The organism is Caballeronia sp. INDeC2 (assembly GCF_023631325.1).
Lineage (GTDB): Bacteria > Pseudomonadota > Gammaproteobacteria > Burkholderiales > Burkholderiaceae > Caballeronia.
In genome coordinates, this window is record NZ_JALQDG010000036.1 from 1 (window position 1) to 57,314 (window position 57,314).

53 protein-coding genes and 1 pseudogene (1 of these 54 running past the window's edge) are annotated in these 57,314 nt (G+C 62.3%); 19 read left to right on the plus strand and 35 right to left on the minus strand.

Going from position 1 to position 57,314, the window contains the following annotated elements; genetic code table 11:
• The first annotated feature begins 145 nt into the window (after positions 1–145).
• Complete coding sequence (locus NCS28_RS22785) at positions 146–709, plus strand: PAS and helix-turn-helix domain-containing protein (protein WP_250516043.1); 564 nt, start codon at positions 146–148, stop codon at positions 707–709.
• 179 nt (positions 710–888) lie between these two features.
• Here NCS28_RS22785 and NCS28_RS22790 read toward each other — a convergent pair whose 3' ends face one another.
• A complete protein-coding gene (locus NCS28_RS22790) occupies positions 889–1,437 on the minus strand; it encodes a carbonic anhydrase (RefSeq protein ID WP_250516044.1) in 549 nt (182 codons plus the stop codon).
• A gap of 45 nt (positions 1,438–1,482) precedes the next feature.
• The gene (locus tag NCS28_RS22795; RefSeq protein ID WP_250516045.1) at positions 1,483–2,502 is read right to left on the minus strand and encodes a nitrilase-related carbon-nitrogen hydrolase; all 1,020 of its coding nucleotides are present in this window, start codon (positions 2,500–2,502) and stop codon (positions 1,483–1,485) included.
• A gap of 216 nt (positions 2,503–2,718) precedes the next feature.
• Between NCS28_RS22795 and NCS28_RS22800 the strand changes: the two genes are divergently transcribed.
• Complete coding sequence (locus NCS28_RS22800; RefSeq protein WP_250516046.1) at positions 2,719–3,675, plus strand: GlxA family transcriptional regulator; 957 nt, start codon at positions 2,719–2,721, stop codon at positions 3,673–3,675.
• Between the two features lie 223 nt (positions 3,676–3,898).
• A complete protein-coding gene (locus NCS28_RS22805; RefSeq protein ID WP_250516047.1) occupies positions 3,899–4,441 on the plus strand; it encodes a cytochrome P460 family protein in 543 nt (180 codons plus the stop codon).
• 250 nt (positions 4,442–4,691) lie between these two features.
• Here NCS28_RS22805 and NCS28_RS22810 read toward each other — a convergent pair whose 3' ends face one another.
• Together NCS28_RS22810 and NCS28_RS22815 are read right to left on the minus strand one after the other, a co-directional pair.
• Positions 4,692–5,639 carry an alpha/beta fold hydrolase gene (locus tag NCS28_RS22810; protein WP_250516048.1) on the minus strand — a complete coding sequence of 316 codons (948 nt, stop codon included), beginning with the start codon at positions 5,637–5,639 and terminating at the stop codon, positions 4,692–4,694.
• A 110-nt stretch (positions 5,640–5,749) separates the two neighbouring features.
• Positions 5,750–6,397, minus strand: coding sequence for a cysteine hydrolase family protein (locus NCS28_RS22815; RefSeq protein WP_250516049.1), 648 nt, complete (start codon positions 6,395–6,397; stop codon positions 5,750–5,752).
• A gap of 432 nt (positions 6,398–6,829) precedes the next feature.
• Here NCS28_RS22815 and NCS28_RS22820 point away from each other — a divergent pair, with 432 nt between their 5' ends.
• The 3 genes from NCS28_RS22820 (at position 6,830) to NCS28_RS22830 (ending at position 9,159) form a co-directional block, all read left to right on the plus strand.
• Entirely contained in the window at positions 6,830–7,735 is a 906-nt protein-coding gene (locus NCS28_RS22820; protein ID WP_250516050.1) for a helix-turn-helix domain-containing protein, read from the plus strand.
• A 345-nt stretch (positions 7,736–8,080) separates the two neighbouring features.
• Positions 8,081–8,545, plus strand: coding sequence for a GNAT family N-acetyltransferase (locus NCS28_RS22825; RefSeq protein WP_250516051.1), 465 nt, complete (start codon positions 8,081–8,083; stop codon positions 8,543–8,545).
• Positions 8,542–9,159: an FMN-dependent NADH-azoreductase gene (locus tag NCS28_RS22830; RefSeq protein ID WP_250516052.1), complete on the plus strand. Its 618-nt coding sequence runs from the start codon at positions 8,542–8,544 to the stop codon at positions 9,157–9,159. The genes NCS28_RS22825 and NCS28_RS22830 overlap by 4 nt, the downstream gene beginning before the upstream one ends.
• Here NCS28_RS22830 and pdxR read toward each other — a convergent pair.
• On the minus strand, positions 9,156–10,625 hold the full coding sequence (gene pdxR, locus NCS28_RS22835; RefSeq protein WP_250516053.1) for a MocR-like pyridoxine biosynthesis transcription factor PdxR: 1,470 nt from the start codon (positions 10,623–10,625) through the stop codon (positions 9,156–9,158). The genes NCS28_RS22830 and pdxR overlap by 4 nt on opposite strands.
• Before the next feature lie 96 nt (positions 10,626–10,721).
• Between pdxR and NCS28_RS22840 the strand changes: the two genes are divergently transcribed.
• The gene (locus NCS28_RS22840; RefSeq protein ID WP_250516054.1) at positions 10,722–11,471 is read left to right on the plus strand and encodes an SDR family oxidoreductase; all 750 of its coding nucleotides are present in this window, start codon (positions 10,722–10,724) and stop codon (positions 11,469–11,471) included.
• A gap of 22 nt (positions 11,472–11,493) precedes the next feature.
• Here the strand turns inward: NCS28_RS22840 and NCS28_RS22845 are convergent, their stop codons facing one another.
• Together NCS28_RS22845 and NCS28_RS22850 are read right to left on the minus strand one after the other, a co-directional pair.
• Positions 11,494–12,600, minus strand: coding sequence for a porin (locus NCS28_RS22845; RefSeq protein ID WP_250516055.1), 1,107 nt, complete (start codon positions 12,598–12,600; stop codon positions 11,494–11,496).
• Positions 12,601–12,881: 281 nt separating this feature from the next.
• Complete coding sequence (locus tag NCS28_RS22850) at positions 12,882–13,148, minus strand: hypothetical protein (RefSeq protein ID WP_250516056.1); 267 nt, start codon at positions 13,146–13,148, stop codon at positions 12,882–12,884.
• Between the two features lie 53 nt (positions 13,149–13,201).
• Here NCS28_RS22850 and NCS28_RS22855 point away from each other — a divergent pair, with 53 nt between their 5' ends.
• On the plus strand, positions 13,202–13,573 hold the full coding sequence (locus tag NCS28_RS22855) for a hypothetical protein (RefSeq protein WP_250516057.1): 372 nt from the start codon (positions 13,202–13,204) through the stop codon (positions 13,571–13,573).
• Between the two features lie 60 nt (positions 13,574–13,633).
• On the opposite strand, the gene NCS28_RS22860 is transcribed toward NCS28_RS22855, so the two are convergent.
• The 4 genes from NCS28_RS22860 to NCS28_RS22875 all read right to left on the minus strand — a co-directional run bounded on the left by NCS28_RS22860 (position 13,634) and on the right by NCS28_RS22875 (position 19,757).
• Positions 13,634–15,607, minus strand: a complete 1,974-nt coding sequence (locus NCS28_RS22860; RefSeq protein WP_250516058.1) for a PhoX family protein — start codon at positions 15,605–15,607, stop codon at positions 13,634–13,636.
• A 213-nt stretch (positions 15,608–15,820) separates the two neighbouring features.
• The gene (locus tag NCS28_RS22865) at positions 15,821–16,849 is read right to left on the minus strand and encodes an alpha/beta fold hydrolase (protein WP_250516059.1); all 1,029 of its coding nucleotides are present in this window, start codon (positions 16,847–16,849) and stop codon (positions 15,821–15,823) included.
• 54 nt (positions 16,850–16,903) lie between these two features.
• Complete coding sequence (locus tag NCS28_RS22870; RefSeq protein ID WP_250516060.1) at positions 16,904–18,412, minus strand: M81 family metallopeptidase; 1,509 nt, start codon at positions 18,410–18,412, stop codon at positions 16,904–16,906.
• A gap of 31 nt (positions 18,413–18,443) precedes the next feature.
• Positions 18,444–19,757 (minus strand): MFS transporter, encoded by a 1,314-nt coding sequence (locus NCS28_RS22875; RefSeq protein WP_250516061.1) that lies wholly within the window; start codon positions 19,755–19,757, stop codon positions 18,444–18,446.
• Positions 19,758–19,877: 120 nt separating this feature from the next.
• Here NCS28_RS22875 and NCS28_RS22880 point away from each other — a divergent pair, with 120 nt between their 5' ends.
• On the plus strand, positions 19,878–20,861 hold the full coding sequence (locus tag NCS28_RS22880; RefSeq protein ID WP_250516062.1) for a LysR family transcriptional regulator: 984 nt from the start codon (positions 19,878–19,880) through the stop codon (positions 20,859–20,861).
• Here the strand turns inward: NCS28_RS22880 and NCS28_RS22885 are convergent.
• From NCS28_RS22885 to NCS28_RS22905, 5 genes are all read right to left on the minus strand, one after another.
• The gene (locus tag NCS28_RS22885; RefSeq protein ID WP_250516063.1) at positions 20,803–22,020 is read right to left on the minus strand and encodes an MFS transporter; all 1,218 of its coding nucleotides are present in this window, start codon (positions 22,018–22,020) and stop codon (positions 20,803–20,805) included. The two genes, NCS28_RS22880 and NCS28_RS22885, sit on opposite strands and share 59 nt — an antisense overlap.
• 86 nt (positions 22,021–22,106) lie before the next feature.
• Complete coding sequence (locus tag NCS28_RS22890) at positions 22,107–22,742, minus strand: hypothetical protein (protein WP_250516064.1); 636 nt, start codon at positions 22,740–22,742, stop codon at positions 22,107–22,109.
• A 49-nt stretch (positions 22,743–22,791) separates the two neighbouring features.
• Complete coding sequence (locus tag NCS28_RS22895; RefSeq protein ID WP_250516065.1) at positions 22,792–25,071, minus strand: putative bifunctional diguanylate cyclase/phosphodiesterase; 2,280 nt, start codon at positions 25,069–25,071, stop codon at positions 22,792–22,794.
• Between the two features lie 110 nt (positions 25,072–25,181).
• A complete protein-coding gene (locus NCS28_RS22900) occupies positions 25,182–25,820 on the minus strand; it encodes a Vgb family protein (RefSeq protein WP_250516066.1) in 639 nt (212 codons plus the stop codon).
• A gap of 35 nt (positions 25,821–25,855) precedes the next feature.
• The gene (locus NCS28_RS22905) at positions 25,856–27,076 is read right to left on the minus strand and encodes a helix-turn-helix domain-containing protein (protein WP_250516067.1); all 1,221 of its coding nucleotides are present in this window, start codon (positions 27,074–27,076) and stop codon (positions 25,856–25,858) included.
• An 85-nt stretch (positions 27,077–27,161) separates the two neighbouring features.
• Between NCS28_RS22905 and NCS28_RS22910 the strand changes: the two genes are divergently transcribed.
• The 3 genes from NCS28_RS22910 (at position 27,162) to NCS28_RS22920 (ending at position 31,284) form a co-directional block, all read left to right on the plus strand.
• Positions 27,162–27,890: a DUF2182 domain-containing protein gene (locus NCS28_RS22910; protein ID WP_250516068.1), complete on the plus strand. Its 729-nt coding sequence runs from the start codon at positions 27,162–27,164 to the stop codon at positions 27,888–27,890.
• Positions 27,891–28,173: 283 nt separating this feature from the next.
• Complete coding sequence (locus NCS28_RS22915; protein ID WP_284505611.1) at positions 28,174–29,730, plus strand: methyl-accepting chemotaxis protein; 1,557 nt, start codon at positions 28,174–28,176, stop codon at positions 29,728–29,730.
• A 228-nt stretch (positions 29,731–29,958) separates the two neighbouring features.
• Positions 29,959–31,284, plus strand: a complete 1,326-nt coding sequence (locus tag NCS28_RS22920) for an MFS transporter (RefSeq protein WP_250516070.1) — start codon at positions 29,959–29,961, stop codon at positions 31,282–31,284.
• A gap of 173 nt (positions 31,285–31,457) precedes the next feature.
• Here NCS28_RS22920 and NCS28_RS22925 read toward each other — a convergent pair whose 3' ends face one another.
• The 9 genes from NCS28_RS22925 to NCS28_RS22965 form a co-directional block, all read right to left on the minus strand.
• Positions 31,458–32,570, minus strand: coding sequence for a porin (locus tag NCS28_RS22925; protein ID WP_250516071.1), 1,113 nt, complete (start codon positions 32,568–32,570; stop codon positions 31,458–31,460).
• A gap of 22 nt (positions 32,571–32,592) precedes the next feature.
• Entirely contained in the window at positions 32,593–33,351 is a 759-nt protein-coding gene (locus NCS28_RS22930; RefSeq protein WP_284505614.1) for a maleate cis-trans isomerase family protein, read from the minus strand.
• Positions 33,344–34,360, minus strand: coding sequence for a carbon-nitrogen hydrolase family protein (locus tag NCS28_RS22935; RefSeq protein ID WP_250516072.1), 1,017 nt, complete (start codon positions 34,358–34,360; stop codon positions 33,344–33,346). The genes NCS28_RS22930 and NCS28_RS22935 overlap by 8 nt, the downstream gene beginning before the upstream one ends.
• On the minus strand, positions 34,360–35,316 hold the full coding sequence (locus tag NCS28_RS22940) for a fumarylacetoacetate hydrolase family protein (RefSeq protein ID WP_250516073.1): 957 nt from the start codon (positions 35,314–35,316) through the stop codon (positions 34,360–34,362). Before NCS28_RS22940 ends, NCS28_RS22935 begins: the two co-directional genes overlap by 1 nt.
• 43 nt (positions 35,317–35,359) lie before the next feature.
• On the minus strand, positions 35,360–36,493 hold the full coding sequence (locus NCS28_RS22945) for a cupin domain-containing protein (RefSeq protein ID WP_250516074.1): 1,134 nt from the start codon (positions 36,491–36,493) through the stop codon (positions 35,360–35,362).
• Between the two features lie 33 nt (positions 36,494–36,526).
• The gene (locus NCS28_RS22950; RefSeq protein ID WP_250516075.1) at positions 36,527–37,924 is read right to left on the minus strand and encodes an amino acid permease; all 1,398 of its coding nucleotides are present in this window, start codon (positions 37,922–37,924) and stop codon (positions 36,527–36,529) included.
• Between the two features lie 70 nt (positions 37,925–37,994).
• Positions 37,995–39,221, minus strand: coding sequence for a kynureninase (kynU, locus tag NCS28_RS22955; RefSeq protein ID WP_250516076.1), 1,227 nt, complete (start codon positions 39,219–39,221; stop codon positions 37,995–37,997).
• 3 nt (positions 39,222–39,224) lie between these two features.
• Positions 39,225–40,166 (minus strand): tryptophan 2,3-dioxygenase, encoded by a 942-nt coding sequence (locus tag NCS28_RS22960; RefSeq protein ID WP_250516077.1) that lies wholly within the window; start codon positions 40,164–40,166, stop codon positions 39,225–39,227.
• On the minus strand, positions 40,167–40,994 hold the full coding sequence (locus tag NCS28_RS22965) for an alpha/beta hydrolase (protein ID WP_250516078.1): 828 nt from the start codon (positions 40,992–40,994) through the stop codon (positions 40,167–40,169).
• Positions 40,995–41,288: 294 nt separating this feature from the next.
• On the opposite strand from NCS28_RS22965, the gene NCS28_RS33370 reads away from it, so the two are divergent.
• The gene (locus NCS28_RS33370; protein WP_250516079.1) at positions 41,289–41,759 is read left to right on the plus strand and encodes an Lrp/AsnC family transcriptional regulator; all 471 of its coding nucleotides are present in this window, start codon (positions 41,289–41,291) and stop codon (positions 41,757–41,759) included.
• A 19-nt stretch (positions 41,760–41,778) separates the two neighbouring features.
• Here the strand turns inward: NCS28_RS33370 and NCS28_RS22975 are convergent.
• Positions 41,779–42,702: pseudogene (locus NCS28_RS22975) on the minus strand (LysR family transcriptional regulator).
• 144 nt (positions 42,703–42,846) lie between these two features.
• Between NCS28_RS22975 and NCS28_RS22980 the strand changes: the two are divergent.
• The 5 genes from NCS28_RS22980 to NCS28_RS23000 are packed head-to-tail and all read left to right on the plus strand — an operon-like array spanning position 42,847 to position 48,300.
• Positions 42,847–44,022 (plus strand): L-rhamnonate dehydratase, encoded by a 1,176-nt coding sequence (locus NCS28_RS22980; protein ID WP_250516080.1) that lies wholly within the window; start codon positions 42,847–42,849, stop codon positions 44,020–44,022.
• Between the two features lie 46 nt (positions 44,023–44,068).
• Positions 44,069–45,367, plus strand: coding sequence for an MFS transporter (locus NCS28_RS22985; RefSeq protein WP_250516081.1), 1,299 nt, complete (start codon positions 44,069–44,071; stop codon positions 45,365–45,367).
• 25 nt (positions 45,368–45,392) lie between these two features.
• Positions 45,393–46,394: a 4-hydroxythreonine-4-phosphate dehydrogenase PdxA gene (locus tag NCS28_RS22990; RefSeq protein WP_250516082.1), complete on the plus strand. Its 1,002-nt coding sequence runs from the start codon at positions 45,393–45,395 to the stop codon at positions 46,392–46,394.
• Between the two features lie 4 nt (positions 46,395–46,398).
• Positions 46,399–47,355, plus strand: a complete 957-nt coding sequence (locus NCS28_RS22995) for an amidohydrolase family protein (protein WP_250516083.1) — start codon at positions 46,399–46,401, stop codon at positions 47,353–47,355.
• A gap of 24 nt (positions 47,356–47,379) precedes the next feature.
• A complete protein-coding gene (locus NCS28_RS23000) occupies positions 47,380–48,300 on the plus strand; it encodes a dihydrodipicolinate synthase family protein (RefSeq protein ID WP_250516084.1) in 921 nt (306 codons plus the stop codon).
• Positions 48,301–48,368: 68 nt separating this feature from the next.
• Here the strand turns inward: NCS28_RS23000 and NCS28_RS23005 are convergent, their stop codons facing one another.
• From NCS28_RS23005 to NCS28_RS23025, 5 genes are read right to left on the minus strand one after another with little or no spacing between them, the layout of a single operon-like run.
• Positions 48,369–49,052 carry a substrate-binding domain-containing protein gene (locus NCS28_RS23005; RefSeq protein ID WP_250516085.1) on the minus strand — a complete coding sequence of 228 codons (684 nt, stop codon included), beginning with the start codon at positions 49,050–49,052 and terminating at the stop codon, positions 48,369–48,371.
• Positions 49,053–49,057: 5 nt separating this feature from the next.
• Positions 49,058–49,741, minus strand: coding sequence for a 4-carboxy-4-hydroxy-2-oxoadipate aldolase/oxaloacetate decarboxylase (gene ligK / locus NCS28_RS23010; RefSeq protein ID WP_250516086.1), 684 nt, complete (start codon positions 49,739–49,741; stop codon positions 49,058–49,060).
• Position 49,742: 1 nt separating this feature from the next.
• The gene (locus tag NCS28_RS23015; protein WP_250516087.1) at positions 49,743–50,768 is read right to left on the minus strand and encodes an amidohydrolase family protein; all 1,026 of its coding nucleotides are present in this window, start codon (positions 50,766–50,768) and stop codon (positions 49,743–49,745) included.
• 15 nt (positions 50,769–50,783) lie between these two features.
• A complete protein-coding gene (locus NCS28_RS23020; RefSeq protein ID WP_250516088.1) occupies positions 50,784–52,133 on the minus strand; it encodes an MFS transporter in 1,350 nt (449 codons plus the stop codon).
• A 25-nt stretch (positions 52,134–52,158) separates the two neighbouring features.
• Positions 52,159–53,451, minus strand: a complete 1,293-nt coding sequence (locus NCS28_RS23025) for a gallate dioxygenase (protein ID WP_250516089.1) — start codon at positions 53,449–53,451, stop codon at positions 52,159–52,161.
• A 291-nt stretch (positions 53,452–53,742) separates the two neighbouring features.
• On the opposite strand from NCS28_RS23025, the gene NCS28_RS23030 reads away from it, so the two are divergent.
• Positions 53,743–54,117, plus strand: a complete 375-nt coding sequence (locus NCS28_RS23030; protein ID WP_250516090.1) for an ester cyclase — start codon at positions 53,743–53,745, stop codon at positions 54,115–54,117.
• On the opposite strand, the gene NCS28_RS23035 is transcribed toward NCS28_RS23030, so the two are convergent.
• The 4 genes in view from NCS28_RS23035 to NCS28_RS23050 are tightly spaced (at most 13 nt apart) and all read right to left on the minus strand, a layout consistent with a single transcriptional unit that may run on beyond the window.
• Complete coding sequence (locus NCS28_RS23035) at positions 54,114–54,884, minus strand: ABC transporter ATP-binding protein (RefSeq protein ID WP_250516091.1); 771 nt, start codon at positions 54,882–54,884, stop codon at positions 54,114–54,116. The two genes, NCS28_RS23030 and NCS28_RS23035, sit on opposite strands and share 4 nt — an antisense overlap.
• Before the next feature lie 13 nt (positions 54,885–54,897).
• Positions 54,898–55,677, minus strand: coding sequence for an ABC transporter permease (locus NCS28_RS23040; protein ID WP_250516092.1), 780 nt, complete (start codon positions 55,675–55,677; stop codon positions 54,898–54,900).
• Between the two features lie 10 nt (positions 55,678–55,687).
• Entirely contained in the window at positions 55,688–56,512 is an 825-nt protein-coding gene (locus NCS28_RS23045; protein WP_250516093.1) for an ABC transporter permease, read from the minus strand.
• On the minus strand, positions 56,513–57,314 hold the 3' portion of the coding sequence (locus NCS28_RS23050; protein ID WP_250516094.1) for an ABC transporter substrate-binding protein. The gene runs 284 nt beyond the window's last position; the window shows 802 of its 1,086 coding nt (coding positions 285–1,086); the start codon falls outside the window, past its right edge; the stop codon is at positions 56,513–56,515.

Below are 57,314 nucleotides of genomic sequence, written 5' to 3' on the forward strand. Positions count from 1 at the left end.
GCTGGAGCGAGTCGCGCATCAAGAAGGTGATGGGCGAGAACTGGATGCGCTTCTTCGGCGAAGTCTGGAACGTCTGATGCTGCGCGAAAGTTATCGAACCCCGGTGTTACGATAACTTTTCGCCAGACGCGGCAAGCTTTCCGATATGACCGATTCGACGCCCGAACTCGACTACGAGGATCTTTTCAGGCATTTGCCCGTTGCCGTCATCGTCGCGAGAGAACGGGTCATGGTGGATTGCAATTCGCGAGCGCTGGAACTCTTCAGGGCGACGCGCCGCGATATCGTCGATCAATCGTTCTCTAAGCTTTATCCGCAGCGCAAGGACTTTTCCACTACTGGCCGCCGTCTCGCGCCTCTGCTCGCGAAGCATGCGCTCTTCAGCGATGACCGCATCATGCGGCGTATCGACGGCACGCATTTCTGGGTCACCGTTTGCGGCTTCGGATATAACCCGAAGCGGCCTTTCGAACTTGCGATCTGGACTTTCACGGACTTGTCGCAGGGCACCAAGCAATCCGACAACGCGAGCATGTTGACCGAACGCGAGCGTGATGTGGCCGCTCTGCTCGTGCACGGCATGACGAGCAAGGAGATCGGCAAGGAGTTGAATATCAGTCCGCGCACGGTCGACATTCATCGTGCGAGCTTGCTGCGCAAGTATGGCGTGAGGGGGACCCCGGAGTTGATGGCGCGGTTGTTGGCGTGAACGGTACGGAGTTCGTGGAGTTTCTGGCGACGGCGTTTGCCGACCCAATGCTGCCGATCGAGCCGTCGCGGTTCCTACAGCATGCGTCCGAGGTGAAACTGTCATCCCGTGCTGTCACTGTGAACGACTGCCGCTGAACAAATCAACCCAGCCAGTCTTTGGCGTCGAGGTCGAACGCTTCATCGTTCGCCTGCCGTCTCACGCAACGGCGCGGGAGGAACGACAGTCTCGACGAGGCCCGTCTTGACGTCGTAAACCAGTCCCGACACGATCAGGCTATCGGGAAGGTCCTTGTTCGCCCGGAGTGCTGCCACGTCGAGGACCACCGCCTCGTACGGTTCGGTGATGGCGAGTTCATCGAGCGAGTCCGTCTCGACGCCAAGATGCTTCGCGAGCAACGCGGGTGCATGCTTGTGGCAGCCGATGATCCCGCAATCCGTGTGCTGAAGCAGGACGAGATTGCGCGCGCCATCGGGGCGCCCTGCTGCTTTCGCTACAACGCTCAGCACCGCCAACGTTTCCAGCAACGGCTTGTTGATCCGGCCGCCGACGTTGCGAATGACGGCCGCCTCACCCTGCTTCAGGCCGAGCACATTCGCGGGATCGACGCGAGGATCGACACATCCCACGACGACCGTTCCCGTCGACGGCATCATCTTGAGTTCAGGGGCGAACCCGGCGTGTGCAAATTCGGCATTGCGCTCCAGCATGACATCGTTGAAGTCCATTTCGCTTACCTCTTCGTAGTTGGCTCGAAGTTGCCTGGTTGAATTTCATGCGTCTGTGACATCGCACTCACGCGATGCGCACTCGACGACGGTATCGCTGATGCCACGCGCAGGCTCAAGCGAGGTCACCGATCGCTCGATGACGTGCAACTTCGGCGTGCGGTCGATCACCAGCCCAAGCACATCGGGGCGGCTGTAATGACCACGCGAGTCCATCATGCGTTTGCGCTTGTCGATCTGCCAGAAATCCAGATCGGCGATGATCTCTCCCTCCCCTTCACGCAACGGCGCGCCGCCCATGTACTCGCCCTCCGGCGAAACGATCGCGGTGAAGCAGCCGCTGGAAATCGGGCCGATCTGGGTCGTGTTGGTATCCTGCAGAATCTGCTGTTGCTGCTCGGGAGTCAGCCAGGCGGTCGCATTGACCACGAAGGCACCCGCCTCCAGCGCGTGCTGCCGGATGTTCACGGAGATCTGCTCGGAGAAAAGATCACCAGCGAAAGAACCCGGATACATGGCCGAATGGATTTCCTCACCATCGGCCATTAGCGCGTAACGAGCGAGCGGGTTGTAGTGCTCCCAGCACGCCAGTTGGCCGACCCTTCCCACGGCGGTATCGATTGCACGCAAACCGGAGCCATCGCCCATTCCCCAGACCATTCGCTCGTGATAAGTCGGCGAGAGCTTCCGGCGCCGCTGTACGAGCGTGCCATCCGCATCGAATAGCAGTTGTGTGTTGTAGATCGTCCCGCCGTCGCGCTCATTGACGCCGATCGACACCACCATGCCGGCCTGGCGTGCCGCTTCGCCGATTGCGCGCGTCGTCTCCGACGGGACCCTCACCGCCTGCTCGAGCAGTTTGTAATGCTCGGCGCCCATCGCAAATGGCGATTCGAGGAAAGAGAAGTACGGATAATAGGGAACGACGGTCTCGGGGAACGTCGCGAACTGGACGCCCTGCTTGCCGAGCTCGCGAATCTTTCTGACGACTTTATCGACAGTGCCTTCCCGGCTGTAGAGAACAGGCGCGATCTGAACGGCCGCGGCCCGGATGATTTTCGACATGATGGTGTTCCTTTCGTTGCTGCGAAGCGGTGAGAGAAGTGCTTGTACCTTAACGTCGCGAGCCATTACGATCTATGTCGTTGTTGCCACCATTCATGACATCGATCGCTCGAGCGCGGACCGCGCACGGCTTTGGGTCATGCGGCTGCTATCTGGAAGCCACTCCAGGCAGCGCACATTCACACCGCGTTCCTTTTGCGGACGGCAGGATCAGACATGCACCGGATTGGCTTCATAGTGCCGAGAAGATTTCAGATGATGAGCCTCGCGGCCCTGACGGTGTTCGAGATTGCGAACATGCCTCACGGAAGCCAGAGCTACGAAGTCCATGTGTTGTCCGAACGCGGTGGTCCCGTCGAGTCTTCGGGCGGCATGAAGCTGGACACTGAAGCATTTGGCGATGCCGCATTCGACACGGTCATCGTAGGCTCGATCACGGAAATGAGAATCCCGACTCCCGACGCCGCCGTGTTGGCTTTCGTGAAGGAGGCGGCCAGAGCATCGCGACGAATGACGTCGATATGCAGCGGTGCCTTCGTTCTGGCCGAGGCCGGGCTGCTGGATGGCAGGCGCGCGACGATGCATTGGGCGCATGCGGCGGAATTCAGGGCGCGGTTTCCGAACGTCATCACGCAGGAAGACCGGATCTTCGTCAACGACGGCCCGATCTGGACTTCGGCTGGAATGACGGCCGGTATCGACCTTGCGTTGGCGTTGCTCGAGAACGACCTCGGCGCCGATACCGCAAAAATGGTCGCGCGGCTCCTCGTCATGAATCAGCGTCGTCTCGGCGGGCAGATGCAACACTCCGCGCTGCTCGATATGACGCCCAAGTCCGACCGTATCGAATCGGTCCTCACGCACATTCGCAGCAACCTGCGCAATCCCCTCACCATCGAGGAACTTGCCGATGTGGCGAACCTCAGTCCTCGTCAGTTCAGCCGTGCCTTCGTAGCCGAGACCGGCCAGTCACCGGCCAAAGCTGTGGAACAGCTTCGCCTGGAAGCAGCCAGGTTCATGATCGAGCAAGGCCGCCACACGATCAACGTGGTCGCGCAGGAAACGGGTTTCGCGGACCGGGAACGTATGCGCCGCGCGTTCCTCCGAACGTTTGGCGTGCCCGCAGATGTCCTGCGCAGGAGCGCCCGGCGCGAACTGGCCACTGGCGACTGAAGCCACGCTGTGCAGCGAGCTGGCGCACGCGCGGCTCACCCAAGAATGACCGATGACCGAGCGAAGCAGACGGTCAAGTGTCAGCGTCGCAGCGTTGGCGACGTCCGAAAATAGCCGGGCCCGGGCCGATGTCGACTGGCCCTCGTCGCCTTGACAAAGATTAATCGCAGGGCTAGCTTGAAATCAGGCTCGAGCTTTGCGTATTTGATTCGGAGGCCACAAGATGACTCGGAAACTGATCGTCCTGGCGTTGATATCGACGTCGCTCTCCGGTTCGATATCTCTATCGACCGCGGCTGAAGAAAGCACATCGTCGGGCTCGGACGGGCGGGCCTCGCCGGTGTTCGGCGTCACTCTTCCTCCAGGCTACCGCGACTGGCAATTCATCAGCGTTGCGCATGAAGCAGGCAACAACAACGATATCCGAGGCATCCTCGGGAACGACATCGCAATGAAAGCGCTCAAGGAAGGAACGTTGCCCTTTCCCGACGGTTCCATCATCGTGCGGCTTGCCTACGAGTATGTTTCGTCAGCGCGGAACAACGCCATTTTCGGCCGCGAACAATCTTTCGTCGCTGGAGCACCAACCAATGTTCAGATCGAGGTAAAGGACTCCAAGCGCTTCGCGAATACGGGCGGATGGGGTTACGGGCAATTCGAGAACGGCAAGGCTAATCCGAGTTTGAAGATCGTCAATAGCTGCTTTGCTTGCCACGCGAAATTGCCAGCTAGCGCAGATTTCGTGTTCACGACATATTCAAAGTAGTTCGGCTTGCAGCGCCGCGAAAGCCGCTTTTTTTCGACGTGACAACATACGAGCAGCGCCAGCAGCCTGAGGACGGCGCCGCCCACCGCCAAGGACGGTTGCGAGGCACCGCCACGCGTCGATTACAGAGCGGCCGAATTGGGCCAATCGCCTGCGCGCGCATTAATGCTGAGTTGGTTACTTAGTGATACCTATGATCACTTTATAGGAGAGCCACCGCGCGCGCCGATCGCACACGTGGCCCTCGCACTCATATTGCCGCGTTGCCCGACCGAGCCTTCGATTCAACGTTTCGCCCAAGGAAATCGCGTATCAGCGGGACCATCTCATCCGCCTTGTCTTCCAACGCGAAATGACCCGTGTCGAGCAGATGGGTCTCGACGTCGGGCAGATCGTTTTTATACGGATACGCGCCGTCCGCCGGAAAAATGAAATCGTTCTTGCCCCACACGATCAGCATCGGAGGTTTGAACTCCCGGAAATACGCCTGCACTTGCGGGTATAGCGGCAGATTGGTTCTATAGTCATAGAACAGGTCGAGCTGGATGTCATTGTTGCCGGGGCGATCGAGCAAGGCTTGATCGTGGACCCAGTTGTCCGGCGATACGCGGGTGCGATCGGATACGCCGTCGGTATATTGAAAGATAGTCGTCTCGATAGTGAGTAGCGACAGCAACGCTTTGCGGCTCGCATCCGAGCCGTCGGCCCAATACGTTTTGATAGGGTCCCAGAATGCCTTGAGGCCTTCGTCGTATGCATTCCCGTTCTGGACGATGAAGCCTGTCACGCGGTCCGGATACTTGAGAGCAAGTCGCCAGCCGACAGGCGCGCCATAGTCCATCACATACATTGCGTACCGGGTAACACCGAGTTGATCGAGAAGTCCGTCTACCAGTTCGCTGAAACGGTCGAACGTGTATGCAAACTCCGCGCGATCCGGCATATCGCTTTGTCCATAACCCGGATAGTCCGGCGCAATCACGTGGTAACGGTCGGCGAGTGCAGGAATCAGATGCCTGAACATGTGCGACGACGTCGGAAAACCATGCAATAGCAGAACCACAGGCGCGTCCGGCGGCCCGGCCTCCCGGTAAAAGATGTTTAGTCCTTCGATTGCCGCCGTCCGGTGATGTGTGACGGGATAGACGGGTTTCGAGAGACTGACAGAAGACGCAGGACTCGAAGCGACACTGTTCATAACGATGCTCCATGGGCTGATGGGTGACCTGCCACTTGGCGCCAGGTGTAGAGGGCGGTGGAACCGAAAGACTTGTGAGGTCGAAGACCTGGACGCCGACCACCAAAGACTCAAATCATCGTTGCGATGATCTCGTCAGTGGAAACCACAGCGTGTGCGAGAAACGCGTAGTTGATCATTGCGGCTTTATAGCCGTCGCCCCAAACGGGATGGCGAGGCCCTGCGGTCGCGTCGGCTACGACGTAGACCTCGAAACCCTGTTCGAGTAAATCCCGCAAATGAGCCTCGACACACATGTTGGCGAGCATGCCACCGAGGATCACCTTGCGCGTGTAGCGTTTGCGCAATTGCAGTACGAGGTCGTTCGTTTGCGGCCCGAAAACTTTATGGGGACTCGCGACGACCGTGCGGCCGTCATCGATGTAGGGCTTGAATTCTTCAAGCCAGTCCGCGCCGGATCCCTGAAATCCCAGCAGGTTCAGAGGGCCCTCGCGTGAGAACGTACCGGTTGAAAACTCGTCAGCTTCCAGCGGGCCATTGAACTTCCACGCACGATCGGTCGGAAAGAAGTAATGCGGCGATATGAAAACATTGAAATCGGCGGATTTCGCCGCCGCAAATATTCTCAACATGTTTTCAACCGTTTTGTTCTCCGTGACGCTCGCACCTACCGCCCCCCAGTTTTTTCCAGACGGGCTCAGAACGTCGTTCTGCGGGTCGATGAAGACCACCGCCGTATCGCTTCGATCGAGATTCATCGCAAGGCCTTTTCACAAAGTTGAGGGGCAGCGTAAGAAGTCGTTCACGTGCCCCCGCCGCCAGGCGCAAACAGTCAACGACTCCTGCAAAGGCAATTGATCACTCACATCTTCAACAGCAATGCTGGCTCATCTTCGGTTCCATTCTGATAGGTCCGGGGCGCCGACGATTGGATAAACCTGCGGAAAGTTGGATCTGCTTGACGAATCTCGCAACAAAATCGACAGCGCCATGACCGCACCGCTATTGTCTGATCAGAGTAAACGGTCGCGCAGATCGCCGTGACTGTTTCAATATGGTGCCCGCATCTGGCCCCCCTTGAAAATATAAAACTGCCTGCCTATGCTCAATGCTTAGCCCGCCGGCCATCTTTACTCCGGCAATTCTAAGTTGTGCCCAGTATTGGGTGGCGCAGATCGGAATACAAAGGGATGAAAAGCGACGCATACGGCGACTCGATCGCCCGAACATTCGGACTTCGTCGCGCCCGGTCGCATAAGCTGGTAAGGATCGGCGGCGACACATCCTTCGCCGCGACCCGTCTGACCTCGGGGCCCGCCGGACTCGCGCGTTCATTGCCGATCAAGCGGGAGCGAGCTCTGATTGTCGTGCTGCAGTTATGCCCGCTTCTCAGCCATAAGATGTGGATGGACGACCGCCCGAAGCCGGTCGGTCCCTGGCCAGCGGGAGGACTGGCTGTCGTCGATTTGGAGCAATCGCCATCCTCGCATGTCATGGGCGCAATCGACTGCATCCAGTTTTATTTTCCTCGAGCCGGACTTGAAGCGATCGCCGCACGCGATGGCGTTCGGCCCATAATCGATCTCGTGATCCCGGACGGCGTACAGGATCCCGTCGTCCATCAATTGGCGCAATTGATGCTGCCTGCAATGGAAGCACCGGATCAGGCCAACGACCTGTTCCTCAGCGGACTCATAAATGCACTGCATGCCCACCTCGCGCGCACCTATGGCGGCGTTCGACCGGAGGCGGCGAGTCTGACAGGAGCCTTGGCGCCCGCGCAACTAGCCCGTGCAAAAGACCTGATCTCATCCAGGCTGTCAGGAGCAGTTTCGATTGCCGAGGTCGCATCCGAGTGCGGGTTGTCGGCCGCCCACTTCTCGCGCGCATTCAAGATGTCGACGGGCGTTGCTCCCCATCAGTGGCTTCTTTTGCGACGGGTGGAAGTTGCTAAAGGGCTGTTGAAAAAACGCGAGCATACGGGCGCGGAAATCGCCGCGATGTGCGGCTTCACAGATCAAAGCCATCTGATTCGCGTTTTTTCCTCGATGGTCGGCGTGACACCAGGAGAATGGCAGCGGCGTTATGCCAAATAAAGGTGATGCGGACACGTTCTTTTCGGGCAGCGGTCACGCAATAGCGGTGCAACTTCGCCTCCGCAACGCTCTTCGCCCTAAGCGCTCAGATGGCTGCTTGTTTGACTTGAACAGAACTTCGAACCTCGTCCACCACTTGCAATCGAAGGGCTGAAGACGGCCGCGTTCAGCTTATCCGCAAACGGCCTCCCCGAAAAAACTGCCCGAGCACCGCGCTTCACCGGGTGACGAACCCAAGGCAGCACCAGATCCAACCCTATGGCCCGGTCAAGACCCCAATTCTTGGCCCTTCAGCCCGCGCCAACGCGCCGCTATCGTACGTGTCATGCAACGTGGAGATCACGCATGAACACCTCGATCACCTTCCGGCATCTCGACGATCCCGACGACTGGACACGCGCCTTCGACATCATGAAGGAACTGCGCCCGCATCTCACCGACGCCGACGCCTTCCGCGTGCAAATGCGCCGCCAACGCGAGGAGAGCTATCGCCTGCTCGCCGCATGCGACGACGACCGCGCGATCCTCGGTCTCGCCGGCTATCGGACGCAGACGAACACGCTGTACGGGCGTTTCGTCTATCTCGACGACCTCGTCGTCACTGCGCGGCTGCAACGCAGCGGCATCGGCGCGCAATTGCTCGACAAGGTCCGCGAGATCGCGCGTCATTCGCACTGTGCGCATTTCGTGCTCGACACCGGCCTGCACATGGCGCTCGCGCAGCGCTTCTACTATCGCAACGGCCTGCTCGCGAAAGGCATGCACTTCGTCGATGCGCTCGCCGGCAAGGACACGGAGGCCCCGCGATGAACGTGCTCTTCATCAACGCGAGCCCGCACGGCGATGCGAGTCATGGCTATCGGCTTGCACTGGAAATGATCGGCATGCTGCGCAAGACTGCGCGCATGGAAGTCATCGAACGCGATCTCGCCGCGCAGCCGCTGCCGCCCATCACGCAAGACTATGCGCGCGCGATCACATCGCGTCATCTGGACACCGCCTCGTTCGACGTGTCCGAGCAACTGGTCCGCGAACTCGAAACGACGGATGCCCTCATCATCAACACGCCGATGCATAATTTCACCGTGCCCGCCGCGTTGAAGTTGTGGATCGATTACGTGCTGCGCATTCACCGCACGTTCGCGTCCACGCCCGAAGGCAAGGTCGGCCTGATGCGCGACCGGCCCACGTTCGTGATCGTCGGATCGGGCGGCTTTCATGGCGGCGAGCACGCGCGTCAGCGGGATTTCCTCACGCCGTATGTGCGTTACGCGCTCGGCTCGATCGGCCTTCAGAGCCTGCACTTTCTCTTGTTGCAAGGACTCGTGCGTGGCGATGATGCCGTGAACGAAGCGCTGCACCGTGCACGCGATGAAATCGGCCGACACGCGCTCTTCGCTTCGAACGACGCGATCACGCCCTAACCGTCATATGCGCGCCGGAGAAGACGCGCAAGACGCGCGGCTTCCGCGGCATCGGCGACATTCGCGAAGCCCGCAACGATCCCGCGCAACGTATGCTTCGTGCGCCCGTTCAGATACCACGCCGATAGCGCCAGCACCGCGAGCCCCGCTTCGCGCGCGCGGGCAGCGATCGCCATGTCGTCGATGAGACCGTCGCGTCCCTTCGAAAAGATCGCGACGAGGTGCATGCCGCCCGTCGGCAGTTCGATGCTCACGCGATCGCCGAACGCCTTCACGATCGCGTTCGAAAGCAGCATGCGCCGCTCGGCATACAGCGCGCGCATTCGCTTCAAGTGCCGCGCGAAATGCCCTTGCGCGATGAAGTCCGCCACCGCCGCCTGAAAGAGATAAGGCGAGCCCGCATTCATGCTTTTCGTGAGTTTCGCGAAGCGCGCGACCGCCCGCTCGGGCACCACCACATAGGAAAGCCGCAAGCCCGGAAACAGCACCTTGCTGAACGTGCCGCAATAGATCACGCGATCATCGCGATCGAGGCTTTTCAGCGCGGGCAGCGGACGGCCCACGTAACGGAACTCGCTGTCGTAATCGTCCTCGACGATCCAGCTCCCCGCGCGGCTCGCCCAGTCAAGCAGCTTCATGCGTCTCGCGAGCGACAGCGTCACCCCGAGCGGACTCTGATGCGATGGCGTGACGAATGCGAAGCGCGCATCGGCATCGAGCGCAATGCCGGCATCGACATCGAGCCCTTCTTGATCGACCGGCACCGGCACGAGCCGCACGCCCGCTTCGACGAGAAAGTTACGCGCGAGCAGATAACCCGGCTCTTCGAACCACCCGCGGTCATCCGGCTTCGCGAGACTGCGCAGAATCAGTTCAAGCGTCGAGCGATAACCGTTCGTCACGAACACCTGTTCCGGCACGCACTCCACGCCCCGCGACAAGCCGAGATATGTCGCGATGCGCTCGCGCAATGGCCGATAACCGGAAGGATCGGGATATGTGAGCGCGGCAACGTCCCCGCTGCGCGCGCGATACGCGACGAGCCGGCTCCATACCTTGCGCGGAAACGCATCGAGCGCGGGCAGGCCGGGGCGTAAAGGCTTCGCATCGTTGCCGATATCGGCGGCCTGTTCGACGCGCCTGACACGCGGCGCATCCGCACGTTCGCGGCTCTTGCGCGCGGCGGACCGTGTGACCGCGCCCGGCAGCGACGACGACACGAACGTGCCCGCCGCGCCGCGCATCTGCACATAACCCTCATCGACGAGAATGTTATAGGCCATCTCGACCGTGCCGCGCGCAGTATTCAACTGCGTCGCGAGTCCCCGCAACGCGGGCACGCGATCGCCTGGCTTCAGATGGCCCGCCGCGATCGCGGCCTTGAAGCGTTCGCAAATTTGCAGATAGATCGGCGACGCTTCGCGCCGGTCGATTGCTATGGTCAGTGTGTTGCTGGCTCGTGACATGGACTAGTCCGTTCGACGATTCTTGTCCCTTCTTGCTAAGCCATGATTGTCACACAATGAACTCACATTCACTTACCTTTGATCGAGAGGTGCATCATGAAAATCGTCGTCATTGGCGGTTCGGGTTTGATCGGCGCGAAAACGGTCGCGATTTTGCGTGGCAAGGGCCATGAGGCGATTGCCGCGTCGCCGCGCAACGGCGTGGATTCGGTGAGCGGCGCAGGGCTGAATGAAGCGCTTCGCGGCGCGCACATCGTGATCGACGTATCGAACGCGCCTTCATGGGCGCCGGACGACGTGATGGCGTTCTTCCGCACGTCCACGACGAATCTCGTCAAGGCCGAAGCCGCCGCGGGCGTACAGCATCATGTCGCGCTATCGGTCGTCGGCACGGACCGCATGACGGACAACGGCTATTTTCGCGCGAAGCTCGCGCAGGAGAAGCTGATCGCGGAATCGGGCGTGCCGTATTCGATCATCCGCGCAACGCAGTTCATGGAGTTTCTCGGCGGCATCGCCGATGCGGGCACGCACGACGGCAAGGTGCATCTGTCGACGGGACAGTTCCAGCCGATCGCCGCTGACGACGTCGCGGCCATCGTCGCCGATGTCGCGCTCGCCGCGCCGCTGAATGGCATCGTCGATATCGCGGGGCCGGAGCGTGCGCCGTTGCATCGGATAGTCGGTCGATATCTGAAGACGCAGGGCGATGCGCGTGAGATCGTCGTCGATCCCAAAGCGACGTACTTCGGCGGCACGATTACAGAGGACTCGCTCGTGCCGACCGGCGTCGCGCGCCGTGGAAACATCGCGCTGGAAGACTGGCTCAAGAACGCGCGCTCGTGAACGGCGCAATGCCTCGCGCGTTTCAGAAGATGTGCATCATCCCGACGTAAGCGCCCGTCTGCGACTCGCCCGCCATCGGGCTCGTGCTCGGCTCGGCGTCGCGCGGTGTCGCGAAGACCGAGAACGTGCCGTTCGCGCTGTTGCGCACGTAGGCCACGGTGCCGTACAGGAACGTGCGCTTGCTGAAGTTGTAGGTCGTGCCGAGCGCGTAGAGCATCGCGTGGCTCGCGGGATCATGCGCCGCATCGCCCGCACCCTCGCCCACGTGGATATAGAAGCCAGCCGCGGTGACCGCCCACGCGGGCGTGGCCTGATAGGTTGCGCCGAGCCAGTAGTGATCGGCGCTGTCGGCCACGCCCGCGGGAGAATCCGGCGCAGCGTAGTGCGTGTAGGCGGCCTGCACCTTCCACTTGTCCACCTTCAGGTTCGCGCCGACGAAGTACTCGCGCGACGCCTGAAATATGTTGTCCAGCTTGCCGTCCTGACTGCGCAGCTCGTCGTAGATGCCGCGCACGTCGAGCACCGGTGAGTGATACGTCAGCATGATGCCTTCGGAGCGGCCGAACTCCCCTTGCGCGCCCGAATTGAACGCGCCCGGCTGATTGCCGAACGCATACTGCCCCTGCACGTCGAAGCCATGAAACACGGGGCTGTGGTACTCGACGTTATTGCTCGTCTGCTGCCAGTTGCGCCCGCGCACGAGCGACGCCGATGAAACCGCCTCCTGCACGAAGGGATCGAATTCCCACACGCCGTCGCTATCGATGAAAAGGTTGCGGCCCGCCTGCAACTGGCCCCACGTTTTCGAGCTCAGACCGACATACGCGCGGCGCGACCATTGACGTCCGCCGCCGGTGGTGCCGTTCATGATCTGGAGGGCGGTTTCGAGGTCGAAGACGGCGCTAAGGCCGCCGCCGAGATCCTCGTTGCCTTTGAGGCCCCACATGCTGGTGCCCCAGTCGCCGCCTTCGGCGCTCCATCGCGAAACGCTGCCGCCCGTGCCGTTTGCAATGTGATTCAGATATTCGATGCCGCCATCGATACGGCCGTACATCGTGACGCTCGTTTGCGCCCACGCGCCCGAGGTGACGAGAAGTAGACTTGCCGCTTTCCAGAGACGAACTTTCATGGCCGACTGAACTCCATGCTGCCCGGTTGAAAGAAAACGATTGGCAGCACCTTAGCACCATCCGATGAAGTCGGCATGAATCAGCGGATCGGTCGTTGAAATGGCTTAAGCGTGAGCACCAAGTATCGGCATGTTCATTCGGATACCTTATATTCTGGCGATGTCATACGACATCGACGATTCGATCGCTTTCAAGAAGCCAATACGCTATTCGAACGTGTGCATCCGCACGCCGCAGTCATGTCCGGACGGTCTCGCGTGCGCGTCTTCGATACATCGAGCTATACGTTCCTGGGCTTCAATTCCGCGAGTCCGGTCTTGCAAGGCGCGGGCTCGTCGGGCGGCACGATCGGCTGGCCGAATCCGCTTGTCGTCGATCCTTTGATGATCTCGCTGAACAACGTCGCGCCGTCGAACTTCACGGTCGCGGATGCGCTCGTAGCGAGCGGCGCGCACGGCACGTCGCTGCCATTCGTAGCGGGCGGCAGAGTGAGCGTCACGTGCGCCGACGCGAGCGGGGCAAGCGCCGCGCCGGTAGATTGCAGCATGGCGTTCGTGCCGTTTCCCGGAAACAAGGCATCGATCCGATCGGACGAAACGTTTGGAAGTCTTCCTCCAGACGCTTTTAAACGCTCCCCGTAAAGAAACGTTCACCCGTGCCGATAACCTGAAACAGAAGAGGCCAAACGATCGTCCGCGGCCTTTTCGATATCCGAGACGAGGGCCCCGCAGTCATACCGCGCGGGCCGATAACATCGACAGAGAAAAAATGGTCTTCAGCTACAGGGACATGATGGTCACGCCGGCGGCGGTCCGGCAGGGCAATGTGTTTGCCGCGACGGCGCGAATCCAGGATTTGAACGGCATGGAGCGTTCCGTGCGACTGCCGGGCGAGTTTCCCAACGTCGAAGAGGCGATCCGCTTTGCAATCGCGGCGGGCTTCGAATATATCGATTGCGAGCGGCGCTGCTGATTTCACGCGGGAAAAGCATCGACGCCGCGACCGCTGATCGCGGCGTTTTCCTTTTCCTCGTCAGCCCAGCTTGATCGACGCCGGATCGGCAGTCAGATACCCCACCGCCGCGCCGAAGCGGTCCTTGTAGTTCGCGCGGATGAGCGGATCGAGCGTCGCCTGCACCTTGCCGTGCAGCGCCGTTTCCCAGTCGCCCGCATGCTGGAAGTTGCTCATGACGTAGGTCCAGCCGTTGATCTCGTCGACTGCGTGCAGGCCCGTCGATTCCGCGCCCGCAGGCGCCGACAGAACGCGCGTCAGCGCTTTCGTATCGACGTTGTACGCCCACAGGAAGTTGTTGACGTGCGCGCCGCTGTCCTCGCCGATGAACAGCGTGCGCAGCTTCTCCGAGAACTTCAGGTTATCCGGATTCGCGATGCGCTCCGGGTTCGCGAGATTGCCGAGCGCGTCCGACGCAATGTCTTCGCCGACGAGCGCGGCCGGCGCGGCCATGTCGACCGGCACCCATTCGCTGTCGATCGCGGCGCCGGTGAGATCGCGTTGGCCGCCCTTCAGATTGAACGCATAGACGGCGCCGGCGGTGATGGCGCGATCGAGCGCGATGTCCGTCGAATGCGCGTCGCCCTTCACCATCGACTTGACGATCTGCGACATCGCCGAATAGACGATCTTGTCCTTCGCGTTGACCGTCGTGCCTTCGAGCTTCGTAAAGCACATGCTCGCGCCGCGCAGCGCGGCATAGCGATGCGTCTCCAGGAACGCGGCCGCTTTCTCCATGCCCGGCTTGATGCGGATCCAGTTGAACTTGCCGCCGAAATGGATGCGCGTGTAGGTCGCATCCAGCGCCGGGCCGACCTTTTCGTCGGTGACGACGTCCATGATGTCGGCGATCGTCAGCGTGTCGGCGAGATGCTCGATTTCATCGCTCGTCGCGTGACCGAGGTTGAGCCACGTCAGCGTGGCCGAGCCCGCGCCCGCCGACGACGTCTGCGCGCACTTCGCGACGTAGAGCGTGCCCGCCGAGAGATCCGCTGCCTTGTCCGCGACGAACATGAAGATGCCGCCGTTGGTGGCGTCGTCGCCCATCATCACGGTGCGCTTGTCGGGCATCACCTGAATCAGTTCGTGCGAGATGCGCCCGAGGCAATAGTGCTTCGTGATCGTGCCGGTGCCGTCCGCATGCACGGTGACTTCGGGCACATGGCCGTAGTGATAGGGGCGCGCTTTCGTTTCGTCGCCGTAAAGGTTCTTGCTGTATGCCTTGAACTGCGCGTCCGTCGATGAAAGCGCCGCATCCGGCTCGTACTCTTCGCTCGACAAATGCGTGTTCCACGGCGACAGGCTCGCGCCGCATGTGATCCACAGACCGTGCGCCTTCGACGTATCGACGTTCGCGTAGCTCACGAGCGAGAGCTTGCCGGTTGCCGGATCCTGATCGAGCGTGAGCACGGCGATCGGCGACGGCAGGCGTCCATACATGCTGACGGCGCTTTGATCGCGCGTCGTGTATTCGAACTGCACGACCGCGAACACGGGGTTGCCCTTCACGCCCTTCACCGCCGGATTGTCGAGCTTGATGAGCGACGTGCCGTCCGGGCAATCCGAGAAGAACTGGCGCTCCTTGCCCGGCGCAGAACGGTCGACGATCGGCTGATTGTCGATATCGAAGTAGCCGCCCGCGACGATCGTGCCGCCCGCCGTGTTCGGCACGACATCGCCCGTCATGAAGAACGGCTGATAAGCGAGCTTGTAGGCGCGGTTGCTGCCGTCGCTGAAGTTCACGGTCATCGTCGACGCGACGGTGGTCTTCGCCATCGCGTTCGGATCGGCGAGCGTCGGCGCGGCCATGCCGGTGAACGTCGCCGTGGTGAAGGCGGCGGCCGGCGCGGGCGCGGGCGTGGCCGCGTTGCTGTCGCTGCCGCCGCATGCGGTGGCGAGCAACGAAGCGGTGGCCGCGCCGCCGAGCGGCAGCATCGGCGCGCCGGCGAGAATCTTGAGGGCTTTGCGGCGGGAAAGGTCGAGTCGCTGCGCCATGTGTGGTTTCGAGTCCTTGATCGTGGGTTGTGTAACGGCGATGAAAGTCCCTGCTCCGGGCCATTGCGGCCCGATGTGCCGTTTGATGCGCTACTTTAGGAAATGAATGTGAAATGCGTTTGACAGGCTGGTGTAATTATCTGGTTTTTTGCCTGAAAGCGTGGGACTGTTCGATTCGAAGTCGCGGCGGGCAAACCGCGCCCGCCGCCCCGCTCACATCCGCCCCGCCTCGATCACCGCATCCGCGAAAGCCTTGGGCGCTTCCTGCGGAAGATTGTGTCCGATGCCGCCCGCGATGTTCCGATGCTGGTACTTGCCCGTGAACTTCTTCGCATACGCCGATGGATCCGGATGCGGCGCACCGTTCGCATCGCCTTCCATCGTGATCGTCGGCACGCCGATGGACGGCGCGGTCGCGAGACGCTGCTCCAGCGCGTCGTATTGCGCCTCGCCCTGCACGAGCCCGAGACGCCAGCGATAGTTGTGAATCACCACCGCGACGTGATCCGGATTCTCGAACGATTTCGCCGACCGGTCGTACGTCGCGTCATCGAAGTTCCATTTCGGCGATGCGAGTTGCCAGATGAGCTTGTTGAACGCGTGACGGTTCGCCTCGTAGCCCGCCTGGCCGCGATCCGTCGCGAAGTAGAACTGATACCACCACGCGAACTCGGCCTTCGGCGGCAGCGGCGCGCGATTCGCCTGCTGGCTGCCGATCAGATAGCCGCTCACGGAGACCATCGCCTTGACGCGCTCCGGCCACAGCGCCGCGATGATGTTCGCGGTGCGCGCGCCCCAGTCGAACGCGCCGAGCGTGGCCTGCTTGATCTTCAGCGCATCCATTAACGCGATGATGTCCACGGCGATCACCGCTTGCTGGCCGTTGCGCGGCGTATCGGCGGAAAGAAAGCGCGTCGATCCGTAGCCGCGCAGATACGGCACGATCACGCGATAACCCTGCGCGACGAGCAACGGCGCGACCTCGGCGAACGCGTGGATGTCGTACGGCCAGCCGTGCAGCAGAATCACGACAGGACCGTTCGCCGGACCCGCCTCCGCATATCCGACGTTAAGCGCGCCCGCATCGATCTGACGGATCTCCGCGAAGCCCGCACCCGGCGATGTGCGTTGCGGCGTTTGAGCGCGAACGAAGCCGCTCAAGCCGAGCTGCATCGCGCCGACGCTCGCGATCGTCGTGCCGAGAAAACGGCGGCGCCATGTGTTGATCTGATCATCCGGCATGTTGCGATACTCCTCTTGTCGACGTATTCAATGAGCGGAAAACAACGCGAATCATCACGCGGCCGATGCGCGCAGCGCGGCGAGCGTCGGTCCGAGCGGACGCACGCGCATGCGTGCATCGAGTTTGCGCCACGGCAGATCGGCCGGATCGGCGGCCATCGGACCGGGCGCCTTCGCGACGAGTATGCGCGACGCGATCGGCTCGAAATCGGCGCGAAAATGCACCGAACTCTTGTTGACCAGAATCTTCATGCGTTCCGGCTCGATGCCCGCTACGCGAAAGAGATTGCGGTCGAACACCTGCATCTTGATGCTGCTCACCGCGATGCGCACGCCGCCGATACGCAGGCACGCGGTCGGCCCGAGTTCGCCCGACATGCCGTTGAGCATCGGGCCATCGAAGCGAAAGCGCCCGTCCGACAGATACTCGACTTCGAACTCGCCTTCAAGCGGTGAATCGCCCGGCACGTTCGAGCCGCCGCCGAGCGCAAGCGCGATACGCGCACCGACGCCCGCGCGATGCGCCGCCCGCGCCGCGTTCTCGTCCCAGATGACGCCGACGGCCGCATCGCGCGCACCGTTGCGCAACAGCGCGCGGACCATGCCCATCGTGTTCGAATCGCCGCCGACGCCCGGATTGTCCTGCGTATCGGCGATGATCACGGGCTTCGTCGCGTCGCGGCTCGCATCGATGGCTTCGCGCGCGGCTTCATCGGGCGAAAGAAACGGCACGTCCCAGCGCGCTTCGTCGTTGACGAGCGTCGTGTAGAGCGCGTCGACGGCGTGGTCGGCGGCTTGCTGATCGAGCGCATAGCCCCAGATGACCGGCCCGCATTCGTCGAAGTCCGACGCGGGAAAGCCCGGCGCGAACGACAGCGACACGACATCATCCTTTTCCAGCGATTCGAGCGTGCCGTACATGCCGCGCGCCGGCTCGACGAGCGTGCACATGCCGTTCACCGGTATCAGGAAGGGCACGCGGCGCATCGCACGCTTCAACGGTCCGGCATGTTCGATTCGCTTCGCGAGCAAGTGCGCCGCGCGCAAACCGGTTTCCGCCATATCGACGTGCGGATACGTGCGATACGCGACGAGCGCATCCGCGAGCGCGACCATGCGCGCGGTGACGTTCGCATGCAAATCGAGCGAAACGACGAGCGGCATGTCATCGCCGACGATGCCGCGCACGCGCGCCAGCAATTCGCCTTCGCCATCGTCGAGATGCTCGGTGACCATCGCGCCGTGCAGATCGAGATAGATCGCATCGAAGCCGCCCGCGCGCACACGATCGACGATCGCGCCCGCAATGCGCTCGTACGCATCTTCCGTCACATGCGCCGATGCGCTCGCGCCCGCCCAGATCACGGGAATCAGTTCATGTCCCTCGGCCTCGGCCCACTGAATGAAACCGCCGACCGGTACGTTCACGTCGCGCAGCTTCAATACATCGTCGCCGTGCGCCATCGGCGGAAATCCTTCGCCCTGGATGAAGCTCTGATAGCTCGCCTTCGTCGGCGCAAAGGTGTTCGTTTCGTGCTGGAATCCTGCGATCAGGATCTTCATGACCGTTGTCCTTGAAAGTGTCGATCGATGTTCAGGCCGTGCGCGCGTTGGCCGCGGCGACCGTGCGTTTGTTCGTGAGAATCAGCACGCATGAAAGCGCCGCCATGCCCGCCATCACGACGAGGCCGCCGTTCGTGCTGCCGGTTGCGGACTTCACCCAGCCGATCACCGCCGGGCCCCAGAAGCCGCCCGACAAACCGATCGTGTTGATGAGCGCGATGCCGCCCGCCGCGGCCGGTCCGGAAATCGTTTCGGACGGAATCGCCCAGAAGACCGTGTAGGCCATCCACATGCAGGCCGTGACGAGCGTGAGCAGCGTAAGCGTGACGACGAGATTGCCCGATGCATGCGGCGTCATCACCAGCAGCGCGGCGGCGGCGAGCGCGGGCAGCGCGCTGTGATAGCGGCGCTCGCCGACCCTGTCGGAGCGTCGTGCTGCCGCATACATCGCGATAGCGGCGGCGATATACGGAATTGCGGCGTACCAGCCGAGATGCATCGTGTCGTTCACACCTTGCTCTTTGATGAGCGTAGGCAGCCAGAAGCTGATCGCATAGATCGGAAAGATGATGCAGAAGTACGCGATCGCCAGCAGATAGATGCGCGGATTCTTCGCGATCTCCCTGAACGATTCAATGCGATGCGACGCGCCGCCGTGCCCGCCGACTTCCGCCTCGACGAGACGCCGCTCGTCTTGCGTGAGCCAGCGCGCATCGCCGGGACGATTGGCGAGCACCCGCCACACGAGCGCACCCAGCGCGATGCACGGCAAGCCTTCGACGAGAAACATCCACTGCCAGCCGGCCAGTCCGCCGACACCCGCCAGCGACGAGATCAGCCACGCCGAGAGCGGCCCGCCGACGACGCCGCCAAGCGGACCCGCGACGAACACGAGCGCGATCGCGCGCGCCATGCGCTTCGGCCCGTACCAGCACGAGAGGTAATAGATCATGCCCGGCGCGAAGCCCGCTTCGAAGACGCCGAGCAGGAAACGCATCGCGTAGAACGCGGGCACGTTGCGCACGAAGAGCATGCACGCCGACGTGATGCCCCACAGCACGAGAATGCGGCTGAACGTGAGGCGCGCGCCGATCTTCGGCAGCATCAGGTTGCTCGGAATCTCGAACAGCACATAGCCGATGAAAAAGATCCCGGCGCCGACGCCGTACGCCGCATCGGAGAAACCGAGATCGCTTTGCATCTGAATTTTCGCGAAGCCGACGTTCACACGGTCCAGATACGCGAACATGTAGCACGCGATGAGGAGCGGCAGGAGCCGCCGGTTGATCCTGCTGTAGAGCGCCGAAACGGCATCGCCGCCTCGCAAGGTCTGAATCGTCGACATCCGCGTCTCCTGGTTTGTCTCCCCCATCGGGTGAGGCCATGTTGAGCGCGTGCGACCGTGCGAGCAAGAGCAACTAAGTTCACGTATCGTTGCCCTGTGAGCAACACTGGATCAATGACCATGCGCGAAATCAACCAGCAACGCCTGCGTTACTTTCATGAAGTGCTGTCGCACGGCACGATTCGCGGGGCGGCGGATCATCTGAATACGTCGCCGTCGGTGATTGCGCGGCAGATCAAATTGCTCGAAGACGAGCTCGACACCACGCTCTTCGAGCGGGAGCCGCGCGGCGTGCGGCCGACCGAGGCGGCGTTTCATCTGCTCGAATTCTGGCGCGGCTATCGCTCGCAACAGGAGAAGCTCGAAGACCAGTTGCACGCGCTGAAGGGATTGCAGCAAGGGCAAATCCGGCTCGCGGTGAGCGAAGGCTATGTCGATACGCTCGTCGACGACGTGCTCGCGCCGTTCTGCGCGCGCTATCCGCGCCTCGAAATCGACATGCGGATGCTCGCCGTCGACGACCTGCTGGAAGAAGTCGCGCAAAGCCGCGCGCATATCGGGCTTGCGTACAATCCGCCGCCGCACGAGCGCATCGAGAGCCGCGCGAGCTCGCCGCAGCCGGTCGTGCTGCTCGCGCGGCGCGATCATCCGCTCGCGCGGCGCGGCGGCGCCGCGCGGATTCACGATCTGCTCGACTATCCGCTCGCGCTGATGCCGCCCACTTTCGGCATCGGCCATGTCGTGAAGATGCTGGAGACGACCGACAACTTCGCGATCCGCCCGGCGCTTACGACGAACTCGCTCGGCGCGTTGAAGCGCTTCGTCGCCGCGGAGAATTTCATGACGCTCATCGGCGAGTTCGCCGCGTATCGCGAACTGGCGAGCGGCGAGCTGACCACGATCCCGATCGCGCATCCGCTCTTCGAAAGCGCGCAGGCGAAGCTGCTCGTGAAGACGGGGCGTCCGCTCGCGGCGGGGCCGCAGGAATTGCTCGACTGGATTCTGAAACGAATGCCGATGTTCGCGAGTCCGCCCGCGTCGCCCGTCAAACGAGCGCGGCCTCGGGCACCTCGGCGAGACGCGCCGCCGGCGAAATCGCGATGATCCACGCCTGCACGACGAAGCCAGCCGCCGCCGCGACGAGGCACGGCGCCATGCCGAAACGCGCGCTGATCGCCGCGCCGAGCAGCGCGCCGAGCGGCCGCGCGCCGTAGGTCGCCGTGCTGTTGAGCGCAAAGACGCGGCCCATCATGCTCGCGGGCGTGATGGCCTGACGCAGCGTCGTCGAGCCGACCGTCCACAGGATCGGCCCCGCGCCCATCAGGAAGAAGCTCGACGCCGCGAGCCAGAACGACGGCGCGGCGAGCGTTCCGACCATCGCGAGCGATGCAGCCAGCCCGCAGAACGGCCCGACGAGCAGCATGCGGCCGAACGCGATGCGCCGCGTGACGGCGGGCGCCGCGAGCGCGCCGCACACCATGCCGACGCCATACGCGCCGAGCGTGACGCCGACCGCCGACGCGCTCAGGCCGAGCCGCTGCACCGCATACGGCACATAGACCGACTGCAACGTGAAAAAGCCGATGTTGAAGAAAACGGCAGTGGCGAGCATCGGGCGCAGCAGCGCATCGCGGGCGACGAAGCGCGCGCCTTCGCGCAGCTCGATCAGGAAATGGCGCGCGGCGGCCTTCTGACGCGGCGGTTCGCGCAATCCCGCGAGCAGCATCGCCGCCGCCGCCGACAAGCCCGCCGCGCAGCCATACGCCCAGCCCGCGCCGATCCATCCGACGATCAGCCCGCCCAGCGCCGGCCCCGCCGAATACGCGACGCTGCGCGCAAGCTCGATGCGCCCGTTCGCGGCAGGCAGCGCAGCACGCTCGACGAGCGCCGGCACGAGCGCGGGCGCGGCGACGTTGTAGGCGACCGTGCCCGTCGCGCCGAGAAAGCCCAGCAGCGCGAGCAGCGGCAGCGTCAAGGCGTGCGAGAACACTAGAAGAAGGACGCAGGCCATCGCGACGGCGCGGGCGCATTCGGCGGCGGCCATCAGCGTGCGGCGCGAACGGCGGTCCGCGATCACGCCGAGCGGAATCGACAGCAGCAGAAACGGCAGCGTCTGCGCGCTCTGCAGCAGACCGATATCGACGGCCGATGCGCCGAGCGCGAACACGGCGGCGAGCGGTGCGGCGGCAAGGCCGATCTGCTCGGCCGATTGCGCGAGCAGGTTGGACCAGGCGAGGCGTCGAAAGGAAGCGGGGAAGCGCATCGAAGTGACTCCGTGAGGCGACGAGATGACTCATCGTCACGGATGCGGCGCGCGCCGGCACTCCACTTCTTGCGCTGTGATTCGCGTTACTGCGGCGTGCCGTCGAGCTTCGCTTTCTCCGCCGCGATCTGATCGGCGATCTTGGCGGCGAGATCGTCGAGCGAAGAGATGGATTCGGCCGTGTTGATCACGAAGCGCGCCGCCGCGCCGTAGGGCTTGGGCGCAGCCGCCGATTTCTGCCCTTTCAACTCGCCGCTCGTGTCGATCTGCGTGAGCGGCGCGTCCGGGCTCGCCGCGAGATTGGCGAGCTGCACGGTGACGTGCGTGTTGGGCGGTTCGTCCGATGATCCCATCGACGGCAGCGCGGCGCCGAATGCCGACGACAGCGTTTCGTCGAATTCGCCGGTCACGAGCCAGCCCGAGGTAGGCGGCGGCGCATCCGCCGTCATGTGACATGCGCCGATGCCCTTCGCGTCGAGCGCCTTGACGATCCCTTCGGCCAGCCCCGATGCGTTCTGATCGACCTTCATCGCGTTGCGCGCGGCACGCAGCCGCGAGCCGGGAAAACGCGACGCGCCGCCTTGCTGGCTCACCGGCGTGAAGTCGCGAACCTGAACCAGACCGCCTGCGCCTGTGCACGGCGGCGCGGATTCGGCGAGCGCGAGCGTGCTGATCGCGAAGCCGAGCACCGCCAGTGCAACGCGTGAGGATGAAGTGTTCATCGCTTGTCTCCGGCTCGCATCCGCGAATCTCGCGATGATAACGCCCGCTTCAGCGCAACGCAGCGAGCTCGCGCGCATCGGCCTGCGCCATCAGACTTGCGAGCGGCACGGGACGGCTGAGCAGAAAGCCTTGCACCTTGTCGCAATTCACTTCGCGCAGCGTATCGAGCTGCTCCTGCGTTTCGACGCCTTCCGCGACCACCGTCACGCCGAGCTTGTGCGCGAGATCGATCACGCCTTCGACCACCGTGCGCACCATCGCATCGGTGGCGATGTTGTCGACGAAGGACTTGTCGAGCTTCAGCACGTCCGGCCGGAAACGCGCGAAGTAGCTGAGGCTCGAATAGCCCGTGCCGAAATCGTCGATGGCGATGCGCACGCCCATCGCGCGCACGTTCGAGAGCACTTCCTGCGCGTCGTCGACGTTATCGATCAGCGCGGATTCGGTGATCTCCAGCGTGATGCGGTTCGAATCGATGCAGCCGCGCCTGATCGCGTGCCTGAGCACGGACACGAGGCGCGGATCGCGGAACTGTTTCGGCGACACGTTGAGCGCCACCGCGCACGCTTGCGGCAGCGCGAGCGCGAGTTGCGACGCCGCCAGCACGGCCTCGCGAATGACCCAGTGCCCGGCCTCTACGATGAGCGCGCTCTCTTCCAGCACCGGCACGAACGCGCCGGGCGCGAGCAGTCCGAGCTGCGGATGATTCCAGCGCAAGAGCGCCTCGACGCCGACGAGCGCGCCCGAATCGACGCGATACTGCGGCTGATAATGCAGCACGAACTGATTCTCGCGGATCGCGCCGTGCAGTTCCGCTTCGAGATGCGCGCGCGCGAGATCGTCCTTCTCGCGATCGCCGAACACGCGGAACGTGTTGCGGCCCGCGCGCTTCGCGGCGTACATCGCCATGTCGGCGCTGATGAAGAGCGCTTCGGGCGTGCGGCCATGCTCCGGATAGAGCGCGACGCCGATAGAGCATGTCATCGTCACGCTCTTGCATTCGATCTTGATCGGACGATGACAGGCGACCGAGAGCTTTCGGCACGCGCGCGCGATGCTTTCCTGTTCGAACGTGCCCGGCAGGATCACCGTGAACTCGTCGCCGCCCGGACGCGCGGCGATGGCGCCTTCGGGCAGCGTTTCCTGGATGCGTCGCGCGATCGTGCGCAACACGGCATCGCCGGCGATATGGCCCGCGGTGTCGTTGATGGATTTGAAGCGATCGATATCGATGAAGAGATACGCGAACGCCGCGCCTGCTTCGCAGCGCTTCAGAAGCGCGTCCATCATCGCGTTGCGGTTGGAGAGGCCGGTGAGGCTGTCGGTGTTCGCGAGCCGATGCAGTTCCTGCAGACGCTGACGCTCGTCGGTGGCATCCACGCACACGCTCACGACGCGCGACACGACGCCGTCCTCGGTCACCGGATAGATGTCCGCTCGCACCCAGCGCGTGCGGTCGTGCGGCAGGCACAGACGGAAATAGCTCTGCGTCGCGGCGCCCGTGTTCAGCGCCGTGCGCATTTCGTCGCGCAGCGCGGGCAGATCGTCGGCATGCACGCGCTCCGACCATGCGGTCTGATCGGCTTCGAGCGCGGCCATAGGCATTTCCCACATGCGCTCGAATGCGGAGCTCACGTGCAGCAGTTCGCGGAAATCGCGCGTCGCGGTCCAGAAGACGGCATCGACGTGATCTTCCATGTCCTTCTGCACCCGCGCGTTGCCGCGCAGTTCGTCGATGAGATTCACTTCCGCCGTGATGTCGCGCGATTTGCACAGCACCGCGGTGATCTTGCCGTGCTCGCCGTAGACGGGCGCGAAGGTCGACGTCCACCATTTCAGCTTGCCGTTCATCGTGCGGCACGCGCCGGAAAACGACGTCGATTCACCCGCTTTCGCACGCTCGAACGCTTGCCGCGCATCGGGACCGTCCCAGAACGCGAGCCAGTCGATGCCGACGAGATCCTCGGCGCGATCCGCTTCGAGCAGACGCCTGCCGACCTCGGAGATGCACATGATGCGGCCTTCGAGCGAGAGCAGCTTCAGGCAGTCTTCCGCGATGGAAAGCAGGCCGTGCGCGACCTGCCGCGCGACGAAGGCCTGGCGATTCGCCTTCTGCATGCGATGCACGACGAGGGTCGCGCCGAAGACGAGCGCGGCGAGCAGCACGTTGCACGGCATCGGCACGAAGAAGGTGCCGCATGCCGCGACGAGCACGCCGAGCGGAGCGAGACCGAGCCCATCGAAACGGCGTGCGTGTTCGAAGTACGGCAGGTTCCTGGCGACGTTCTCGCCGATGGTCCCGAGGAAATCGTTGGCGCCTCTCTGCACCTTTCTGGCCCTGTTGTGATGATGGCTTTGATCGGTGTTTATCGGCGCAAGGGCGGAAGTCTTTAGTAAGGAAGGCAGTGGTAAGGATTGCCGGGGCGAGAGGCAAAACTTTAGCCGCGCTTCGGTTTGCGCACGGCCCGCACCTTGCCCGTGCGCCCGCCGCCGCAGAAAAAGCGCTCGTGTCCGTCCGATTCGAGCCCCGATACGCCCACGCCTTCGGGCATCTCCAATCGCTCGATGACCTCGCCCGATTGCGGATCGATATGCCGCAGCTCGCTCTCGTCGCCTTCCCATGTCGCGTGCCAGAGTTCGCCGTCGATCCACGTCACGCCCGTGACGAAGCGATTCGACTCGATGGTGCGCAGGATCGCGCCGTTGTCCGGATCGACCTGATGAATCTTGCGTTCGTTGTATTGTCCGACCCAGAGCGTGCCTTCGGCCCACGCGAGGCCCGAGTCCGCGCCGCCGCCCGGCGCTGGAATCGTCGATAGAACGCGGCCTGTCTTCGGATCGATCTTCTGGATGCGGTCCTCGGCGATCTGAAACAGATGCTCCCCGTCGAAGGCCGTGCCCGCATGGGCCGCGACGTTCAGCGAGCGCTCTTTCTCGCCGCTGTCGGGGTCGAAGGCGTTGAGCGTATCGCCCGCCGCGAACCACACGCGCTCGCCGTCCCACGTGACGCCGTGCACGCCCTCGACATCGGGAAAAGGCCCATATTCACGGATGATTTCCGCTTTTGCGCGTTTCATGTCGCCGTCCTTTTCATGACCGATGAGACTTCATGCTAATCACTCGCGAGCCCGATGGGGAGTAACAAGGTCGTCGTGAATCCGGGCATCGGCGGCGTGGTCCAACGGCGCGCGCGGCCGCGTCCGAACGATTGCGCCTTGCCGCTCGCGGCGAGCGCATCGAGCGAGCGCTGCACCGTGCGCTGGCTCGCGCCGAGCGCGATCGCGAGCGCCGAGCTCGACCACGATTCGCCATCGGCGAGAAACGCGAGCAGCGGCGCGTACTCGTCTTCGACGGGCAGCGCGAGCACGACCACCTCGCGCGCATGACGCGGCCTCAGCACGAAGCCGTGCGGCGTCGCGTCGATGTTCGCATGCGCGCGCAGCATCGTGCGCAGCCTGCCGATCTCGACACGCAGCCGAGCGCGATGCGTCTCGTCCGCTTCCCTGATACGAAACGCCCGCAGAATCAGCGCATCGCGCGGCACGTCGTGCGGCCATGCCTGCGCGAGCATGCGCGCGAGCGTGAAGAGCACGGGGCGCGTCGCGAGGGATATCGACGTGCCATTTTCGCGCGCGCACAGACGGCATGCATCGACGATGAACGCGTTCGATGCGAACAGCGCCTCCACTTCTTCCAGCCGCAGCAGCCGCTCTTTCCCGTGCGCAACGAGCCGCGCGACGGGCGTGCTCAACATGCGGCAGGCGCTGTCGACTTCGGCGGCGAGCGCCGGAATGCCCGCTTGCCGCGCGGCTTGCGTCGCGCGTTCGAGCGCGGCGTGCGCGGCTTTCGTATGAAGACGCCGCATCGCGATGCCTGCCGCCATCAGCTCATGCGCGGCCCGCGATGCAGCGGGAAGCGCTGCGGGATTCAGCTCGACGAGCATGCGCTCGGCATCGTCGATACGTCCGATGAGCAGCGCGCGACGCACTTCCAGATAGCGCGCATGTGCCGCGTTCACGTGGTCGCCGTGCGCCTCGAGAACCGCGCGGGCGTGATCGAGCGCCTTCGCGGGCCACGTGAGATCGCGCGACGCGAGCGCGATCTCCGCTTCCGCGACGATGCAGCGCGAGCGCGCCAGCGCCTCTCTCGCACCGAACGCGCGCGCCGCGCTTTTCACGAGCGCACGCGCGCGCACGAAGTCGCCGAGCTGCGCCATCGCGATGCCGCGCAACGCGAGCGCGCTTGCGTCCTCGCGCAGCGCAATGCGGTTCAGCGCGCCGAGCGGATCACCCGCCGCAAGCGCACGCGCCGCGGCCGTGATCAACGAATCCATGCGAATCCCGACACACTTGTCACTCCTTTGCTGTGGATGCCCGCGACTAATCTAACACCGTAGTCAAAGCGCATTGGAGGACATCATGAACGTGCTTGCGCGCCGACGCTTTGTGGCCGTGGCCATGCTCGTCTTTCTCGCGAGCGTGATCGTGACTTGCGCGATGCACGTATCGATGTCGTGGATGAACCCGTTGCCGATGCCCGGCGGCTGGATGCTCTCGCCCACCTTCACGCCGATGTGCGGCCGCACATGGCTGCGCGCGGCGGCGGCGTTCATCGGCATGTGGATCGCGATGATGACCGCGATGATGCTGCCATCGTTCGCGCCGCTTCTGTGGCGTTATCGCGCCGCTGACGTGCGGCGTTCGTGGAGAATGACCGCGGGTTATGCCTTCGTTTGGACGATGACGGGCGTCGCCGCTTTTGTACTCGGCGCGATTTTCACTGAAGTCGTAACGCGTGCACCGGTCATCGCGCGCTGTGTTCCGTTCGCGAGCGGCGCGGTCGTGTCGATGGCGGGCATGCTGCATTGTTCGACGTGGCGTGCGAGGCTGCTCGCGCGTTGCCACGACATGCGTTCCGCCTGGCGCGACGGCGTGCGGCTCGGACTTCATTGCGTGTACTGCTGTGCGGGGCTGACAGCGACGCTCTTCGTCTTCGGCGTCATGGATCTGCTCGCAATGGCGCTCGTCACGCTGGCGATAACCGCGGAACGTCTGCTGCCTTCGTTCAAGCGCGTGCCGCAGGTTATCGGCATCGTTTTGGTGATGCTCGGCTTCGTGCTTATCGTCGATTCGGTGATAACCCGATGACTTTTGCCCGATCCGCGCCAGAAGCCGTTTGTAAACATTCGCTCGCCGATTTGCCGACGACATTCGACCGCGCCGGCGGCAAACGCTGACGCACAACGGAAAAGCCCTGCAAAAAGGGCTCTTTATGCGTAAGCGTTCTGAAATGCGTGCTAATTGCCCATTAAAGGACCTTGCGCCGCTGTCGTTATACAGGCCAGCCGATGAGTGCCATCGGCCGCGCAGCAGGCGAAGCATCGCCGCCCGAGCGCTTGCGCCTTCGCGATGCAGCCACCTTGAGAGAACTATGTTTTCGACAATCAAAGGCCGATTGGCCTTGGCCATGACGCTTCTGAGCGCGCTGCTCGTCGCGATCGGCATGGTCGGACTGATCGGCATGAGCCGGTCCAACGCGGTAACGTACGACCTCTTCACGAATCAAATGCCGAGCGCGGTATCGGTCGGCAATGCGGAAATGTTCATGGCGCGCGAGCGTCTTTCCTTCGACCGCGCGGCGCTGAACGTGGGCACGCCCGCTGCGGAAGATGCGATCGGCCGCGGCGCGCTCATGCGCAAAACCTCCGACGACGCCTGGACGAGATATGCCGGCCTGCCGCAAGCGCCCGATGAAAAGACGCTCGCCGAGAAGTTCAACGGCCAGCGTCTCGCGCTGCAAAAGCTGATCGACGAAGGTTATGCCGATATCCGCGCGAAGGACCAGGCGAAGATCGTCGACGATGCAAGCGGGATGCAGGCATCGTTCAACGAATTCGCGAAGACGGGCGCCGAGTTGCGCAAGCTGCAATTCGAACAGGCGAAGGCCGCGTACGACGAAGGCGAGCAGACCTTGGCCACGTTCCGCATCGGCAGCATCGTTGCGATTCTCCTTGGTGTGGCGGCGGCGTTTTATACGTGGATCTCGTTGCGCCGCCGTATCTCGCGTCCGCTCGATGCCGCGCTCGCGCAATTCGAGGCGATCGCGAACGGCGACTTGCGCCGCAACGTGACGGTGACGTCGAACGATGAAATGGGCCAGTTGCTGCGCGGTCTCGCGACCATGCAATCGAGCCTCATCGATACGGTTCGCACGGTGCGCGGCGGCAGCGAATCGATTGCATCGGCGACCAAGCAGATCGCGGCGGGCAACGTGGATCTTTCGTCACGCACGGAACAACAGGCGTCGGCGCTTCAGGAAACCGCGTCGAGCATGGACGAACTGACGGGCACGGTGAAGCAGAACGCCGACAATGCGCGTCAGGCAAGCGTGCTCGCGGCGAATGCATCGGAGATCGCGGGCAAGGGCAGCCATGTCGTGTCGCAAGTCGTGACGACGATGGGCGAGATCAACCAGAGCTCTTCGAAGATCGCGGACATCATCACGATCATCGAAGGCATCGCGTTCCAGACCAACATTCTCGCGTTGAACGCGGCTGTCGAAGCAGCGCGCGCCGGCGAGGAAGGACGCGGCTTCGCGGTCGTCGCAGGCGAAGTGCGCTCGCTCGCGCAGCGTTCGTCGGCGGCGGCGAAGGAGATCAAGGAACTGATCGACAACTCGGTCGAGCGTGTGCAATCGGGCACCGCGCTCGTCGACGAAGCGGGCCGCACGATGAACGAGATCAGCACGGCCGTACATCGCGTGACCGACATCATGGGCGAGATCGCGGCGGCTTCGGAAGAACAAAGCAGCGGCATCGAGCAAGTGGCGCGCGCCGTCACGCAGATGGACGAAGTGACGCAACAGAACGCGGCGCTCGTCGAAGAAGCGGCTGCGGCGGCGCAGTCGCTGGAAGATCAGGCGGGCGCGTTGCGCACGGCAGTGGAGACGTTCCGTCTGCACGACGAAGGCATGCGCGCGACGGCCTGAGGCCGTATCGCGGTTCGATGATGCGCGGCTCGCGACCCTTCGGGACGCGAGCCGTTTGCGTTTATGAGCCATAACCGCCGGTAATCACCTCATGAAGCGAATTCAATAGACGGCTATCGCTGTTTTCGCGAGACTTCGGGACGTCGGATCGACATGCGATCCGCCCTCGAAAAGAGCGCGCGCAACGGATGAATCCGCGCGCAACAAGCCTCGGAGGAGACACAAGAGATGCTGCATCGCCCCAGAGTCACACGCTCCGTTCTCGCGCTGATGTGCGCGATGTCGTTCATCATGTACCTCGATCGCGTGAACCTGTCCGCGGCGGCAGGTTTGATACGCGACGACCTTCATCTCACCAATACCGACATCGGCCTCGTGTTCGGCGCGTTCGCTTATACGTATGCGATCTGCCAGGTCATCGGCGGATGGTTCAGCGATCGCTTCGGCGCCAAGACGACGCTCGTGCTGTGCGCGTCGATCTGGATCGTTGCGACGATCGCGACGGGATTCGCGGGTGGCGTCGTGTCGCTGTTCTGCGCGCGCATGCTGCTCGGCGTCGGCGAAGGCGCGGCGTTGCCCGCGCAGGCGCGTGCACTCGTCAACTGGTATCCGGCGGGCAAGCGCGGCTTCGTGCAAGGTCTCACGCATTCGTTCTCGCGCCTCGGCAACGCGCTCACGCCGCCCTTGATCGCGTTGCTGGTCGCGTTCGCTTCGTGGCGCGCTTCGTTCGTGCTCGTAGGCGCGCTGACGGCCGTGTGGGTCGTCGTATATGCGTGGTACTTCGCAGATAACCCGCGCAAGCATCGGCACATGACGGCCGAGGAAGAAGCGCAGTTGCCGCCTGAAAACAAGGTTGCCGTCGACAAGACACGCGAGCCTACGCCCTGGGGGCGCCTGCTCAAGCGCATCTCGCCGACGATGATCGTCTACTTCTGCTATGGCTGGACCGGCTGGCTCTTCTTCACGTGGCTGCCGACTTTCTTCATGCATGGACGCGGTCTCGATCTGAAGAGCTCGGCGCTCTTTTCGGCGGGCGTGTTTCTTTCGGGTGTCGTCGGCAATACGGCGGGCGGCGTGATCTCGGATCGCATTCTGAAGCGCACGGGCAGTGTCGTTTCAGCGCGGCGCAACATGATCATCGTCGCGTTCCTCGGTGCGCTCGTGTTTCTCGCGCCGGTGATGGTCGTGAAATCGCTGCCTATCATGGCGGCGTCGTTGAGCCTGTCGTTCTTCTTTCTGGAGATGACGATCGGGCCGATCTGGGCCGTGCCGATGGACATTACGCCGAAGCACGTCGGGATCGCGAGCGGGCTTGTCAATGCGGGATCGGCTATCGCCGGGATCTTTTCGCCGATCGTGTTCGGGTTCGTCGTCGACCGGACTGGGAGTTGGACGTTGCCTTTCGCAGGATCGCTCGGGTTGCTCGCGGTCGGAATCGTGATGACGTTTTTCATGCGGCCGGATATCGCACTGGATAGTGCTGCAGCTTCCGATAATGCCGGGCACACGGCGCATGGGGAGTTGAAGCTGGCGCAGCGGCGGAGCGGGTCGTGAGGGCCTGCTCGTATTCCTCCGCAAAACGCCTTTGCTACTCGAATGCACGCATACTGCTTTCAAACGCAAAAAAAGACCGGCGCGAACGCCGGTCAAAGGCCCCCGTTGCGGGGACCACTTAGGTACTCTGAATCAGGACGCGGCGGCCGCAACGCTACGTGGACATAGCACGCTTAGAACTTGTGGCGAATCCCGATTCGAACCGCGGTCTGCACGTCCGTCCCGGACACGTCACCTAGCGCGGCCTGCGCCTGTGCGCTAAAGCCGTGGTCATGCGCAAGCGCGGCTACGAGATAGACGTCCGTACGCTTCGAGAGGAAATAGTCGCCGCTGAGTGTCAACTGGTTCGCGCTGCCGACTCCATTGTTGCGGTGCTGATATTGCGCGCCGCCCGCAAGAGACAACGCCGGAACGACCTGATAGGCCAGGCCGGCTTCATAGGTCGTTGCGCGCGGTTTCGTTCCGCTGCTGAGTTGTACGTCGGAGACCATTCCGAACAGGCGCGCTTTTCCAATCATGTAGGCCGCGCCGCCCGCGAATTCTCTCGAGTTTGCAGAAGGCGTGGCATTGTGGATCGACATATACGCAAGTGCAGCGCTCAGCGGTCCGTTGTCGTAGCTCACGACGAAGTTGCTCGAACTGTTCGTGCCCAGCGAACCGGCAACGTTACCGAAACCGTACATACCGCCAAGCGTGAAACCCGCGATGGACGGCGACTGGTACTTCACCGCGTTGTTCACCTGATCGCCCCATACGCGATTGTCGAGCGAGTAGCTGCCGGCGGCGTATGCGGGGAGACTCCATGCGAGAAGGCCCGCTGGTGAATTCGAGCCTACCGCGAACGCCGGGAAGATGTCGCCGATGAAATCGTACTGCCGGCCCAGCGTGAGCGTGCCCCAATTGCTCGACAGTCCGACGAAGGCTTGTCGTCCGAACTCGAGCCCGCCCTGACCGAGTGCGCCCGTTCCGACGTCGAAACCGTTCTCAAGAGCAAAGATCGCTTTGAGTCCACCGCCCAGATCTTCGGATCCTCTCAGTCCCCATCGACTGCCCTGTGAAGATCCCGACGTGAATTGCACGACGGCGCCCTTCTGCGTGGGCGTATCCACCCGATTGGTGTAAGTGACGCCCGCATCGATTATTCCGTACAAAGTCACGGATGATTGCGCTGAAGCGGCTCCGCACGTCAAAGTCGCAATGGCCGCTATGATTGGTCTTTTAATTTTCCGTCTCCTTAGCATATCTAACTTAAACCGATTTACTATTTGCTCGGTCGCAAACGTCACTCGTACGTAACGCTCGAACTTCTCAATATCGTCCGGACAACAGGGAGCCGAAGCCAGGCACCGACGGATCCAGGCCAAGCCGCTTGAGCATGGCGAATGCGGTCGCCACCGAAGAAGACACCACCGGCAGGCCGATCCGATCCTCGATTGGCTGGACGGACGCGAGCGACGGCATCTGAACGCAGGCGGATGCGACAACGGCATCGACTCCGCTAATATTGAGTCTTCGCGTTATCTCGATGGGCGCGCGCGGGTCTCGAAGTCCCACTTCGATGTTATCGGGGATTTCGAGCGAGATGCTGTCGACGACTTCGATTCCCTCGTTCGCGAGGTAGTCGATGACCAGCCCGGTCAACGGCTTCATGTAGGGCGTGAGAATCGACACCTTCCTGGCGCCCAACGTCTTGAGACCATCGACCAGAGCACCGGCACTGGTCACGACCGGCGCCAGCGCGCCGTTTTCCACCGTCCGCCGCATCAGCCTGGCCTCCGACGTGTGGTGATAGCCAGGTCCCATGCTCATGATGGCGACCAGACACGCATAGCCGATGACATCGACGTGCGCATCGGACAGCTCGAGCGCACATCGCTCGCTGTCGCCGTCCATGCGCTCCAGCTCTTCCTTCGTCACGTGCTTCATGCGCATCCGGCTCGAATGAAACGTGAAGCGTTCGCTTGCGACGGCCTCGCGCGCCCGAAAGATGGCGGGGACCTCCGTCTCCATCGTGGTATTCGAGGAAGGAACGATCTGTCCGATACGAAAGGCCTTCTTTTCACTCATTTCCGGGCTCCAGCAACTCGTTATCGTTCTCGGCTTGTTCGGAAGCCGCATCCTCGAACCTCGCTGCTTGCAGCGGCTTGCGTTTCACACGAAGTTCGAAAATATCGAACCGGTTGTATTGCCCGGCGATGTCATGCATCTGGCGCGGCTGGATACAATTTCCGAGATCGATATCCGCGTAGGCGATTCCTTCTTCGTCGATGAGCGGTTCACCGATCACCCGGCCGTCCGGTCCGAGAAAACCTGAAAACGCACTGTGGCGCCGCGTCAGGCGCTCGCGCGCGTTCGGATAATCGGTTTCGAGCGCGCCAATGATCTCTTCTGAAACGGTCGAGCACGAGACGACCGTGAATAGCTTGCCCTCGAAGCTATGCGCAGCCGCGCGTACTTTGATGGCTTCGGCCATGTCGTAGTCCAGCGGCGCCGCCGGCAACGCGATGTAGTTCGCGACGTGCACCAGCTCACCTTGCGCGATCAGTGCGAAGCGCGCGAGCGTGTTGGTGTTTTCTCCACAAGCGAGCACGCCGAGCGGTCCCACGCTCGTAGCGTGAACACGCAGGCATGCGGCATCCCCCGGCGCCCACGTGAGCTTTTCCGCCCATGTGGGCACCAGCTTGCGATGACGGCCGAGAATCCGCCCCTCGTCGGATATCGTGACGACGGTGTTGAACAAAGTCCCGATGGAACTCCGGCTGCGCTCGTTGACACCGATTACCACGTTGATCCGGTGCAGTGCTGCTGCTTCCGCGATCTTCGAAATCTCGGGGCCGGGAATCTCGATTGCCGCGCGCGCCAGGCGCTCGAACCAGCGGCTGCCTTGCAATGGGTCGCCGAGCCAGCTCCAATAGGGATACGCGGAAACGAACACTTCCGGGAAGGCCACGAGCTGCGCGCCATTGGCCGCTGCTTCTGCAATGAGCCTCACTGCCTTCTCGACGGTCGCATCCGTGTCGAGAAACACAGGGGCCGTCTGTACCGCCGCGGCTTTGAATTTGCGAAGTTGCAGCATCAGTTATCCCCGGCACGTTGCGACTGAGTCTTTCGCGGCTCGTTGCCCACGGCGACCACCGGGTTGCGCAGCGTACCAATCTTTTCGACCCACGCCTCGACGACATCGCCCGGCCACAACCATTCCTGAGGCGATCGTCCCGCCCCGACGCCCGCGGGTGTCCCCGTCGCGATGATGTCGCCCGGTTCCAACGTAATGGCCGAACTGATGTCCGCGATCAGAGCTGGAATGTCGAACAACAAGTGGCGCGTGTTGGAGCGTTGCTTCTCCACGCCATTGACCCTCAAGCCGAGTTCCAGGTCGTGGGGATCGCCGATCTCGTCGGCCGTCACGAGCACAGGTCCGAGCGGTGCGTACGTGTCCTGGCCCTTCGAGAAGATCCATTGACCGGCGCGGCGATTGTCACGGGCGCTGATGTCATTAATGACCGTGTAGCCGAAGACGTGGCCGAGCGCGTCTTGCACGCTCACGTTCTTTGCACGACGGCCAATGACGACGGCCAGCTCACCTTCCCAGTCGAGCTGCTGCGTGATCGCCGCGTTATGCTCGATGGCGTCTCCTGTTCCGATCACGCTCGTGGGAGGCTTCGAAAATATGACCGGTTGCTTCGGCAGATCCTTCGACGTGTCCAGTGTCCGGCTCGACTCATCCACGTGTTCGACGTAATTCAATCCGACGCCGAATATGTTCTTCCGCGGCCGCGGAATGGGTGCGAGCAGCTTCACGTTCACGAGCGGAATAGCACAGTCCAGCGGCCCGTTCCCCCCGTGCTGCTCCAGCAGCTTCGCAACGCGCTCGACCGCGTGCGGCCCGATGTCGATGAATTCGAGCATATCGGAGGGAAGCGTGACACCGGCGTGAGCACCGAGTTGCTCGATGTCGATGATGAAGTCACCGACAACCGCGCCGAGCCGGGCGGCAGCGGTAACATTCGTTCGATAGGTAGCGAGTTGCATGATGTGTGTCTCTTGAATCAAAAGTTCCGACGCGAAATTTCGCTCAAAGCGCTGGCTGCGAAGAAACCGGCTGGTGGCCCGCGTTATCCGCCAAGGCCTCTTCGTAGAAGAGCCCCAGTTTTTCCATCACTGGAAGATCATTGAACGAGAACAGGCAGGCGTCCTCGGTCGAACTGAGGTTCACGTGCTCATGCCATGCCCACGAGGGGACGCAGAATATGTCCCGTTCGCGCCAGTCGAAACGGTGTCCGTCGATGATCGAATAGCCCGCGCCCTTTGCCACCTGATAAAGAAAACTCCCGGTGTGACGGTGAGCCTTTCCCTCGAAGCCGGGACGAAGACGCTGCATGCTGGCGCCGGCGGTCGCCATGACGTGGCCACCGGTAACAGGATTCGTGTAGTGCATCAGCGCGCTGTCGAACGGGTTGTCATCGTGGTTCGCGGCGTAGTTTTCCAATGCATCGTACGTCGGTTCCCACTGGTACTTGAACAACGGGGAATAAGGCTTGTCCCAGCCAGCCTGATGCGCACGAAGTCCGGCCGCGCCCCACATGCTCACGCCGTCATCCACGGGAAATCCGACGGCCTGATGCAAATCCGGGTGCACCGCATAGAACCCGGCCTCGAGTGCGTTGACCAGCGGGATATCCAGACCGTCCTGCCAGATGCATGGCGTCCCGTTCTCCTCGACGCCGTGTTCATGCCATGTGCCATTCGGCGTGAGCACGAAGTCGTTCGCGCCGAGCGTCATCTTGTGACCATCGACGATCGTGTATGCGCCGCTTCCTTCCATGATGAAACGCAGCGCAGAAGACGAGTGCCGATGCGCGGTGGCCCGCTCGCCCGGATGCATGACCTGCAGTCCCGAGTAGAGCCATCCCACTGCCGCCGATACATCCCGCCTTCCAGGGTTCTCGAGGAAGATCACCCGCCGGCCAGCCTTCTCCGGCGTGACGAGCCGCACGGAACGCAGCACATGTTCACGAAGATCGCGATAGCGCCAGATCACGGGCACCGATTCCGATTTCGGCTGCCACGGTTCGATCTTGTTGGCCACGGTCCACAGTGCACCGGTCTTGAGTCGCTCGAGGTCGCGGTAATAAGCGATGAGCTCAGGCGAATCTTCGACGTTTGCCCGGCCCGCCATCTCTTCGCGAAACGTGTCGTACTTGGTCATCGCGTTGCTCCAGTCGATCGGCTCATTTCCAGGTCACTCGACCGCCAGAAGTTTTTGCGGATCCGGCTTTTTAAGCAGCGCATAGGTCACCATGAGAACGACGAGCATCGGAACACCCGTAACCACCGACATGCGGAACGCGGGCACGAAGAACGTCGAGACGATGACCGCTACCATCATGAAGAGGCCGAGCAAAGTGGGAATCGGGAACAAGGGCAGTCGAAACGCTGGGGTAACGCCATCGCGCTTGCACGCCATACGGAACCGAAGATGAGTCGCGAAGATCATCAGCCAGCCGAAGAGCGCCCCGAACATCGCAATCGACATGACCAGAATGAACGATCCTCCGGGCATCATGACGCTCGTGATCGCTGCAAAGGCCACACCGAGGGACGAAAGCAGCAAAGCGCGAACGGGTACGCCGTTACTGCTGACGTTGCTCAGGAACGCCGGCGCATAGCCACTCCGTGACAGGCTGAAGATCATCCGTGTCGCGACGTACAGCTGGGCGTTCATCGCCGACAAGGCGGCCGTCAAGATAACGAAGTTCATGACGCTCGGACCGCCAGACACTCCGATCTTTTCCATCACCATCACGAATGGACTTTTGCCGGTGCCGGCGGACTGCCAGGGAACGATGGCAACCATCAAGCCGACCGTCAAAATATAGAAGATGACGAGTCGAAGAAGCGCCGACTTGAATGCGCTCCTTGCGGCGCGCTCGGGTTCATTGGCCTCGCCTGCCGCCACGGCGATAAACTCGATGCCGATAAAGCTGAATACCGCAACCACCACCGCGTTCCATGTTCCTGAGAATCCGTTCGGAAAGAATCCGCCGTCGACATAGAAGTTCGCGAGGCCCACTGAGCTATTTTCGGGAGCGGAAAACACCGCGTAGCTGCCGAGGATGATGAATCCGACGATGGCGGCTACCTTGACGATCGAGAACCAGTACTCCGCCGCTCCGAAGGCGCTGACGCTTCGGGCATTGATCGCGATCAGCGCGGCGGAGAAGACGACGATCCACAACCAGCCCGGAGAGGTTGGAAACCAGAAGTGCATATAGACGGATATCGCCGTCACTTCGGCGCCGATCACGAGCACGACGGAGATCCAGTATGCGTATCTGACGACGAAGCCCGCCAGGCCTCCCAGATAGTGTTCCGCGTACGACCCGAACGAGCCGGTACTCGGATGTGTGACCACCATTTCGGCCAGACAACCCATGAGAAGAAGGGCAATAAAAGCGCCGATTGCAAAGCTGATGATGACGCTCGGCCCGGCAAGATGGATCGCGGCGCCGCTGCCCAGGAAAAGGCCTGTGCCGATCGCGCTTCCGATGGCGATCATCATCAGTTGAGCTCGTGTAAGAGATCGCTTCAGTCCGCCTTCTCTGTCCGCGATGACCTTGAATCCTTTGACCGCACTCATTCATGTCTCCGTCGATTCGTTATACTGATTAAAATGGAAAGTTTCCATTCTCTTTGTTGCGGCTACGTGCTTACGTGAAGGCGCGACGCTGTTCGTAGTCGGGGTTGTCCCAGGCACGAGTCGTCATGATCTGATCGATTTGATCCACGAGGTACTCCACTTCATCCGCCGTGTTGAAGAGCGGCGCGAAGCCGAATCGCATGAAATCCGGCATGCGGAAGTCCCCGATTACGCCTCGCCGGCTCAACTCCTGCATGATGGCGTAGCCTTGCGGGTGACGAAGCGAGACGTGGCTTCCGCGCACATTCGAATCCTTCGGCGAGGCGACTACGAACCCGTGCGGAGCAAGCCGGTTCTCCGCGCTCGATATGAACTGCTCGGTCAACTCGAGGCTTCGGGTTCTGATTTCTTCGATCGAAATTCCGTCGAACACTTCGAGCGAACGGTTCAGGAGCGAAAGCGCGATCACCTGATTCGTCCCGCAGAGAAAGCGCTCGATGCCCGGCGCGGGCGCATAGGACGGCGTGAACTCGAACGGCGCGGCGTGCCCGAACCATCCGGTCAGCGGCTGTTCGCAATCCGTGTGGTGACGCTTCGCGGCGTACAGGAAAGCGGGTGCACCGGGACCGCCGTTCAAGTATTTGTATCCGCAGCCGACCGCGAAATCGACCTCGGACTCGTCGAGGTTGCAGGGCATCGCACCGGCGGAATGCGAAAGGTCGCATACCATGAGCGCGCCGACCCGATGTGCCGCGCGTGTCAGGCGAGCGAGGTCATAAACCTCGGCGCTGCGATAGTCGACATGGCACAGCAATACTGCCGCCACGCGATCGTTCAGGAATTTCGGAAATTCGCTCACCGGCAAGTTGAGTATCTCCGCACCGCACAGCCGAGCCACCTGCTCGGCGATGTAAAGGTCGGTCGGAAACGACGATGCGTCGGTCAAGATCACCTTCCGGTCGGCACGCAGGCGTAGCGCCGCGGTCAAGACCTTGAACAGGTTGACCGACGTGGAATCGCAGGCAACCACCTGTCCCGCGGCCGCGCCGATCAAACGGCCGATCGCATCGCCGACACGCTGCGGCAACGTATTCCATTTCGCGCTCCGCCACGAGCGGATCAACCCGTCGCCCCACTCGTGGGTCGTCGTGATGTAGGCCTGCATCTGCACGGCCTTGGGCAGTGGGCCGAGCGAGTTTCCATCGAAGTATCGAACACCCTCCGGCAGGGAAAACTTTTCCCGAGTCAGCGCGAACGTATCGCGAGCGGGAGGTGCGGGAACGGTCATATCATTCATCTCTCACGCCCCCAACACAGTGCGGATAGACCAGAGTTCCGGGAAGAAGCGAAGTTCGACGACATGTTTGAGCCAGCCGACGCCTGCGGAACCGCCCGTACCGGGCTTGAAACCGAGAATGCGCTCCACCGAGGTAAAGTGCCGCCAGCGATATTGGGCGAACAAGTCCGCAATTTCGATCAGCGCTTCGCCGAGAAGGTAGAGGTCGTTGTCCGGTGACGGGTCCGCATAAACCGCGAGCCATGCTTTCTCGACCTCGGGATTGGACGCGTACGTTTCCGACCAGGCGCGATCCAGCGCTTGCTCCGGCACCGGAATACCCCTGCGATGCAGCAGCGCCAGTACATCGTCGTACAGGCTCGGATTGTTGAGTGCCTCTTGCAGTTGCGGATAGACATCGGGGTTATTCGAATGCGCCGCCGCCAGTCGCTTCGACTTGTTGCCGAGAATGAATTCGACGTGCCGGTAGATATACGATTGCTGTCCAGAAGACACGCCCAGATGATTGCGGAACTCGTTGAAGCCGTGCGTCGTAATCGTCGACAACACGTCCCAGGTCTTGATCAGGTACTCGAACAGGCGCTTCACGCGCGGGACGAGCTCGAGCGCCCCGCTCACGTCGTCTCGTGTGATACGCAACTGCATGTTGTACAGCTCGTAATGGATAGCTTTGAACGTCAACTCCTTGCACTGCGTCATCAGGATGAACACCATTTCATCGTGCCCTTCGCTGCGCATGTGCTGGATGCTGAGCAACAGGTCGTTGCGGTGATAGTCGATGTAGGGATTGCTCTTTCCCTCGAAGCTGACCATCGGCTCGCCGGCCGTGGTCTTCACCGCTTCGTTGCGCGTTTCGTTCGTCGAAATAGCAATTTCACTGACGAGCGATAGCTCCAGTTCCGGATTGCGGATTTCCGGAATCACGCGATTGCGGCTTGCAGACATTTACTGTGCTCCAATCAAATGTTCAATTGCGGCGCCCAGTTCGCTGGACGGCGTCGCCAGATCGAACAGGATGTCAAAGTGGTTGCGTCCGGAGACTTCGAGGAGCCGTACAGGCACGGCGTCATCGGTCAGGCACTGTGCGTATTCAAGGCTTTGACGCTTGAATTCAGCAGTTTCGTGCTCGCCCCAGCTTATGAGTGTAGGCAAGCGATGGCGGGTCTTGATGAACATCGGGCTTACCGCTAAAGCCGTCTCGCTGCTCAGATCGAGTGGCTCGTTGATGTAGGTGCCTACGATCGGGCGCAGATCGTAGACGCCCGACGCAAGCACATAACCCTTGATTCGCGTCTCGAGCTCGGGCTCCCAATCGAGCGTCGCCATCATTGCGGCAAGGTGTGCCCCTGCCGAGCTTCCCGCGATCACGAGCTTCAGGTCAGGATGAGCGGCAGCAATGGCGCGTATCGCCCTTTCACATTGCCGAATCATCATGCCGATGTTCGCAAGGGGCGCGAGTGTGTAGTTCACGGCCGCATACGACACACCGCGTTCGACGAACTCCCGCGCGGGGAAGCAGGAATCCTCCGCGGAGAGTTCCTGCCAGTAGCCGCCGTGGATGAAAACCACGATCGCACCCGCCGAGCTCCGGGCGGGGAATACGATCGAATACTCATCGGACGGCAAGCCGTACTTCAGTCGATAGCTTACGAGGGATGCCGATACCGCTTCGCTCTCGGCAGTGTAGGCAGCGACGACCGCCAGATAGTCGCGGGCGACAGAGCTAGGCGAGTACTCCCGCTCCAGCTGTGCCTGAGTGAATTCTTGCCACATGTCTCGTCTCCTGATGCAAAAAATTCTAGTTTTTGACAGGCGGTTTTTCTTTTCTATTTTTGCCGGTTTAATGGACGAGAGCGGCATGTGATGCCGGCATATAACTTCAAGGCGAAATGATTTGCCGACCTTTAAGGACGACGCCAAGAGATCAGGGTCAACCCTAGCGCTTGCGGTCGGATATCACGCTATATGAAGTAGCATCGGCATGAACTTGCCGAACGGTGCTGAATATCCGATAGACTTGACCCGCGATCCCGCAGCAGTCACAAATTCGTTCCAGAGGAAATCGCAGTGGAAACCACGCCGCTCAGTTCGACCGATCGTCAGATTCTTCGCCATCTGCAGGAAGATCCGCGCATATCCATGGCGGAACTGGCCGAGCGAATGAACAGTTCCTCATCCCCTGTGTGGCGTCGCGTCAAACGCCTGCAAGAGGTCGGGGTTATCGAAGGCTATCACCTGGACCTGAACCGGAAGGCCCTCGGCTTCGGAATCGACGCCTTCGTCTTTGTGAAGATCACGTCCCATCATGAACGGGACGCCGTCGAGTTCGAGACTTCCTTGCAGCCAATCGACCAGGTCCTGTCGTGTTACATCCTGTCCGGTGTCGAGGACTATCTTCTGCGGATCGTCGCGCCGGATCTCGACGGATTCGCCAGCTTCAGCCGGAAAGTCCTGGCGGCGCTGCCCCATGTCAGAGAGGTACGCAGTGCATTTGTCATGCACACGATAAAGGAATCCAACCGTCTGCCGCTCGACTGAGCGCCGCCTCGCTACTCCCTCACGCCTGCCGAATCGCTTCGATAACCAGCTGCGTCGCCGGACTGATCCGCCGGTTCTTCCTGAGAATCAACCCATAAGGCGCGAGGCGCCCACGCAATGCGGTGGGCAACGAAGCGATCGTATCGAGCGCGGAATAATAGTCTGCGACTGAACTCGGCAGCACGGCGAGCATGTCCGAGTCCCTCAAGAGCGACAAGGTCGTCAGAATAGAAGACGTCTCGACGGTACTCACCGGCGGCGCAACGCGCGATTCCCGAAACGTCTGGTCGATGATCTGCCGCATCGGACTTGGATGCGGCTGCACGATTCACGGATACTTCGCGAGATCGGCGAGCTTCGGTTTCGCCGTCATGCCGACAGCCGGGTGATCCGGCCGCGCGACGATCGCGAGCGCCTCTTCCGACAAGGTCTCGAACGTCAGATCCAGCGCGGAAAAGCCGTAAGGAATGCGCCCCACCACGATATCCAGCTGATCCTGCTGTAACGCCTGCACGAGCACATCGCTCGTGTCGATCTGCACGCTGATCTGCAAGCGCGGATGCGCTTCCTTCAATTGCACGATCACCTTCGTGAGCAAATCGGGAGCCGGCGCCATCACCGCGCCGATGCGCACCTTGCCGATATCGCCCGCCTCGATCGCCGCCAGTTCCTCGCGCAATTCATCGAGATCCTCGAAGACGACGCGCGCGTATCGCATCACCGCCTCTCCGTAGATGGTCGGCTCCATCCCTCGCGCATGACGCACGAATAACGTTGCCCCGATGGTGTCCTCCAGCTCCTTCAACGCCTTGGTCGCGGCAGGCTGCGTCATCGAGAGTTCGTCCGCGGCGCTTCTGAGCGATTCCGTTTCCGAGAGCGCCGTCATCAATTGCAGATGACGCAGGCGCAGGCGTTTGCGTATGGTCGTTGCGGGCGCGATCATGCGAGCGATAACTCCAGGAAATAGCCTGATGCAAATAATTCAATGGTCAGTTATCGCGGAGTTTCGCACACTAGCGCTACCCGATACAGCCGCGCAAACCCTCGTTTCAGCGGCCCCACCCGAATAGAACCGGAGACACCGAAGATGAAGATCAAGCACGTCCGCGCACGCGTTTTCGAATGGAAAGGCAAGGTCGTTGGGCCGCAAGCGCACTTCTGCACGAATGCCGTCGATATCCTCTACGAGCGCGGCGACGCGATGGGCTCGTTCCGCTTTCACGGCTGGCTCGTCGTCGAGATCGAATGCGACGACGGCACCATCGGCATCGGCAATTGCGCGCTCGCGCCGCGCGTCGCGAAGCAGATCGTCGATGAATATCTCGCGCCTATCGCCATCGGCGAAGATCCGTTCGATCATGAATATATCTGGCAGAAGATGTATCGGCGCACGCTCGCATGGGGCCGCAAAGGCATCGGCATGGCGGCGATCTCCGCGATGGATATCGCCCTGTGGGACATCATGGGCAAGGCGGTGAAAAAGCCCGTCTTCAAGCTGCTCGGCGGCCGCACGAAAGAAAAGATCTGGTGCTACGCATCGAAGCTCTATAACAACGACGACCGCGACGCCTTTCTCGCGGAAGCCCAGGGCTATCTCGACCAGGGCTTCACCGCGATGAAGATGCGCTTCGGCTACGGCCCGAAAGATGGTCCGAAGGGCATGGCGAAGAATCTGGAGCAGGTGCGCCTGCTGCGCGAACTCGCAGGCGACGATGTGGACATCATGCTGGAATGCTATATGGGCTGGACGCTGGAATATGCGCGCCGCATGCTGCCGCGTCTTGCCGAGTTCAATCCGCGCTGGCTCGAAGAGCCCGTGATCGGCGACGACGTCGAAGGCTATCAGGAGCTGAAGAAAATGAACATCGTGCCGATCTCCGGCGGCGAGCACGAGTTCACGAGCTATGGCTTCAAGGATCTGCTGGAACGCCGCGCCGTCGATGTCATTCAGTACGATACGAATCGCGTGGGGGGCATCACCGCCGCGCGCAAGATCAACGCGATGGCTGAAGCGTGGTCCGTTCCCGTGATTCCGCACGCGGGGCAGATGCACAACTATCACCTGACGATGTCGAGCACCGCGAGCCCGATGTCCGAGTTCTTCCCCGTGTTCGACGTGGAGGTGGGCAACGAGCTCTTCTATTACATCTTCGACGGCGAGCCGCAGCCGGAGAACGGTTATCTGCAACTCTCCGATGAAACGCCGGGCCTCGGCATCACGCTGTCCGACAAGCATCTGAGCGACTTCAACATCATCGAATGACGCAATGATGCAGGGCCGATGCAGCCCGCCCTATCAGGAGACAGACATGGAGAGCAGGATCGAATCACACGCGGCGCGCGACGCCGCCTCGTCCGCACACGCGACGAGCGTGCGCTGGCGCATCTTCGGCGTGGTGTTTCTCATCACGCTGATCAACCTCGTGGACCGCATCTCACTTTCCATTGCGATGCCGACCATCGCGAAGGAGTTCGCGCTCTCGCCCGCAATGCAAGGACTCGTGCTCTCGAGCTTCTTCTGGTCGTATGCGCTCTTGCAGATTCCGGGCGGCTGGCTCATCGACAAACTCGGGCCGCGCAAGGTCGTTGCAGGCGCGACTATTCTGTGGGGCATCTTCCAGACGTTGATGGGCGCCGCCACCGGCGGCCTGTCGATGCTGCTTCTGCGCGTGGGTCTCGGCGGCGCGGAAGCCCCGCTCTTTCCCGCGGGCAGCAAGCTCAACGCGCTCTGGCTGTCACGCACCGAACGCGCGCGCGGCGCGGTGCTGATGGATGCGGGCTCGCCGCTCGGCGCGGCGATCGGCGGCCTCGCGATTTCGAATCTGATCCTGATGTTCGGCTCGTGGCGCACCGCGTTCGTCGTCGCGGGGCTTGCAACGATCGCGTGCGGCTGGCTCGCATGGCGCTATCTGCGCGACGATCCCGCGAAGCATCCGGGCGTGAACGGCGCCGAGCTCGCGCATATACGCGACGGCGCGCCGTCCGTATCCAGTGCGGCGCGCGCAAGCCATGACGATGCGCCGCTGCCGCTGCGCTCGACCATCGCGATGTGCATCGGCCGCATGAGCTGGGCGATGATCTTCTTCGGCTTGCTCACGTGGGGCCCGAGCTATCTGACGCAGGCGCGCGGTTTGAGCCTGTCGCAGATCGGCGCGGCCACCTTCTTCATCTTCCTCGCGGGCGCACTCGGCTCGCTGTCGGGCGGCTTCCTGTGCGATGCACTGTGCGCGATGAATTTCTCGCGCGGAAAGGTCGTGAAAAGCATGATCGCAGTTTCGGGCATTGCGACGCTCGCCGTATTCGCCTCGCTGCCGACGATCACGTCGCCCGTCGTCGCGGTCGCGGTGCTGTGCGGTGCATCGTTCCTGTTGATGTGGGGCAGTCTCTACTGGAGCCTGCCTTCGATGCTCGCGAGCCCGGGACGCGTCGGGCTGCTCGGTGCGTGCATGAACTGTGCTGGCAGCGTCGGCGGGATTTCGATTCCTCTCATCACCGGCTTCATTCTTCAGCGCACCGGTTCCTTCGATTCGGTGCTGCACTTCTACGGCGCGTGCGCGCTGGTGTATATCTTCGGTTCGATCGCCATCGATCTGCGCCGCACCCGCTAACAATCGATCACGAGACCCTACAGACATGAAACCTCTCATCGCAGTTCTTCTCGGCGATCCCGCCGGCATCGGTCCCGAACTCATCGCCCGCCTCATCGCGAAGCCGGAGAATCGCGCGCGCGCCGACCTGCTAATCGTCGGCGACAGGCGTGAGCTGGATAAAGGCATGGAGATCGCACAGCAGCGCTTCGACTATCGGCTCGTCGACAACGTCGATGCAGCCGCGCGCGACACCGACGTGCCATCGCTCATCGACTTCCGTCTGCCCGACGACGCGCCCTACGAGCGCGCCGTATCGACCGAACGCGGCGGCCGCTACAGCCTCGAAGCCTTCAAACAGGCGCTCGCGATGACGCGCGCCAACCGCACGCAGGCGATGCTCTTCGCGCCGGTCAACAAGACCTCGCTGCACATGGCCGGCATGGAGACGAACGACGAGATGGAATGGTTCGCGCGCCAGCTCGATTTCAGCGGCGCGTTCTGCGAGTTCAATGTGCTCGACGAGTTGTGGACCTCGCGCGTGACGTCGCATATCGCGTTGAAGGACGTGAGCGCGAAGCTGACGCAGGAGCGTATCGTCGGCGCGGTGCAATTGATTCACGACGGTCTCAAGCGCGCGGGCGTCGAAAAGCCGCGCATCGCGGTATGCGGCTTCAATCCGCATAACGGCGACAACGGCGCATTCGGCCGCGAGGAAATCGACGTGATCGCACCGGCCGTCGAACAAGCGCGCGCACAGGGTTACGACGCGCAAGGCCCCTTTCCCGCCGATACCATCTTCGTGCGCGCACGCGATCAGAAAGTCTTCGACGGCGTCGTCACGATGTACCACGACCAAGGTCAGATCGCGATGAAGCTGATGGGCTTCTGGCGCGGCGTCACCGTACACGGCGGCCTGCCCGTGCCGATCGCGACGCCCGCACACGGCACCGCGTTCGATATCCACGGGCAGGGCCGTGCCGATGTCGGCGCGACGCAGAAAGCGTTCGACATCGCCGTGCGCATGGCGCAAGACCGTCTGAGCTGACGCCATGATGCAAGAGCGCATCGAAGCCTTGCGCCGACGCTTCCTCGAAAGCGGCGACGACGCGGACCTGCCCATCGTCGACGCGCATCATCACTTCTGGGACGTGGCGCGCAACTATCATCCGTGGCTGCGCGATCTGCCGCGCATTCCGTTTCGCTATGGCGACTACGCCGCGATCTGCAAGAACTTCCTGCCCGACGATTACTTCGCGCAGGCGGGTAATCATCGCATCGTGAAGACGGTGATGATGGAAGGCGAATGGGACCCGCGCGACGTGCTCGGCGAAGTGCGCTGGGCCACCGCATTGCACGAACGCACCGGCCTGCCGAACGCGATGGCCGCGCAGATCTGGCTCGATCGCGAAGATGTCGCCGATGTGATCGACGCGTATCGCGAGATGCCGCTCGTGCGCAGCGTGCGTCACAAGCCGAAGACCGTTCCGCGCGCGGCGCATCGCGCGGATTTCGACGCGCCCGGCTCGATGCGTTGCGCCCGCTGGCGACGCGGCTATGCGTTGCTCGCGCAAAGCGGCCTGATGTTCGAATTGCAGGCGCCGTGGTGGCATTTCAGCGAAGCGGAAGAACTCGCGCGCGACTTTCCGCAGGTGAAAATCATCGTGAACCATGCGGGCCTGCCCGCCGATCGCAGCGACGAAGCGCTCGCCGCATGGCGCGCCGCGCTCGATGCGCTTGCGCAATGGCCGAACGTATGGCTCAAGATATCCGGCATCGGCGAAGCTGGCGTAAGCTGGAGCGTCGAACGCAACGGACGCATCGTGCGCGATGCGATCGAAAGCTTCGGCATCGGCCGTTGCATGTTCGCGAGTAACTTTCCGGTCGACAGTCTCGTCGTCACGCTGGATGATCTTTTCACGGGCTTCAAGACCATCGTCGCGCATTGCACGCGAGAAGAGCGCCTCGCGCTATTCTTCGATAATGCGAGCGCGCTGTATCGAATCTAGACTCATCAAAGGAGACACACTTCAATGGCTGCACCTGTTTATCGCGGCGTATTCCCCGTCGCTCCGACCATCTTCGACGATCAAGGCCGTCTCGATCTCGAAGGCCAGAAGCGCGCGATCGATTTCATGATCGACGCCGGTTCGCACGGCGTCTGCATACTGGCGAACTTCTCAGAGCAGTTCGCACTGTCCGATGCCGAGCGCGATACCGTGCAGCGCACGGTGCTCGAACATGTCGCGGGGCGCGTGCCCGTCATCGTCACGACGACGCATTTCAGCTCGCGCGTGTGCGCCGAGCGCAGCCGCGCCGCGCAGGACGCGGGCGCCGCGATGGTCATGATCATGCCGCCGTATCATGGCGCGACGATTCGCGTCGGCGAGCGCGGCATTCACGAGTTCTATCGCGAAGTGTCGGATGCGATCGACATTCCCATCATGATTCAGGACGCGCCCGTTGCGGGCACGCCGCTCTCGGCATCGTTTCTCGCGAAGCTCGCGCGCGATGTGGAGCATGTGTCGTACTTCAAGATCGAAACGGCGCAGGCCGCGTCGAAGCTGCGCGAACTGATCGAGTTGGGGGGCGATGCGATCGTCGGTCCGTGGGATGGCGAAGAGGCGATCACGCTGATCCCCGACTTCGATGCGGGCGCGACCGGCGCAATGACGGGCGGCGGCTATCCGGACGGCATCCGCAAGATCGTCGATGCGTATTTCACGGGCGATACCGACAAAGCCGCCGATCTGTATCAGCAATGGCTTCCGCTCATCAATTACGAGAACCGGCAGTGCGGTCTCGCCGCGTGCAAAACGCTGATGAAGGAAGGCGGCGTAATTCGCTCGGATGCGGTGCGTCATCCGCTCGCGCCGATGCACCCGGCCGTGCGCGATGGATTGTTGAAGGTCGCGCGCAAGCTCGATCCGCTCGTGCTGCGCTGGGGGCATTGATCAGCGGCGGCGCTTCTTCTTTTGTATCGGCCTTCATCGCGGGAACGCCCACGCGTTCCCGCGCGCGGTTAGCAAGGCTCCATGCCGTGACGCGCTTTCGCGTCTTCGGCATCGGTCGAACGGAGAAATGCAAGGAATGCGCGCGCGAGTTGCGGCGCGCTCGTGTTCTCGCATATCGCGCCCTCGAACACCGTCAGCGTCTGAATCGCGGGCGGCAACATGCCGAGCACGTCGATGCCTTCGACGCCGATCATCTCGCTCATCTGCTGAAAGCCCAGTTCCACTTCGCCACGCGCGATGAGCGCGCCCACCGCGACGCCCGGCGGCGCTTGCACGATGCGCGACGCGATGCGTTCCGCAATGCCCCAGCGCTCGAACAAGCGCGTCAGATAGACGCCGCTCGGTCCCGTCGAATAACCGATGCCGCGCGCCGCGAGCACCGCTTCGCGCACGCTTGCTTCATCGTCGATGAAAGGATGCCGCGCGCCCGACTTCACCGCGATCGCGACACCCGAGCGCGCGATGCGCACGCGGCTCGTCGCATCGATGCGCCCCGACGCCGCGAGCCGGTCGATCGCGTCGGACGCGAGCACGACGATATCGAACGCCTCGCCTTCATCGATACGCCTGAACGCCGCGACGCCGCCGACCGATTCGATCGCGATACGCTGCCGCGTCGTCGCTTCATACGTGGAAGCGAGTTCGTCGAGCAGTTGTCGCGTGGCCATCGAAGAGATGGCGGTGATGCTCATGCCCATCAGTCGATATAGCGCAGGCCCGCTCTTTCCAGCGGCTCGCGCATCTTGTACATGTCGAGGCCGAGCACGCTGCTCGCGAGCTTCGCGCGCTTCTCTTCTTCGAGCGCCTCGCGCGCGATGGCCTTGTCGAGCACCTGTTGCGCCGATGCAGACGGCACGACGACGACGCCATCGTCATCCGCGACGATCACATCGCCGGGCGTGACCATTGCGCCCGCGCACACGACGGGAATGTTCACCGAGCCGAGCGTCGCCTTCACCGTGCCTTTCGCAGATATCGCGCGGCTCCACACCGGAAAGTTCATCTCCGTCAGCACGCGCACATCGCGCACGCCGCCGTCGATGACGAGCGCCCGCGCGCCGCGCGCCTTGAAGCTCGTCGCGAGAAGATCGCCGAAGAAGCCGTCCGTGTTATCGGTCGTGCATGCGGCCACGACGACATCGCCCGGACGGATCTGCTCGGCGGCGACGTGCAGCATCCAGTTGTCGCCCGGCTGCAGCAGCACGGTGACGGCCGTGCCGCTCGCCTGAGCGCCCGTGTAGATCGGCCTCATGCAGGGCTTCATCAGGCCGACACGGCCCATCGCTTCGTGCACGGTCGCCGAGCCGAGCGCGCCGAGCTTGCGGGCCGCATCCGCGTTCGCGCGATCGATGTTGCGATACACCACTCCGAGTTCGTACATGTCAGCGTCCCTTTGCCTTGAGCGCCGCATCGAGGCGCGGATACACGCGGCGCGCGTTGCCTTCGTAAATCTTGTAGCGCGCTTCGGGTTCGATCTGCGCGGCCTCGACATAGCGCTTGGTATCGTCGAAATAATGCCCCGTTTCAGGATCGATGCCACGCACCGCGCCGATCATCTCGCTCGCGAACAGAATGTTGTCGACGGGAATCACGCGCGTCAGCAAGTCGATGCCGGGCTGATGATAGACGCATGTATCGAAGAACACGTTGTTGAGCAAATGATCCTTCAGCAAAGGCTTTTTCAGCTCTTGCGCGAGTCCGCGAAAACGTCCCCAGTGATACGGCACCGCGCCGCCGCCGTGAGGAATCACGAACTTGAGCGTCGGAAAATCGCGGAACAGATCGGACGTGAGGCACTGCATGAACGCGGTCGTATCCGCGTTGAGATAATGCGCGCCCGTTGTATGGAAACACGCATTGCAGCTCGTGCTTACGTGGATCATCGCGGGAAGATCGTACTCGACCATCTTCTCGTAGATCGGATACCAGTAGCGATCCGAGAGCGGCGGGCTCGTCCAGTGCCCGCCCGACGGATCCGGATTCAGATTGATCGCGACATTGCCGTATTGCTCGACGCACTTCACGAGCTCGGGAATGCACGTCGAGACATCGACGCCCGGACTCTGCGGCAGCATCGCCGCGGGAATGAAGCTGTCCGGAAAGAGCTCGCTCACGCGATAACACAGCTCGTTGCAGATCGCGGCCCACGTACTCGATACTTCGAAGTCGCCGATGTGATGCGCCATGAAGCTCGCACGCGGGCTGAAGACGGTGAGATCGAGGCCGCGCTCGCGCATCAGCCGAAGCTGATTCGCTTCGATGGATTCGCGCAGTTCATCGTCGCCGATATGCAGCTCCGATGCAGCCGGCATCTCCGAAGGATTCTTGATGCCGGCGATCTGCCGGTGGCGCCACGCTTCCAGCGCTTTCGGCGCGGTCGTGTAGTGGCCGTGAATGTCGATGATCATCCTTTACTCCAGGTGCTAGTGTGCTGCTTTCGTTTGTGCGTGCGCTTCGTCGGCATGCGTGCGTTGCGCGACGAGAATCGAGATCGCGGCGAGCGTCGCGGGCACGGCGAGCATCGCGAGGATCGCGCCGAACTCCCAGCCGAGACCGAGCAGCGCGCCGCCGAACGCGGAACCGAAGATGCTGCCGAAGCGGCCCATGCCGAGCATCCAGCTCACGCCGGTTGCACGCGCGACCGTCGGATAGCGGCTCGGCGCGAACGCGTTGAGGCCCGTTTGCGCGCCGCTCATGCAGAAGCCCGCGGCGAACACGAGCACGGCCAGCGACGACGACAACGCGCCGATCCACGCGAGCCCGAGCACGCACACCGCGCCACCGAGATACGCCGCGCTGATCACGGGCGCCGGGCGCACCTTGTCCATGATCCAGCCGACGATGATCGCGCCGATCGTGCCGCCGATCTGGAACATCGCCGTGACGTTCGCCGCCGACGACACCGTGAGGCCCGCGTCCTTCATCAGCGTCGGCAGCCAGCCGGTCAGCAGATAGATCACCAGCAGGCCCATGAAATACGTGATCCACAGCGCCGCCGTCATCAGGCCGTAGCCGTGCGAAAACAATACGCCGATGGGCCTTTTCGTGGGCAGCGGCGGCTCGTTCGATATGAACGTTTCAGTGCCGTCGAAGCGCGCGCCGCACACGCGGCCGAGCACCTTGCCGATACGCGCCGAGGTCGCGCCACGCACCGCGAGCAGCCGCGCCGATTCGGGCAGCAGCCAGATTTGCAGCGGAATCAGCACGAGCGGCAGCGCGCCGCCGCAGATCAGCACGGAGCGCCAGCCGTGCGCCGGAATCAACGCGCCCGCGATAAAGCCGATCAGCGCCGAGCCGAGATTGAAGCCCGTGAACATCATCGTGATGAGCAGCGCGCGCTTGCGTTGCGGCGCGTACTCGGAGAGCAGCGTCGTCGTGTTGGGCATTGCGGCGCCGAGGCCGATGCCCGTCAACACGCGCAGCAACGCCATGCTCGAAGGCGAAGTCGTGAACGCTGTCGCGATCGTGAACACGCCGAAGAGAAACACCGACGTAATCAGAACCCACTTGCGTCCGATGCGATCAGATGCCGGCCCTGCCGCGAGCGCGCCGATCACGAGACCGATGGGCGCCGCGCTCATCACGAGGCCGAACGCGGGCCGCGAGATATGCCAGTCCGCGATGATCGATGGCGCGACGAAGCCCATGATCGCGACATCCATGCCGTCGGCAGTCACGATCAAAAAGCACAGCGCGACCAGCAGCCACTGGTAGGCGGATATAGGACGTTCGTCGATGAAGCCCTTGATGTCGATGGTTTTACCGATAGTCATGTTTGTCTCCTGTTCCCTCTTTTATTCAGTTCTTCGCCTTGTCCCAGTCGAGCGTGCCCGCGCCCTTACCCGCGACCGAGTACAGCGCGCCCGGCGCATTGCGTGTCTTTTGAAACTGTTCGAGTGTTTCGCCGCGCATCGCGGCATAGATATGCAGGTTCGATACGCCCGTCACCGCGCCGAGCTTTTCGAGCATGAAAAAGATCACGCCGTAATGAAGCAGGCCGCGCCAGTCGCGCCGGCGAATGAGCTCGCGCTCCTGTTCGGAAAGACCGGCCGCTTCGAAGCTCGCTTCCTCGTCCTGCTTGAATGCCTCGCGATGCGCGGGTTCGACCATGCGATGCAGATAATCGTTGATGCGATACGCACGCACGGCCGTTTCGATCGAGAATGGATAGGTGCCTTCGAGCTTCTCGACATCGGTGAGCTGCACGGCCATCTTCTGCCGATGACGCTCGACGATCGCGGGCTTGATCTCGCTATCCTCGCCTTCGTAGATGGCAGTCGCGATGCCCGCCATCGACGGCAAATAATAGCTGCGATGCTTGCACACGACATTCGACGACAATGCGCCGCGCATCGTGAGCCACATGATCACTTCGGCGCCTTCATAGCCGCCGAGCTTCGCATATTCGGCGATCGTCATGTCCGCGAGCTGTTCGGGATCGCGCTCGAAGAGATCGAGAAAGCGCGCGTCCCATGCGGTGTCGTTGAAGCCCGCGCGTTCGCCATGCACCTGATGCGAGAGACCGCCCGTCGCGAGAATCGCGACCTTGATGTCTTCCGGATAACTTTCGATCGCGCGTCGCAGCGCCTGACCGAGCTTGTAGAAGCGGCGCGCGCTCGGCACGGGCAATTGCAGCACGCCCATTTGCAGCGGCACCAGCTTGACCGGCCATTCGGGCTTGTGCGGACAGAGCATGGAGAGCGGCGAGAAGCAGCCGTGATCGAGCGCCTTGTTCTGGAAGAATGACATGTCGAATTCGTCGGACATCAGCGACGTGCCGATGTGCGCGGCGAGCGCCGGATGACCCTTGATCGGCGGCAGATCGCGTGCACCGCCGCCTTCGTCCGCGACGCGCCATTCCGGGCCTACGCCGAGCGCGAACGCGGAATAGTGATCGAAGAAGAACGACGTGACATGGTCGTTGTAGATCGTGACGATGACATCGGGCTGCTTTTCCGCGAGCCAGTTCGCGAGCGGCGCGAAGTTCTCGAAGATCGGCGCCCAGACGGGATCGTCGCGCTTGTTCTTGTCGAACGCGAAACCGATAGTCGGCGTGTGCGAGGCGGCAATGCCTCCGATGATCCGTGCCATGTGCGCTACTCCTTCAGAATGCTTGACCGAGCGGGCTTGCTTTAAGGAAACTGAAGCCGAAGGGTAGCGAGGAAGGCGGCGTGCACGGTACTACGCGTAAACCAGCATTCAGCTTTTGTGGATGGGGGTTTGGTGCGTCGGGAGCTTGGTGGGATGGGCGCGGCGGGACGTGCGGCGGGTAACTGCCGTCGATATGGCGATAAATAAAACTGATGGTGTGTGAAGCAGGACGCAAGATCGGCAGGTCTGTGAGGGGATGCGTGGAACGCTACCTCTTGCGGAGCGCATCCCATGCTTCCCGATCTCTACCGCGGCTACATCGCCTGTCTGAACGCGCAAGACTGGCGCAATCTCGGCACATACGTTCACGACGCGCTGCATTACAACGGCCGTGCGCTGACACTCGACGATTATCGCGAGATGCTGAAAAAGGACTTCCGCGAAATCCCCGATCTCTTCTTCGATATTCAACTGCTGATCGAAGCGCCGTCGCGCATCGCTTGCCGTTTGCGTTTCGAGTGCTCGCCGAAAGCGGAATTCATGGGACTGCGCATCGACGGAAAGCGCGTCGAGTTCTGCGAGAACGTCTTCTATGAATTCCGCGAAGGGAAAATCGACAACGTCTGGTCCGTGATCGACAAAGCTGCGATCGAAGCGCAGCTCTAAGCAGCGTCCGTGAAGAACGTATCGACGATATCGTCACGCAAACGCGCGACCTCGCGATCCCCCACCTTGCGCGGCCTCGCCAGCCCCACGTCGATCACTTCGCCGATCCGACCAGGCCGCGCCTGCATCACCACGATGCGATCCGAAAGCAGCACGGCTTCTTCCACATCGTGCGTGACGAGCACCATCGTAATCCGCTCACGCTCCCATATGCGCTGCAATTCGAGTTGCAAGCGACTGCGCGTCAGCGCATCGAGCGCGCCGAACGGTTCATCGAGCAGCAGCAATCGTGGCCGATTGACGAGCCCGCGCGCAATCGCCACACGCTGCGCCATCCCGCCCGACAACTGATGCGGATAATGCCGCTCATACCCTGTCAGCCCGACCAGCTCGATATGCTCCGCCACCGCGCGCGCCTTCTGCGCTTTCGACAGCGGCGCATTGCGCAACGCAACGGCCACGTTCTGCGCGACATCGAGCCACGGAAACAGCCGATGATCCTGAAACACGATTCCGCGCGACAGATCGGTCGTCACGACGCGCTCGCCGTCGAACTCGATCTCGCCTTCATGATCGCCGTCCAGCCCCGCGATGAGCCGCAGCAACGTCGACTTGCCGCATCCGCTCGCCCCGACGATGCTCACGAACTCGCCGCTCGCAATCGACAAGTCGATGCGATCGAGCACCGGTGGCGCCGCATCGTCGTTAAAGCGCTTGCTCACGTGCCGCAGCGTGAGGCCGTTGTCCTGTTCGATCACCGTCGTCATTATTCGATTCTCCTCAAGCGCGCGACGTGTCGAACCAGCGCCGCTGCACGCCGCGCGCCAACGCATTCAGCGCCCACCCCGTCAAACCGACCACGATCACGCCGAACACGACGAGATCCATGCGGAACTGCTCGCTGCCATCGACGAGCGTATTGCCGATCCCGCTGCCCGCTACGAGCAGATACTCCGCGCCGAGCGTCGCGAGCCACGAATAGATGAGCGCGAGATACACGCCCGTGAAGATCGAAGGCAACGCGGCGGGCAACACCACGTACGCCAGCGTCTGCAACCTGCCATAGCGATACGCGCGCGCGACATCGAGCCAATCGGCGGGCACGGCACGAATGCCGTCGCTCGTGTGCATCACGACCGGCACGAGCGCCGCGAGCGAGAGGAACACGACCTTCGCGACATCGCCCAGACCGAACCAGACGGAGATCAACGGAATCCACGCGAACAGCGACACTTGCTTGAACGTGTTGAAGCTCGGCGCGATCGCGCGATTCGCGAGCTTCGAGATGCCGAGCAACGCGCCGAGCGCAAGGCCCAGGCTCGTGCCGATCGCAAATCCCGTCAACTCGCGCGCAAGCGATGCGGACAACGCGCGCACGAGCGCACCGCTTCGAACCTGCTCGACGGCGGTATCCCAGACTTGCGCGGGCGAGACCATCACGCCGTGCCCGACTTGCGCGCCGCGCGACACGAACCACCATACGGCGAGCGCGGCGATCGGCAGCACGAGGCCGCGCCACGATCCTTTGACTGTTCCCGCTTCCCAATCCAGAGTCGACATGTGTTGATCCTCAAACGGAGCGGCCGCGCTGAAGCCTGCGCTCGAACACATTGAGCAGGCGATCGGCCACATAACCGATTGCACCGACGATCAGCACCGCGGCCAGCACGAGATCGAGTTGAAAAAGCTGCCGCCCATACACGATCAGATAACCCAGCCCTTCCGACGACGCCACGAGTTCGACGACGACGAGCGTCAGCCACGCCTTCGTGAACGCGAGCCGCACGCCGGTGCCGATGACCGGAATCGCCGAAGGCAAGGTCACGCGCGCGATCGCCTGCCAGCGCGAATAGCGATACACGGCCGCAACTTCCTGCAATGCGCGCGGCGTGCCGCGAAAGCCTTGCAACGTGGACAGCGTGACGGGCACGAGCGCCGCATGTCCGATCAACAGATACTTCAGCGGCTCGCCGATACCGACGACGATCATCAGAAACGGCAGCCACCCGAGCACGGGCACCTGCACGATCGCATTGAAGCTCGGCAGCACGTAAGCCTCGAGCGTGCGCGACAGGCCCAACAACCCGCCCAGCAAGATACCGAGCGCCACGCCGCCGCCGAAGCCCACGGCAACACGCGTCATGCTGGCGGACACATGCATCCATAACTCGCCGCTTTTAACGAGCGCGCCGAGCGTTTCGAACACGAGCGCGGGCGGCGGCAACACTTGCGCGGAAATCCAGCCGTAGCGCGAGCCCATCATCCAAAGCAAGGCCAGAGCGATGGGCACGAGCCACGGCAACGCGGTCCAGCCGATCGAGCGCAACATATCGGTCGACCACGTCCCGCGCGCGCGATACGCGGGCAAAAACACACGCGTCAGGACATTGGCCATCTAACGATTCTCCGCGAGACGTTCGCCGGAAGGCTTGCCCGATGCATCGAAACGCGGCCAGTACGCTTCGAGCTTCAGCGACTTCAATGCCTGATCGAGATACTTCGGCTCGAACCATCCATTCACGCTGACGGGCTGGCGGATGAGGTTCAAACGCAGCGCATCGTCGGCGACAGCCTGATAGCGCGCGACGAGAAACGGATCGATGAGGGGCGAATTGCGATCCTTCAACGGCTGATTCGCATACTCCGATGCCCACGATTCAGCCGGAATACCGCTCTTCGACCACAGGGCGAAGAGCGCGTTGCGGTTCGCTTCGTCGGACGACCAGTACGCCGCCTGAACGACCGCGGTCACGACCTTCTGCACGGTATCGGGATGCGCGTTTTCGTAGTCGTCGAGCACGAGCAGATGCGCCTGTCGCGTGAGCTGCAAGCCATCGTCGCGCGATGCATAGACGATCTTCGCAAGCCCTTGACGTTGCAGCTTGAAGAGCGAGTAGTCGAGGAACACCGCATCGACGCCCTTCGATGCGAGCGCGGCCTGTGCAGCAGCGGTATCGAGATTGATCACGCGCAGATCGCGCTCGGTGAGGCCGTTTTGCTTGAGCACGTTATCGGCGACGAGTTGCAGATTCGTCCCGCGAAAGATGGCGACGCGCTTGCCCTTGAGATCCTTCACGCTCTTGATGTCGGAATCGGGCGGCACGGCAAGATAGACGCCCGCGCGCACGTTCGACGCCACCAGCAGATGCGTCTTCAAACCGTTCGCGCGGCCGATCACGGCAGGCAGATCGCCCTGA

Coding starts and splice junctions, on each gene's coding strand:
- NCS28_RS22935 (WP_250516072.1), bottom strand. CDS start 34,360: ATGCTGCAACTTCGCAAATTCAAAGCCGCGGCGGTACAGACGGCCCCT.
- NCS28_RS22965 (WP_250516078.1), bottom strand. CDS start 40,994: ATGTGGCAAGAATTCACTCAGGCACAGCTGGAGCGGGAGTACTCGCCT.
- NCS28_RS23025 (WP_250516089.1), bottom strand. CDS start 53,451: ATGGCACGGATCATCGGAGGCATTGCCGCCTCGCACACGCCGACTATC.
- NCS28_RS22850 (WP_250516056.1), bottom strand. CDS start 13,148: ATGCTGCAATCTACCGGCGCGGCGCTTGCCCCGCTCGCGTCGGCGCAC.
- NCS28_RS23030 (WP_250516090.1), top strand. CDS start 53,743: ATGCTTCCCGATCTCTACCGCGGCTACATCGCCTGTCTGAACGCGCAA.
- NCS28_RS22995 (WP_250516083.1), top strand. CDS start 46,399: ATGATGCAAGAGCGCATCGAAGCCTTGCGCCGACGCTTCCTCGAAAGC.
- NCS28_RS22845 (WP_250516055.1), bottom strand. CDS start 12,600: ATGAAAGTTCGTCTCTGGAAAGCGGCAAGTCTACTTCTCGTCACCTCG.
- NCS28_RS22985 (WP_250516081.1), top strand. CDS start 44,069: ATGGAGAGCAGGATCGAATCACACGCGGCGCGCGACGCCGCCTCGTCC.
- NCS28_RS22810 (WP_250516048.1), bottom strand. CDS start 5,639: ATGAACAGTGTCGCTTCGAGTCCTGCGTCTTCTGTCAGTCTCTCGAAA.
- NCS28_RS22945 (WP_250516074.1), bottom strand. CDS start 36,493: ATGACCAAGTACGACACGTTTCGCGAAGAGATGGCGGGCCGGGCAAAC.
- NCS28_RS22920 (WP_250516070.1), top strand. CDS start 29,959: ATGCTGCATCGCCCCAGAGTCACACGCTCCGTTCTCGCGCTGATGTGC.
- NCS28_RS22910 (WP_250516068.1), top strand. CDS start 27,162: ATGAACGTGCTTGCGCGCCGACGCTTTGTGGCCGTGGCCATGCTCGTC.
- NCS28_RS22790 (WP_250516044.1), bottom strand. CDS start 1,437: ATGGACTTCAACGATGTCATGCTGGAGCGCAATGCCGAATTTGCACAC.
- NCS28_RS22785 (WP_250516043.1), top strand. CDS start 146: ATGACCGATTCGACGCCCGAACTCGACTACGAGGATCTTTTCAGGCAT.
- pdxR (WP_250516053.1), bottom strand. CDS start 10,625: ATGTCACGAGCCAGCAACACACTGACCATAGCAATCGACCGGCGCGAA.
- NCS28_RS22885 (WP_250516063.1), bottom strand. CDS start 22,020: ATGCGCTTCCCCGCTTCCTTTCGACGCCTCGCCTGGTCCAACCTGCTC.
- NCS28_RS22930 (WP_284505614.1), bottom strand. CDS start 33,351: ATGAGTGAAAAGAAGGCCTTTCGTATCGGACAGATCGTTCCTTCCTCG.
- kynU (WP_250516076.1), bottom strand. CDS start 39,221: ATGAATGATATGACCGTTCCCGCACCTCCCGCTCGCGATACGTTCGCG.
- NCS28_RS23020 (WP_250516088.1), bottom strand. CDS start 52,133: ATGACTATCGGTAAAACCATCGACATCAAGGGCTTCATCGACGAACGT.
- NCS28_RS23000 (WP_250516084.1), top strand. CDS start 47,380: ATGGCTGCACCTGTTTATCGCGGCGTATTCCCCGTCGCTCCGACCATC.
- NCS28_RS22960 (WP_250516077.1), bottom strand. CDS start 40,166: ATGTCTGCAAGCCGCAATCGCGTGATTCCGGAAATCCGCAATCCGGAA.
- NCS28_RS22860 (WP_250516058.1), bottom strand. CDS start 15,607: ATGGCGCAGCGACTCGACCTTTCCCGCCGCAAAGCCCTCAAGATTCTC.
- NCS28_RS22915 (WP_284505611.1), top strand. CDS start 28,174: ATGTTTTCGACAATCAAAGGCCGATTGGCCTTGGCCATGACGCTTCTG.
- NCS28_RS22900 (WP_250516066.1), bottom strand. CDS start 25,820: ATGAAACGCGCAAAAGCGGAAATCATCCGTGAATATGGGCCTTTTCCC.
- NCS28_RS22815 (WP_250516049.1), bottom strand. CDS start 6,397: ATGAATCTCGATCGAAGCGATACGGCGGTGGTCTTCATCGACCCGCAG.
- NCS28_RS22795 (WP_250516045.1), bottom strand. CDS start 2,502: ATGTCGAAAATCATCCGGGCCGCGGCCGTTCAGATCGCGCCTGTTCTC.
- NCS28_RS22805 (WP_250516047.1), top strand. CDS start 3,899: ATGACTCGGAAACTGATCGTCCTGGCGTTGATATCGACGTCGCTCTCC.
- NCS28_RS23035 (WP_250516091.1), bottom strand. CDS start 54,884: ATGACGACGGTGATCGAACAGGACAACGGCCTCACGCTGCGGCACGTG.
- NCS28_RS23040 (WP_250516092.1), bottom strand. CDS start 55,677: ATGTCGACTCTGGATTGGGAAGCGGGAACAGTCAAAGGATCGTGGCGC.
- NCS28_RS22840 (WP_250516054.1), top strand. CDS start 10,722: ATGAAAATCGTCGTCATTGGCGGTTCGGGTTTGATCGGCGCGAAAACG.
- NCS28_RS22940 (WP_250516073.1), bottom strand. CDS start 35,316: ATGCAACTCGCTACCTATCGAACGAATGTTACCGCTGCCGCCCGGCTC.
- NCS28_RS22870 (WP_250516060.1), bottom strand. CDS start 18,412: ATGAAGATCCTGATCGCAGGATTCCAGCACGAAACGAACACCTTTGCG.
- NCS28_RS23015 (WP_250516087.1), bottom strand. CDS start 50,768: ATGATCATCGACATTCACGGCCACTACACGACCGCGCCGAAAGCGCTG.
- NCS28_RS23005 (WP_250516085.1), bottom strand. CDS start 49,052: ATGAGCATCACCGCCATCTCTTCGATGGCCACGCGACAACTGCTCGAC.
- NCS28_RS22905 (WP_250516067.1), bottom strand. CDS start 27,076: ATGGATTCGTTGATCACGGCCGCGGCGCGTGCGCTTGCGGCGGGTGAT.
- NCS28_RS22875 (WP_250516061.1), bottom strand. CDS start 19,757: ATGTCGACGATTCAGACCTTGCGAGGCGGCGATGCCGTTTCGGCGCTC.
- NCS28_RS22825 (WP_250516051.1), top strand. CDS start 8,081: ATGAACACCTCGATCACCTTCCGGCATCTCGACGATCCCGACGACTGG.
- NCS28_RS22865 (WP_250516059.1), bottom strand. CDS start 16,849: ATGCCGGATGATCAGATCAACACATGGCGCCGCCGTTTTCTCGGCACG.
- NCS28_RS23045 (WP_250516093.1), bottom strand. CDS start 56,512: ATGGCCAATGTCCTGACGCGTGTGTTTTTGCCCGCGTATCGCGCGCGC.
- NCS28_RS22980 (WP_250516080.1), top strand. CDS start 42,847: ATGAAGATCAAGCACGTCCGCGCACGCGTTTTCGAATGGAAAGGCAAG.
- NCS28_RS22890 (WP_250516064.1), bottom strand. CDS start 22,742: ATGAACACTTCATCCTCACGCGTTGCACTGGCGGTGCTCGGCTTCGCG.
- NCS28_RS22950 (WP_250516075.1), bottom strand. CDS start 37,924: ATGAGTGCGGTCAAAGGATTCAAGGTCATCGCGGACAGAGAAGGCGGA.
- NCS28_RS22880 (WP_250516062.1), top strand. CDS start 19,878: ATGCGCGAAATCAACCAGCAACGCCTGCGTTACTTTCATGAAGTGCTG.
- NCS28_RS22830 (WP_250516052.1), top strand. CDS start 8,542: ATGAACGTGCTCTTCATCAACGCGAGCCCGCACGGCGATGCGAGTCAT.
- NCS28_RS22820 (WP_250516050.1), top strand. CDS start 6,830: ATGAAAAGCGACGCATACGGCGACTCGATCGCCCGAACATTCGGACTT.
- NCS28_RS22800 (WP_250516046.1), top strand. CDS start 2,719: ATGCACCGGATTGGCTTCATAGTGCCGAGAAGATTTCAGATGATGAGC.
- ligK (WP_250516086.1), bottom strand. CDS start 49,741: ATGTACGAACTCGGAGTGGTGTATCGCAACATCGATCGCGCGAACGCG.
- NCS28_RS22990 (WP_250516082.1), top strand. CDS start 45,393: ATGAAACCTCTCATCGCAGTTCTTCTCGGCGATCCCGCCGGCATCGGT.